The 57263-nt window shown below is 61.8% G+C and carries 50 protein-coding genes and 1 riboswitch (1 of these 51 cut by a window edge); of the genes, 32 read left to right on the top strand and 18 right to left on the bottom strand.

The window, feature by feature from the left end; translation table 11 throughout:
* Positions 1 to 12, bottom strand: partial view of a sodium:solute symporter family protein gene (locus TU75_RS09685; protein ID WP_060548798.1) — the 5' portion only. 1371 nt of this gene lie to the left of the window's left edge; 12 of the gene's 1383 nt are visible here — the first part of the coding sequence; its start codon is at positions 10 to 12; the stop codon falls past the left edge of the window.
* Between the two features lie 155 nt (positions 13 to 167).
* Positions 168 to 1118 carry an agmatinase gene (gene speB, locus TU75_RS09690; protein WP_060548799.1) on the bottom strand — a complete coding sequence of 317 codons (951 nt, stop codon included), beginning with the start codon at positions 1116 to 1118 and terminating at the stop codon, positions 168 to 170.
* Between the two features lie 154 nt (positions 1119 to 1272).
* On the opposite strand from speB, the gene TU75_RS09695 reads away from it, so the two are divergent.
* From TU75_RS09695 to TU75_RS09730, 8 genes are all read left to right on the top strand, one after another.
* The gene (locus tag TU75_RS09695) at positions 1273 to 2169 is read left to right on the top strand and encodes a LysR family transcriptional regulator (protein ID WP_015372618.1); all 897 of its coding nucleotides are present in this window, start codon (positions 1273 to 1275) and stop codon (positions 2167 to 2169) included.
* Between the two features lie 3 nt (positions 2170 to 2172).
* A complete protein-coding gene (locus tag TU75_RS09700; protein ID WP_003230504.1) occupies positions 2173 to 2769 on the top strand; it encodes a tRNA-uridine aminocarboxypropyltransferase in 597 nt (198 codons plus the stop codon).
* Positions 2770 to 2824: 55 nt separating this feature from the next.
* Positions 2825 to 8761, top strand: coding sequence for a dermonecrotic toxin domain-containing protein (locus TU75_RS09705; RefSeq protein ID WP_060548800.1), 5937 nt, complete (start codon positions 2825 to 2827; stop codon positions 8759 to 8761).
* A gap of 107 nt (positions 8762 to 8868) precedes the next feature.
* Positions 8869 to 9771: a cysteine synthase CysM gene (cysM, locus tag TU75_RS09710; RefSeq protein WP_032869707.1), complete on the top strand. Its 903-nt coding sequence runs from the start codon at positions 8869 to 8871 to the stop codon at positions 9769 to 9771.
* Positions 9771 to 11123, top strand: a complete 1353-nt coding sequence (gene rlmD / locus TU75_RS09715; RefSeq protein ID WP_060548801.1) for a 23S rRNA (uracil(1939)-C(5))-methyltransferase RlmD — start codon at positions 9771 to 9773, stop codon at positions 11121 to 11123. Before cysM ends, rlmD begins: the two co-directional genes overlap by 1 nt.
* A gap of 121 nt (positions 11124 to 11244) precedes the next feature.
* Entirely contained in the window at positions 11245 to 13488 is a 2244-nt protein-coding gene (gene relA, locus TU75_RS09720) for a GTP diphosphokinase (protein WP_003230512.1), read from the top strand.
* Between the two features lie 141 nt (positions 13489 to 13629).
* Positions 13630 to 14463, top strand: coding sequence for a nucleoside triphosphate pyrophosphohydrolase (gene mazG / locus TU75_RS09725; RefSeq protein WP_060548802.1), 834 nt, complete (start codon positions 13630 to 13632; stop codon positions 14461 to 14463).
* Positions 14464 to 14488: 25 nt separating this feature from the next.
* Entirely contained in the window at positions 14489 to 15034 is a 546-nt protein-coding gene (locus TU75_RS09730; RefSeq protein WP_003230516.1) for a DUF2058 domain-containing protein, read from the top strand.
* A gap of 98 nt (positions 15035 to 15132) precedes the next feature.
* Here TU75_RS09730 and TU75_RS09735 read toward each other — a convergent pair whose 3' ends face one another.
* The 4 genes from TU75_RS09735 to purM all read right to left on the bottom strand — a co-directional run bounded on the left by TU75_RS09735 (position 15133) and on the right by purM (position 18128).
* Positions 15133 to 15321, bottom strand: a complete 189-nt coding sequence (locus TU75_RS09735) for a hypothetical protein (RefSeq protein WP_003230518.1) — start codon at positions 15319 to 15321, stop codon at positions 15133 to 15135.
* Positions 15322 to 15697: 376 nt separating this feature from the next.
* A complete protein-coding gene (locus TU75_RS09740; protein ID WP_003238835.1) occupies positions 15698 to 16411 on the bottom strand; it encodes a DUF3108 domain-containing protein in 714 nt (237 codons plus the stop codon).
* 8 nt (positions 16412 to 16419) lie between these two features.
* Positions 16420 to 17070, bottom strand: coding sequence for a phosphoribosylglycinamide formyltransferase (purN, locus tag TU75_RS09745; RefSeq protein ID WP_060548803.1), 651 nt, complete (start codon positions 17068 to 17070; stop codon positions 16420 to 16422).
* Positions 17070 to 18128, bottom strand: a complete 1059-nt coding sequence (gene purM / locus TU75_RS09750; protein WP_003238832.1) for a phosphoribosylformylglycinamidine cyclo-ligase — start codon at positions 18126 to 18128, stop codon at positions 17070 to 17072. Before purM ends, purN begins: the two co-directional genes overlap by 1 nt.
* Before the next feature lie 356 nt (positions 18129 to 18484).
* Between purM and TU75_RS09755 the strand changes: the two genes are divergently transcribed.
* The 5 genes from TU75_RS09755 to TU75_RS09775 all read left to right on the top strand — a co-directional run bounded on the left by TU75_RS09755 (position 18485) and on the right by TU75_RS09775 (position 23073).
* Positions 18485 to 19525 carry a DUF2066 domain-containing protein gene (locus tag TU75_RS09755; RefSeq protein WP_060548804.1) on the top strand — a complete coding sequence of 347 codons (1041 nt, stop codon included), beginning with the start codon at positions 18485 to 18487 and terminating at the stop codon, positions 19523 to 19525.
* Between the two features lie 36 nt (positions 19526 to 19561).
* Positions 19562 to 20635: an AI-2E family transporter gene (locus tag TU75_RS09760; protein ID WP_003238829.1), complete on the top strand. Its 1074-nt coding sequence runs from the start codon at positions 19562 to 19564 to the stop codon at positions 20633 to 20635.
* 203 nt (positions 20636 to 20838) lie between these two features.
* Entirely contained in the window at positions 20839 to 21543 is a 705-nt protein-coding gene (gene hda / locus TU75_RS09765) for a DnaA regulatory inactivator Hda (RefSeq protein WP_003238826.1), read from the top strand.
* 209 nt (positions 21544 to 21752) lie between these two features.
* Positions 21753 to 22382, top strand: coding sequence for a C40 family peptidase (locus tag TU75_RS09770; RefSeq protein WP_060548805.1), 630 nt, complete (start codon positions 21753 to 21755; stop codon positions 22380 to 22382).
* Between the two features lie 145 nt (positions 22383 to 22527).
* Positions 22528 to 23073: a C40 family peptidase gene (locus TU75_RS09775; RefSeq protein WP_003238823.1), complete on the top strand. Its 546-nt coding sequence runs from the start codon at positions 22528 to 22530 to the stop codon at positions 23071 to 23073.
* 125 nt (positions 23074 to 23198) lie between these two features.
* Here TU75_RS09775 and TU75_RS09780 read toward each other — a convergent pair whose 3' ends face one another.
* Positions 23199 to 24509 carry a PQQ-dependent sugar dehydrogenase gene (locus tag TU75_RS09780; protein ID WP_060548806.1) on the bottom strand — a complete coding sequence of 437 codons (1311 nt, stop codon included), beginning with the start codon at positions 24507 to 24509 and terminating at the stop codon, positions 23199 to 23201.
* 99 nt (positions 24510 to 24608) lie between these two features.
* Positions 24609 to 24863: riboswitch (cobalamin riboswitch) on the top strand.
* A 79-nt stretch (positions 24864 to 24942) separates the two neighbouring features.
* On the opposite strand from TU75_RS09780, the gene cobO reads away from it, so the two are divergent.
* The 13 genes from cobO (at position 24943) to TU75_RS09845 (ending at position 37109) form a co-directional block, all read left to right on the top strand.
* Positions 24943 to 25554: a cob(I)yrinic acid a,c-diamide adenosyltransferase gene (cobO, locus tag TU75_RS09785; RefSeq protein ID WP_060548807.1), complete on the top strand. Its 612-nt coding sequence runs from the start codon at positions 24943 to 24945 to the stop codon at positions 25552 to 25554.
* Positions 25551 to 26918 (top strand): cobyrinic acid a,c-diamide synthase CobB, encoded by a 1368-nt coding sequence (locus TU75_RS09790; RefSeq protein WP_060548808.1) that lies wholly within the window; start codon positions 25551 to 25553, stop codon positions 26916 to 26918. The genes cobO and TU75_RS09790 overlap by 4 nt, the downstream gene beginning before the upstream one ends.
* Positions 26915 to 27565, top strand: coding sequence for a 5,6-dimethylbenzimidazole synthase (bluB, locus tag TU75_RS09795; RefSeq protein ID WP_060548809.1), 651 nt, complete (start codon positions 26915 to 26917; stop codon positions 27563 to 27565). Before TU75_RS09790 ends, bluB begins: the two co-directional genes overlap by 4 nt.
* Positions 27562 to 28470, top strand: a complete 909-nt coding sequence (gene cbiB, locus TU75_RS09800) for an adenosylcobinamide-phosphate synthase CbiB (RefSeq protein ID WP_003238813.1) — start codon at positions 27562 to 27564, stop codon at positions 28468 to 28470. The genes bluB and cbiB overlap by 4 nt, the downstream gene beginning before the upstream one ends.
* Positions 28463 to 29452: a threonine-phosphate decarboxylase CobD gene (cobD, locus tag TU75_RS09805; protein WP_060548810.1), complete on the top strand. Its 990-nt coding sequence runs from the start codon at positions 28463 to 28465 to the stop codon at positions 29450 to 29452. The genes cbiB and cobD overlap by 8 nt, the downstream gene beginning before the upstream one ends.
* Positions 29449 to 30900, top strand: coding sequence for a cobyric acid synthase (locus TU75_RS09810; RefSeq protein ID WP_060548811.1), 1452 nt, complete (start codon positions 29449 to 29451; stop codon positions 30898 to 30900). Before cobD ends, TU75_RS09810 begins: the two co-directional genes overlap by 4 nt.
* Before the next feature lie 918 nt (positions 30901 to 31818).
* Entirely contained in the window at positions 31819 to 32340 is a 522-nt protein-coding gene (cobU, locus tag TU75_RS09815; RefSeq protein WP_015372609.1) for a bifunctional adenosylcobinamide kinase/adenosylcobinamide-phosphate guanylyltransferase, read from the top strand.
* Positions 32337 to 33392, top strand: coding sequence for a nicotinate-nucleotide--dimethylbenzimidazole phosphoribosyltransferase (gene cobT / locus TU75_RS09820; protein WP_060548812.1), 1056 nt, complete (start codon positions 32337 to 32339; stop codon positions 33390 to 33392). The genes cobU and cobT overlap by 4 nt, the downstream gene beginning before the upstream one ends.
* On the top strand, positions 33389 to 33964 hold the full coding sequence (gene cobC, locus TU75_RS09825) for an alpha-ribazole phosphatase family protein (RefSeq protein WP_003238804.1): 576 nt from the start codon (positions 33389 to 33391) through the stop codon (positions 33962 to 33964). Before cobT ends, cobC begins: the two co-directional genes overlap by 4 nt.
* A gap of 2 nt (positions 33965 to 33966) precedes the next feature.
* Entirely contained in the window at positions 33967 to 34695 is a 729-nt protein-coding gene (locus TU75_RS09830) for an adenosylcobinamide-GDP ribazoletransferase (protein ID WP_060548813.1), read from the top strand.
* A gap of 42 nt (positions 34696 to 34737) precedes the next feature.
* A complete protein-coding gene (locus tag TU75_RS09835) occupies positions 34738 to 35142 on the top strand; it encodes a MarR family winged helix-turn-helix transcriptional regulator (protein ID WP_003238800.1) in 405 nt (134 codons plus the stop codon).
* A gap of 54 nt (positions 35143 to 35196) precedes the next feature.
* Positions 35197 to 36405 carry an MFS transporter gene (locus TU75_RS09840; protein WP_060548814.1) on the top strand — a complete coding sequence of 403 codons (1209 nt, stop codon included), beginning with the start codon at positions 35197 to 35199 and terminating at the stop codon, positions 36403 to 36405.
* A 152-nt stretch (positions 36406 to 36557) separates the two neighbouring features.
* On the top strand, positions 36558 to 37109 hold the full coding sequence (locus tag TU75_RS09845) for a glutathione peroxidase (protein WP_015372605.1): 552 nt from the start codon (positions 36558 to 36560) through the stop codon (positions 37107 to 37109).
* A gap of 65 nt (positions 37110 to 37174) precedes the next feature.
* Here the strand turns inward: TU75_RS09845 and TU75_RS09850 are convergent, their stop codons facing one another.
* From TU75_RS09850 to TU75_RS09860, 3 genes are all read right to left on the bottom strand, one after another.
* Entirely contained in the window at positions 37175 to 38452 is a 1278-nt protein-coding gene (locus TU75_RS09850; protein ID WP_003238791.1) for an OmpP1/FadL family transporter, read from the bottom strand.
* A 547-nt stretch (positions 38453 to 38999) separates the two neighbouring features.
* Positions 39000 to 39224: a hypothetical protein gene (locus TU75_RS09855; RefSeq protein WP_003175353.1), complete on the bottom strand. Its 225-nt coding sequence runs from the start codon at positions 39222 to 39224 to the stop codon at positions 39000 to 39002.
* Positions 39225 to 39668: 444 nt separating this feature from the next.
* Positions 39669 to 39974, bottom strand: a complete 306-nt coding sequence (locus TU75_RS09860) for a hypothetical protein (protein ID WP_032871631.1) — start codon at positions 39972 to 39974, stop codon at positions 39669 to 39671.
* A gap of 458 nt (positions 39975 to 40432) precedes the next feature.
* Here TU75_RS09860 and TU75_RS09865 point away from each other — a divergent pair, with 458 nt between their 5' ends.
* Positions 40433 to 40756, top strand: a complete 324-nt coding sequence (locus TU75_RS09865) for an SEL1-like repeat protein (RefSeq protein ID WP_060548815.1) — start codon at positions 40433 to 40435, stop codon at positions 40754 to 40756.
* A 175-nt stretch (positions 40757 to 40931) separates the two neighbouring features.
* Complete coding sequence (locus TU75_RS09870) at positions 40932 to 42296, top strand: DNA recombination protein RmuC (RefSeq protein WP_173664774.1); 1365 nt, start codon at positions 40932 to 40934, stop codon at positions 42294 to 42296.
* Between the two features lie 40 nt (positions 42297 to 42336).
* Here the strand turns inward: TU75_RS09870 and TU75_RS09875 are convergent, their stop codons facing one another.
* The 3 genes from TU75_RS09875 to TU75_RS09885 form a co-directional block, all read right to left on the bottom strand.
* Positions 42337 to 45807 (bottom strand): hybrid sensor histidine kinase/response regulator, encoded by a 3471-nt coding sequence (locus TU75_RS09875; protein WP_015372603.1) that lies wholly within the window; start codon positions 45805 to 45807, stop codon positions 42337 to 42339.
* 101 nt (positions 45808 to 45908) lie between these two features.
* Complete coding sequence (locus tag TU75_RS09880; protein WP_003238781.1) at positions 45909 to 46292, bottom strand: YbaN family protein; 384 nt, start codon at positions 46290 to 46292, stop codon at positions 45909 to 45911.
* A 20-nt stretch (positions 46293 to 46312) separates the two neighbouring features.
* The gene (locus TU75_RS09885; RefSeq protein WP_003238779.1) at positions 46313 to 46900 is read right to left on the bottom strand and encodes a UPF0149 family protein; all 588 of its coding nucleotides are present in this window, start codon (positions 46898 to 46900) and stop codon (positions 46313 to 46315) included.
* A gap of 277 nt (positions 46901 to 47177) precedes the next feature.
* Here TU75_RS09885 and recQ point away from each other — a divergent pair, with 277 nt between their 5' ends.
* Both recQ and TU75_RS09895 read left to right on the top strand, forming a co-directional pair.
* Positions 47178 to 49307, top strand: coding sequence for a DNA helicase RecQ (gene recQ, locus TU75_RS09890; protein ID WP_060548817.1), 2130 nt, complete (start codon positions 47178 to 47180; stop codon positions 49305 to 49307).
* Positions 49308 to 49428: 121 nt separating this feature from the next.
* The gene (locus tag TU75_RS09895; RefSeq protein WP_003238775.1) at positions 49429 to 49863 is read left to right on the top strand and encodes a MarR family transcriptional regulator; all 435 of its coding nucleotides are present in this window, start codon (positions 49429 to 49431) and stop codon (positions 49861 to 49863) included.
* 302 nt (positions 49864 to 50165) lie between these two features.
* Here the strand turns inward: TU75_RS09895 and TU75_RS09900 are convergent, their stop codons facing one another.
* Entirely contained in the window at positions 50166 to 52355 is a 2190-nt protein-coding gene (locus tag TU75_RS09900; RefSeq protein ID WP_003238773.1) for a patatin-like phospholipase family protein, read from the bottom strand.
* Positions 52356 to 52439: 84 nt separating this feature from the next.
* Between TU75_RS09900 and TU75_RS09905 the strand changes: the two genes are divergently transcribed.
* Complete coding sequence (locus tag TU75_RS09905) at positions 52440 to 52727, top strand: Rdx family protein (RefSeq protein WP_003238771.1); 288 nt, start codon at positions 52440 to 52442, stop codon at positions 52725 to 52727.
* A 3-nt stretch (positions 52728 to 52730) separates the two neighbouring features.
* Here TU75_RS09905 and TU75_RS09910 read toward each other — a convergent pair whose 3' ends face one another.
* Positions 52731 to 53612 (bottom strand): DMT family transporter, encoded by an 882-nt coding sequence (locus TU75_RS09910; protein ID WP_015372600.1) that lies wholly within the window; start codon positions 53610 to 53612, stop codon positions 52731 to 52733.
* Between the two features lie 221 nt (positions 53613 to 53833).
* Here TU75_RS09910 and TU75_RS09915 point away from each other — a divergent pair, with 221 nt between their 5' ends.
* Complete coding sequence (locus tag TU75_RS09915; RefSeq protein ID WP_003238767.1) at positions 53834 to 54643, top strand: UDP-2,3-diacylglucosamine diphosphatase; 810 nt, start codon at positions 53834 to 53836, stop codon at positions 54641 to 54643.
* A gap of 61 nt (positions 54644 to 54704) precedes the next feature.
* Here TU75_RS09915 and TU75_RS09920 read toward each other — a convergent pair whose 3' ends face one another.
* From TU75_RS09920 to phhA, 3 genes are all read right to left on the bottom strand, one after another.
* Entirely contained in the window at positions 54705 to 55898 is a 1194-nt protein-coding gene (locus TU75_RS09920) for an amino acid aminotransferase (RefSeq protein WP_060548818.1), read from the bottom strand.
* Positions 55898 to 56254 carry a 4a-hydroxytetrahydrobiopterin dehydratase gene (locus TU75_RS09925; protein ID WP_003238764.1) on the bottom strand — a complete coding sequence of 119 codons (357 nt, stop codon included), beginning with the start codon at positions 56252 to 56254 and terminating at the stop codon, positions 55898 to 55900. The genes TU75_RS09920 and TU75_RS09925 overlap by 1 nt, the downstream gene beginning before the upstream one ends.
* Positions 56255 to 56350: 96 nt before the next feature.
* Positions 56351 to 57142 carry a phenylalanine 4-monooxygenase gene (phhA, locus tag TU75_RS09930; protein ID WP_060548819.1) on the bottom strand — a complete coding sequence of 264 codons (792 nt, stop codon included), beginning with the start codon at positions 57140 to 57142 and terminating at the stop codon, positions 56351 to 56353.
* Positions 57143 to 57263: the final 121 nt, after the last annotated feature.

The following is a 57263-nucleotide window of genomic DNA, read 5'->3' on the forward strand; positions in this document are numbered from 1 at the left end:
ATCCAAAGCCATGACGGCGGTTCTCCAATTATATTTTTTGTGGGCGAGCTGGCGGCAGACGGCTGCGCAAATACGCGAAGCAAGGATCAGGTGCCTTGGGATCTGCGATCCCGTTGGCGGTCAGTGCGTGAGTGCTGTTTTTATTGTTTGCCTCATGAGTGCGCACATCAGCGGTGCGCCACGCCGGGCAGCACGCAGAGCATCTCGTACAGCAGGTTGGCGCCCAGTAGCGAGGTGTTGCCGGTGGTGTCATAGGGCGGTGAAACTTCTACCAAATCACAACCAATCAGGTCGAGGCCCTGGCAGCCACGGATGATTTCGATCGCCTGGATGGTGGTCAGCCCGCCGATTTCCGGAGTGCCGGTGCCAGGCGCCCAGGCCGGGTCGATGCCATCGATGTCAAAACTCAGGTACACCGGGCCGCCGCCGACCTTGTCGCGCACCTCGGCCATCAAAGGCGCGAGAGACTGATGCCAGCACTCTTCGGCCTGGACCACGCGAAAGCCCTGCTTGCGACTCCAGTTGAAGTCTTCGGCGGTATAGCCCTGAGCGCGCAGGCCGATCTGCACCACGCGGTCGCAATCGAGCAGGCCTTCCTCGACAGCGCGGCGGAAGGTAGTGCCGTGGGCGATTTTCTCGCCGAACATGTGATCGTTGACGTCGGCGTGGGCATCGATGTGCACCAGCCCGACCTTGCCGTGTTTCTTGTGGATGGCCCGCAAAATCGGCAGCGTGATGGTGTGATCGCCACCCAGGGTCAGGGGAATCACGTTGTGTTCGAGGATTTCATCGTAGGCTTGTTCGATGATGCGTACGGCGTCCAGCAGGTTGAAGGTGTTGATCGCCACGTCACCGATATCCGCCACCGATAGCGAATCGAACGGTGCGGCGCCGGTGGCCATGTTGTAGGGGCGGATCATCACCGATTCGGCGCGGATTTCGCGCGGCCCGAAGCGGGTGCCGGCGCGCAGCGAGGTGCCGATATCCAGCGGCACGCCGACAAAGGCGGCGTCCAGGCCTCTGGCCGTTGGCAGGTGCGGCAGGCGCATCATGGTGGCGATGCCGGCGAAGCGCGGCATTTCATTGCCGCCCAGTGGTTGATGGAAAGTCTTGTCCACGGGAGTGCCTCATCGTTTTTGTCTGTCAGGGGGCCGATTCTGCGAAAAGCGAACGAGGGGAAGAATCGGCAGCGGCAAATACTTAGTTCAGATTTTTCTAAACTGATACCCGGGGGGTAAACTCGCTTCAATTGTGTGTGCCTCTGGAGACTCCATGGCCAGCGCCTTGCCCGACCTGAAACTCCTGCGCATCTTCGTCAGCGTCGTGCGGCACCAGGGGTTCGCCACTGCCCAGCACGAACTCAACCTGTCCACCTCGGCCATCTCCACCTACATGAGCCAGTTGGAAGCGGCGTTGGGCCTGGTGCTGTGCCATCGTGGCCGAGGCGGCTTCAGCCTCACCAGCAAGGGCGAACTGTTTCATCAGGAAACCCTGCGCCTGCTCGGCGAGCTCGAAGGCTTCGAACAATACGCCGCCGCGTTGAAGGGTGAATTGCGTGGCACCCTCAGGCTCGGTGTGCTCGACTCCACGGTCAGCGACAAGGCCCTGCCGTTCGCTGAAGTGATCGGCGCTTACAGCCTCGAACACCCGGCAGTGCATCTGCATTTGTCGGTGATGAGCCCTTACGAGCTGCAGCTCGGCGTGCAGGACAACCGCCTGGACCTGGCCATTGGCGCCTTCTCCAACCGCATGAGCGGGCTGATCTACATGCCGCTGTACCGCGAGCAGCACTGGTTGTATTGCAGCACGCGTCATCCCTTGTTCAACGAGCGGCGTATCCCCGAGCAGGTGATCACCCAGCAGCGTATGGTCGGACGCGGTTATTGGAGCCAGGCGGAGCTGGCGCGCCATGGCTTCAAGCACAGCGCCGCTACCGTGGAAAGCATGGAGGCGCAGCTGATCCTGGTGCTGTCCGGCGCCTATATCGGTTACCTGCCCGAACACTATGCCCAGGCCTGGGCCGACAAGGGCGACCTGCGCGTGCTGTTGCCGGCGACCTTTGGTTACCAGGCGCCGTTCTCGATGATCATGCGCCGTGGCCGCAGCCGCGAGCCGCTGATCCAGACCTTCCGCGACCTGCTCAAGGCGCAGCTCAACCAGGCTCGATAACCCATGTCCAGACCCCAATGCTCCCGTTGCCTCAGGCCTGCCAGCCATTGCCTGTGCGCGCTGATCCCCTGCCTGGACAGCCGCACCCGCGTGTTGCTGTTGCAGCATCCGAGCGAGGTCAACCATGCGCTCAATACCGCTCGGCTCGCCGCATTGGGCCTCACCAATGCGCAGTTGCGGGTGGGCGAGGTGTTCGATGACCTGGCGACCTTGTTGAATCCGCCCGGTTATCAGGCGCGGCTGTTGTTCCCGGCCGATGCTGCGCAGCCGTTGCAGGCCTACGCCCCGGGCGACCAGCCACTGTTGCTGGTGGTGCCCGATGGCACCTGGCGCAAGGCGCGCAAGTTGCTGCACCTGAACCCGTTGCTGGCGGCATTGCCCCGGGTCACGCTCGCTGAGGGCGGCGTGTCGCGCTATCGATTGCGCAAGGCACCGGGGCCGGGCGCGCTGTCGACGGTGGAGGCGATTGTGCAGGCGCTGCAGGTGCTGGAAGCGCCGCAGTCGTTCGAGCCGCTGCTCAAGCCCTTCGAGGCGCTGATCGAAGGGCAGATTGCAGCGATGGGCTCGGCGGTTTTCGAAAAAAACCACGGCGCTACATAGCTACCGGGCGTGGCGTCAGTGAGGGGATAGGCTGGGCTTTTCAGGAATATCCGAAATGCTCGACCCCACTCAACAGCCTGCCCCCCAAGACCCGTTGGCCCGGTTCGTGGCTGAGCGCCGCGCGCCATTGATGACGCGTTCGGAATGGTCAGCCTTGCAAAATCTGGATGTTCTGCGAGGCAAGCTGGACGTGTTTTTTGGCGCGCTCAACGACGCGGAGAAGTACGCTTATGTGCGCCTGCAACGAGCCTGGATTGATGCACAGCGCAGCGTGGAAAAAGACGTCAAGGCGCTGACTCATGCCTTCGAGCAGCAGACCATGGCGTTGTTACGCGCCCAGTTGCAGGCCTTGACCGGGCAGGATATCGATCCCGTCAACACGCGCATTCATACCCGTTACCTGCAGCCAGAACAGCGTGTGCGGCGCGCAGCCCATGGCGAGAAGGGCGAGGGTGTGGTGAAGGTCGCCAGCCTCAGTCTGTGGGACGCGGCCTGCCTGAACTATGACGGCCTGACCGGTTGGAGCTATCCGGGCCGTACCGGCCTGGCGGATGCCAGTTATCTGGATGCCCATGTCAATGCGACCGCCGCTGAGTTTATTGCGCTGGTGCGCAGGCTCGATCTGGGTGGGCAGTTGCGCCAACGCTTGGATGACGGGCTCAAGCCCAACGGCTCAGTGGGTAACAGTGTGATGGGGCTGGCAAAGGCGGAGTTTGATTTCGCCCTGATAGACGCGCTGAAAAACACGGCTGCCAGCGGTATTGACCGAGAAAAGTATCAGTGGGTCAAGCGTGCGTTGAGCGGTGAGGCACGCTGGGGATCGATGGAAGAAATGCTGCTGTTTATCCCTCACGGTGTCGACAATGTGAGCTGGGTGCCTCAGCCCATGGGGCTCACCGGACACTATGTGCGTCCGCCACCAGGTGACAGGCTGAGCATTCCCCACCTGGTGTTTTCCATCACTGGCTGCAAGGGGGCGTTCAGTTTTTTTCCCAGTCGTCCGGGCGGCGCCTTGCGCCATTTTCAGAGCCACCGCAGGGCTTGCGAGCATTTTCATGTGGCCTTCGACAGCGCGTATCGCCAGGGAGATGTCGACTGGCTGTACCCGATGATGTTGCTGCGCGACTGCGCGCGTCTGAAGCGAATCGCCAAGACCACTGCGCCGCCTGCCGACCTTGAAGGGGTCGCCCATTTGATTTACCGATTGGCGCAAAGCATTCCGGCAGTCGATACCCTCGGAAAGATTGGCTATGTCAGAGAAACGGTGGAGAAGGTGCCCGTCGTCAGTCTCAACGATTTCTACATCAAGCGGTGTCGAGCCAATCTGCAGGAAATGGCCCATCAAACGCCGGGCTTCATGCCGACGCTGATCGAGGTGTTCAAGACCCTGGCGCTCGAAATCCTCAATGTGCTTTTAATTCCAGTGCCGGGCGCTTTGAAAGGGTTGGGACGGGTGCGCACCATTGCGATGTTCGTGGCCCTTGAGCAAGCGCTGGTCGAGGGCGGCAGTCAGGCGATGCAAGGCGAGCCGGGCGACTTGCTCCAGGGCTTCGCGGACCTGGCCGATCTGCTCATCAGCGGGCGTTTGCACACGCGTCTGGCTAAAAGCGTGCAGCGTCGTCACCAGCGTTTGTATCGGCGATTATCCGACGCACGTAGCGCCACTGAGCAGCGCGAGCCAAGCGCCGGCAAGGTGCTCGAAACAATGCTCGGTTCCCCGGACGCACCCGCCCGAGCGATGGAGGTGATCCTTTCGAGCAGTGCCACCTCGCAGCAGACGCTTGGCCAGGTATGGGCCGGAGCGCAACCCTCGGCTTCGCTGGTGGACGCCGTCGAGCGGTTCCAGGCTGATCGGCTGATTGAATGGGTTGCCGAGGGTGGTGACTCCACGCGTACCGTGCCGGTTGCAGCCGTTGACGTGCTCGCGCCGTTGCTCACCCAACTGTCGGCCTGGCCGGCGGACACCTCGCTGAGCATTGCAAACCAGCAGGGCGTGGAGGTGCGGCGCTACAGCAAGGGCGCCTCTGTCATGCCAACCGCCGTGGTCAGCGTGACCGCACTGGAAAACCATCAGTTCGCCTACGGCACTCCACAGCGTTTCACTGCGCATCTGCCCAGCGCAATCATCGAGCTGTTACCAGAGTATTTCCCGGCGGGCGACCACGCGCTTGGCCAACAATTGGCCGTGCAAGCCAGGGCCCGCAAAACCGACCTGTTCGAAGCGCTCACACGGTTTGCCGAGCTCAGCCGTTCGGCGGCCAGCGGGGTCAGCGTGGCGGTACATGCCTTGCTGCCCGATCGCGTTACGCCGGACACTCCGGTGCCCGCCGTGATTACCCAACTGCGCGCGCTGCACCCCGACCTTAGCCTGGCGCGATTGCTTGAGGTATTGCGTGAGCATCCGCTCTCCGAGCACCAACAGACCCAACTGCTGGAGTCGCAACTGCAACCCGAGGCGCTTTACCTGGCGTTGCGCGCGGTCCGGGGAGTGGCACGCCGGGAGAAGATCATCGATGGGCTGTTTCACGGGCGACGCTTCGACCGTCAAACCTGCCACTGGGCCACCGAATTTGCCGACGGGGTGCTGCGCGACCTGACCGGCCAACAATTGGTGGTCAGCCCCGCCGGGCAAGCGGTCCCCTACGTGTCCAAGGGGCCTGCGGATCGCAATGTGGTGGTTATCGATCAGTTGCGCGGGCGTTTTGCGGCATATAACCATCATGCGCTGCGCACCGGAGCGACATTCATGGGAGCAGACAGCTTTTATGATGCAATCATCAGCCGGCTCTCGGCAGGCGACCGCCTGCAACTGGGGCTAAGTGCGTTGCAGGGCGTTGCCGACCTGCGTCATCAGGTCGCCCACGCAATGCTGCGCAACCGTGCGCCTGATGGATCGTTCTACCCCTATCGGCGTGAAATTGAGCATTACGCCACCACCGCCGACACCACCGGTATCGTCCCCGAACCTGACGCATTGGGTCTTTACCGAAGGGGACCGGACCGTTACCTGTTTATCGAGGGCGAGTATTTCAAGGTTTTCGAAGACCAGCCGCTCGGCTGCTGGCGCATCCAGCATCCGTCTTTGGACGACGCGTATGCCCCGGTACTGACCCACAATGGCGCCGGTGCCTGGCGACATGAATGGGAAAATCCGCTGACCTGGGATGGGCAAAGACCCTTTTATCGCCTGGGGCCTTTGACGCGAGCGTTATCGCCGGACGCCATTGAGCAGATCCAGCAGATCAGCGCAGTGACGCCGGACATGTTGCGGCGGGTGCATGTGCGCAACGAACCCCCGCCGGCGATTCTGGTGGACACCATTGAGCGTTACACGCTGCAGCAGCGAGTGATGACCGGTGTGGAAACTGGCCGGGATTTTTTTGATGAGGTGCTGGGCGAGGTAGGCCCTGATCTGGCCGATGAGCTAGTGGGGCGTGCAGGTCTCACGCGTGCCGATCAGGTGGCGGCGCTGGAAGCCAGGGTCAATGTCGACAAGCCGCAGATGGAGCGGCATTTCTACAAGGCACTGCGTCATACAAAAACGCTGCCGTCGACAAACCCTCATGCTCGCGTGCTGCAGCGTTATTTTCCTGGTTTGTCGGCATGGGACGCCACCAGGCTGGTCTACAAAATCACCCCGGCAGAGCAGCGAAGCCTGGAGGCAGGGCGTCTTCCATTAAGCCTGACGCTGGATATCCGTTGGGCACAGGAGCATTCGCGCAGAGCCCGTGCCGTGGACGGCTTGTATACAAGGCTGGCGGCTAATGAGGACAGCACCAGGCTGATCATGCGTGCGCTGCCGGACCTCCAGGGCTGGCCTGACCACCTGCGCGTAGAGGTGTGGGAAAGAGGTCGGCTGATTGACAGCGTCGGCCCCGAGGGTGCCGTACTCAGGCGAATGCTTGAACCCGTTTCTCATCGCTACCAGGCGTACACGCTGCAAAAAAACGGTGAACGGCTAGCGGTGGGAAGCCCCGGACCGTTTTTGACGGTTTTGTTGGCGGCGTTGCCAACGGCTGAACGCCAGGCGTTGGGCTACACCCACGCAGCCGGTCCCGAGGAGCTTTTACGCTGTATTGCAGATCGCGAACGACACATCTTGGAGAGCGCTGAGCCTGGGTTCGACATTGACCGTCGGCCACGCTTCAACCCGCCGCGACGTACAGCTGACGGGCGCATCGGTTACCCCCTCAGTGGCGGTGAAGAACTTGGACCGGTAGCGCGTGAGCAGATCGCCCGGTTGCGCGGGTTGTACCCCGCCAAGAGCGACGATGAGGTGCTGCAGTTACTACGCGAGGCGGGTGACTCGACCGACGAGCGCACTACAATGATCGACTATCTGGTGCGTGAACAACGTGCGCTCGACGTGGACCTGCAGCAATGGCGCGATGCCGCATCGGCCGGCGCGAGCGACGCCATATCCGTCCGCTCGCGGGCGCTGGCGGTGGCCCGGATTCAGCGTTGCTGGGCCAAGGAAGGCTTGACGCCGGGCATTGTCGAAGAGCTCAACCTGGATGATCTGGAGCTGACAAGCCTGCCGACACTGAGGGCCCACTTCGGCCATGTGACAGTGCTGAACGTCAACGGCAATTCTCTGAGCGCATTACCTGAGCGGTTTCTGCAAAGCTTCCCCGGACTTCGGGTGATTTCCTTCAAGGGTAACCGCCTCACTCATCTGCCGGATATGGACGGGTTGGCTCACCTTGCGGTGCTCAACCTTTCGAATAATCTGCTCCGGCTTGATCTGCGGGACGAGTTTCGACTGGCTGCGCTGACCGGTTTGAGGAACCTTGATTTATCGGTCAATCCACTGGGCCAGGGACGGCGGCTGTCGCTCTATCCGTTAAGGCGATTGCGTGAGCTGGGCCTGCGCAATTGCGGTCTGGACCGGCTGCCGCGTGGCGCCGTGACCCTGCAGACACTGCGCAGTTTTGACCTGCGCAACAATGCAATCAGGGAGTTGGCCGAGACGGACTTGTTCATCTACCCCCAGGTTCATCGGGCGATGAATCTGCGGGGTAATCCGCTTTCGCCGCAGGCACGACAGCTATTGCGGCGAATCGGTGAGCGGCAGGGGCAGCCAGACGTTGATTTCGGGCTGTGGGCGCCCGCCGCTTCGTTCGACCAGCGCGCGGATCGTTGGTTGGCGTTGCTGCCCCCTGGCGACGTGCAGGCGCGGCAGCTGGAGTGGGCAGCCTTGCAGGAACAGCCCATGGCGGACTGTTTTTTCGAGTTGTTGGGCAATATCGCTGATTATTCGCTGTTCGCTGATGTGGGCCATCGCGCCCTGCGTGAAACCATCACGCGGCGGGTCTGGAGGTTGATCGACGAAGCTTTGTTTCACGGGGGAGGGGAGCAGATTTACTCCGTGCGGCCCTATGGTTACATGAGCGGAGGAATCGACGGTTGGCTGTTGAGCCTGCATGAGTTGGAATTGCTCAGGCTGCCCTATCGAATGCTTGCCACGGACGTCCAAAACGCCGGGCCGGCGTTTGTGCATTATTACCGGGCGCTGCGCCGGATGGACGCCATCAGCGAGCATGTCCGTCGCCACTTCCCGGGCCAGACACTCTGGCAGGCCTGTACGCGAATCCACAGTTATCGCATCGCTCTGGCGACCAGCCTTGATCTGCCGCTGGTGCTTGTTTCACGCTTCAACATCCCCTTGGCACAGCCCGACGGCGCCTCCGTGGATATGCTGCGCACGCGCATCCTGCGTGAAGAAGTCGGCATGAACTGGTCTCTGCACTTGCGCAAGGAGGAGCATTGGGTGGAATTTCTGAAGCGCAAATACCGCAGCCGATTTGCCGCTGCACTGCGCGGCTATGATCGGCTGCTGGAGATCGCCAGCAACAAGGTTGCAGACGCTGTGATGACGGAGGGCGAATACCTGCGCTATGTCCAAACCCTGCGGGCAGCCAGGTTAACGGCCGAAAACGCGGTGGTAGCGGAGCTGACCGACCGCGAGTGGACGGATTTTGTCACCGGCTGATTTGGCACTTATGCCTTTGAGGCATAAGTACCGCACTTTGCGTGATATGGCCTGCCGACCTTTCCCGGTATGATGTTCGCCCCCGCAGTCTGGATTGCGAATACGCCATGACCTTGCAGTACCCCACAATCGCCGATTGCGTCGGCAACACGCCCCTGGTCCGCTTGCAACGCATGGCGGGTGAAACCAGCAATACCCTGTTGCTCAAGCTTGAAGGCAATAATCCGGCTGGCTCGGTCAAGGACCGCCCGGCGCTGTCGATGATCACCCGTGCCGAGTTGCGCGGGCAGATCAAGCCCGGCGACACCCTGATCGAAGCCACCTCGGGTAACACCGGGATCGCCCTGGCCATGGCTGCGGCGATCAAGGGCTACAAGATGATTCTGATCATGCCCGACAACTCCAGTGCCGAGCGCAAGGCGGCGATGACGGCCTACGGTGCCGAGCTGATTCTGGTGACCCAGGAGCAGGGCATGGAAGGCGCGCGCGATCTGGCCGAGCGCATGGCGGCCGAAGGTCGTGGCCAGGTGCTGGACCAGTTCGCCAACGGCGACAATCCCGAGGCGCACTACACCACCACCGGCCCGGAAATCTGGCGCCAGACCGGCGGCACCGTCACCCATTTCGTCAGCTCCATGGGCACCACCGGCACCATCATGGGCAACTCGCGCTATCTCAAGGAGCAGAACCCGGCGATCCAGATCGTCGGCCTGCAACCGATGGAAGGCGCGGCGATCCCGGGTATTCGTCGCTGGCCCGAAGAGTACTTGCCCAAGATCTACAACGCGACGCGGGTGGACCGGATCATCGACATGGCCCAGCGCGAAGCCGAAGACACCACTCGCCGCCTGGCCCGTGAAGAAGGCATCTTCTGCGGTGTGTCGTCCGGCGGTTCGGTGGCCGGCATGTTGCGCCTGTCCAAAGAAGTGGAAAACGCGGTGATCGTCGCGATCATCTGTGACCGAGGCGACCGCTACCTGTCGACCGGCATCTTCGACGAACCCAACTGATGGCCAAGCACGAGAGAGGCCTGCGCTTCCAACCGACGGGTGGCAGCCGGGCGCCACAGATTCCCGTGGGCAAGAAGCAGCGCCTGACCATTGAGCGCCTGGCCAACGATGGCCGCGGCATTGTGTTCTTTGAAGGTCGCACCTGGTTCGTCAACGGTGCGTTGGCGGGCGAAGACGTTGAAGCACGGGTGCTGGGCGCTCACGGCAAGGTGGTAGAGGCGCGCACCGAGCGCGTATTTACCGCCAGCGAGTTGCGTCGCCCGGCACCCTGTGTGCACTTTGGCCGCTGCGGCGGTTGCAGCGTGCAGCACCTGCCTCACGGCGAACAGCTTGCGCTGAAACAGCGCATGCTCGCCGAGCAACTGTCCCGTGTGGCAGGTGTCGAACCGCAGGAGTGGGCAGCGCCCTTGAGCGGGCCGGAGTTCGGCTATCGACGGCGCGCGCGGGTCGCGGTGCGCTGGGATGCCAAGGCGAAAAAACTCGAGGTCGGTTTTCGCGCCGTGGCCAGCCAGGACATCGTCGGTATTGATGACTGCCCCGTGCTGGTACAAGCCTTGCAGCCGATCATGCAGCGTCTGCCGAACATGCTGCGCCGGTTGAGCAAGCCTCAGGCGCTGGGTCACGTGGAATTGTTCAGCGGGTCTTCGATTGCCGTGTTGCTGCGGCATATGGCGCCGTTGTCCGAGGCGGACCTGCAGGTTTTGAAAGAGTTTTGTGCGTTTCATGACGCCCAGTTGTGGTTGCAGGGTGAGGGCAAGCCGGAACCTGTGGAGCCTGAGCAAACCCTGGGTTTTCGCTTGGATGCCTGGGATCTGGAGCTGGCGTACCGGCCGGGAGACTTCGTCCAGGTCAATGCCTCGGTCAACGAGGCAATGGTCGCCCAGGCGCTGCAATGGCTGGCGCCGCAGGCCGATGAGCGGGTGCTGGATTTGTTTTGCGGCCTGGGCAACTTTGCCCTGCCGCTGGCCAGGCAGGTGCGTGAAGTGGTCGCCGTGGAAGGCGTGCAAACGATGGTGGACCGGGCGGCGCTCAATGCTGTCAGCAACAATTTGCATAACGCGCAGTTTTTTCAGGCCGATTTGTCTCAGCCGTTGACTGACGCAGAATGGGCCAAACAGGGCTTTTCTGCGGTACTCTTGGACCCACCTCGTGACGGTGCCCAGGAGGTTGTGCGCAAGCTCGCCACCCTTGGCGCCAGGCGCGTGGTGTATGTGTCCTGCAACCCGGCCACGCTGGCGCGGGACACGGTTGAGTTGGTCAAGCAGGGCTACCGGCTAAAACGTGCCGGGATCCTCGACATGTTTCCGCAAACTGCGCATGTCGAGGCCATGGCGTTATTTGAAGCGGGCTAGGATGCCCGTTTAATCCGACCGGCCTGCGTTCTCCAGGGCCCCTGAGCTGCCACGGAGTTCGCAGTCAAGGTCGGCGATGATTCCGGCGCATCCAAGGTGCGTCGTAGGGAAGGTAAGAAAGATGGTACAGGTGAGAGCACACCAGCCGATCAACACCGACGGCAGTATCAATCTGGAGGCATGGCTCGACCATGCCATCAGTGTCGATCCGGCACTGGACCGTGAGGCCATGAAAGCCGCCTGCGAGTTCGCTCGTGAGTCCGAGCAGCAGGACAATGCGGCCAAGAACCTGTGGGCCGAAGGCACTTCGAGCTTTCGCACCGGGCTGGAAATCGCCGAGATCCTCGCCGATCTCAAGCTCGACCAGGATTCGCTGATCGCCGCCGTGCTCTATCGCGGCGTGCGCGAAGGGCACATCGAGCTGGCCACGGTCGGCCAGCGCTTTGGCTCGGTGGTGGCCAAGCTGATCGACGGCGTGCTGCGCATGGCTGCCATCAGCGCCAGCCTCAGCCCGCGCCAGTCCATGGTGCTGGGCACCCAGGGGCAGGTGGAAAACCTGCGCAAGATGCTGGTGGCGATGGTCGACGACGTACGCGTCGCCCTGATCAAGCTGGCCGAACGCACCTGCGCGATCCGTGCGGTGAAGACCGCTGACGACGAAAAGCGTAACCGCGTCGCCCGCGAAGTCTTCGACATCTATGCGCCGCTGGCGCACCGCCTGGGCATCGGCCATATCAAGTGGGAGCTGGAGGATTTGTCCTTTCGCTACCTTGAGCCTGATCAATACAAACAGATCGCCACGCTGCTGCACGAGCGGCGCCTGGACCGCGAGCGCTTTATCAGCGACGTGATGGGCCAGCTGCGTACCGAATTGCAGGCTACCGGCGTCGAGGCCGACATCAGCGGCCGTGCCAAACATATCTACTCGATCTGGCGCAAGATGCAGCGCAAGGGCCTGGCCTTCAGCCAGATCTACGACGTGCGCGCGGTGCGCGTGCTGGTGCCGGAAATGCGCGACTGCTACACCGCGCTGGGGATCGTCCACACGCTGTGGCGGCACATCCCCAAGGAATTCGACGACTACATCGCCAACCCCAAAGAAAACGGCTATCGCTCGCTGCACACGGCGGTGATCGGTCCCGAGGGCAAGGTGCTCGAAGTGCAGATCCGCACCCACGCCATGCACGAAGAGGCGGAACTGGGCGTTTGCGCGCACTGGCGCTACAAGGGCACCGACGTCAAGGCCGGGTCCAACCAGTACGAAGAGAAGATTTCCTGGTTGCGCCAGGTGCTCGAATGGCACGAAGAGCTCGGCGATATCGGTGGTCTTGCCGAACAACTGCGAGTGGATATCGAGCCCGACCGCGTCTATATCTTTACCCCGGACGGGCATGCCATCGACCTGCCCAAGGGTGCCACGCCGCTGGATTTTGCCTACCGCGTGCATACCGAGATCGGCCACAACTGCCGGGGCGCCAAGATCAACGGGCGCATCGTGCCGCTCAACTACAGCCTGCAGACCGGTGAGCAGGTTGAGATCATCACCAGCAAGCACGGCACGCCGAGCCGCGACTGGCTGAACCCGAACCTGGGCTACATCACCACCTCGCGGGCACGGGCGAAGATCGTCCACTGGTTCAAACTGCAGGCGCGCGATCAGAACGTCGCTGCCGGCAAGACCCTGCTCGAACGCGAACTGGCGCGCCTGGGCCTGCCCCAGGTGGACTTCGACAAGCTGGCCGAAAAGGCCAACATGAAAATCGCCGAAGACATGTTCGCCGCCCTCGGCGCCGGCGACTTGCGCCTGGCGCAACTGGTTAACCTGGCCCAGCAACTGGTAGAGCCGGAGCGGGGCAACGAACAACTGGAGCTGATCCCGCGCAAGGCTACCGGTTACAAGCCCGGCAAGCGCGGCGATATCCAGATCCAGGGCGTGGGCAATCTGATGACGCAGATCGCCGGTTGCTGCCAGCCGCTGCCAGGCGACGCGATTGTCGGCTATATCACCCAAGGCCGTGGCGTGAGTATTCACCGTCAGGATTGCGCCTCGGTGCTGCAGTTGGGCGGGCGCGAGCCGGAGCGGATCATCCAGGTCAGCTGGGGCCCGGTGCCGGTGCTCACCTACCCCGTGGATATCATCATTCGTGCCTACGACCGTTCCGGTCTACTGCGCGACGTGTCGCAAGTGCTGCTCAATGAGCGCATCAACGTGCTGGCGGTGAACACCCGCTCGAACAAGGAGGACAACACCGCGTTGATGTCCCTGACCATCGAGATTCCGGGGTTGGACGCATTGGGGCGTTTGCTGGGGCGGATCTCCCAGTTGCCAAACATTATCGAAACCCGACGCAACCGCACGCCATGAACGTGAACTGACTGTGGGAGCTGGCTTGCCTGCGATGGCATCACTGTGGTGCAACTGACGTACCGAGTCGCTTGCATCGCAGGCAAGCCAGCTCCCACATTTGACTTTCGGCGTTTCAAAAACCCGCGCAGAGATTGACCGATGTATTCACTTGAAGACCTGCTGCACCTGATGAACCGCCTGCGGGATCCACAGTACGGCTGCCCGTGGGACATCAAGCAAACCTACGCCACGATCGTGCCGCACACCCTCGAAGAAGCCTACGAAGTCGCCGACGCCATCAAGCGCGGCGACTTCGATCATCTGCAAGGCGAGTTGGGCGACCTGTTGTTCCAAGTCGTCTATTACAGCCAGTTGGCGCGTGAAGACGGGCGTTTCGAGTTTGCCGGCGTGGTCGACAGCATTACGCGCAAGCTGATCCGTCGTCATCCGCACGTGTTCCCGACCGGTGATCTGTATGCACCGCTGGATATTCCTCAGTTGAGTGAAGATCAGGTCAAGCAACGCTGGGAGCAGATCAAAACCGAGGAGCGTGCGGAACAGTCCGACGCACCGGAGCAACTTTCCCTGCTCGACGATGTGCCCAAGGCGCTGCCATCCCTGTCCCGTGCCGCCAAATTGCAGAAGCGCGCCAGCCAGGTCGGTTTCGACTGGCCGTCCGCCTTGCCGGTGGTGGACAACGTGCGCGAAGAGCTTGATGAAGTGCTCGAAGCCATGGCCGCCAACGACCAGGCTGCAATCGCCGATGAGGTCGGTGACCTGCTGTTTGCCGCAGTCAACCTGGCCCGTCACCTCAAGGTCGACCCGGAAACCGCGCTGCGTGGCGCCAATGCCAAGTTCGAACGACGTTTCCGATTTATCGAACAGGCATTGCGCGAAACGCATCAACCCATAGAAGATTGCACCCTCGAAACCTTGGACGCCCTGTGGGGCGAAGCCAAGCGTCAGGAAAAGAATGTGTCCAGCTGCGGTTGAGCAGTTGCCTAAGTGAGTAAGCACCATGAGCCTTTCCCTTCGCGACCAGTTGCTCAAAGCAGGTCTGGTCAACCAAAAGCAGGCCAAGCAGGTCGGCAAAGAGAAACAGAAGCAGCAGCGCCTGGTCCACAAGGGGCAGGCCGAGGTGGATGACACCCAGGCCCGTCTGGCGGCCGAGGCGCATGCCGAGAAGGTCAAGCGCGACCAGGAGCTGAACCGTCAGCAGCAGGAAAAAGCCGAGGCCAAGGCGCGCACGGCGCAGGTCAAGCAATTGATCGAGACCTCGCGCTTGCCCAAGCTGACCACCGAGGACTACTACAACTTCGTGGATGACAAGAAGGTCAAGCGCCTGTCGGTCAACACGCTGATGCGCAACAAGCTGAGCAACGGCTCCCTGGCCATCGTGCACCACGGCGGCAGCTACGAAGTGATCCCCCGCGAAGCGGCGCTGAAGATCCAGGAGCGCGCGCCGGAGCGTATCGTGCAGCTCAATATCCTTACCGAAAGCCAGGTGCCGGACGAGGATGATCCGTACGCTGCCTATCAGATCCCGGACGATCTGATGTGGTAAGGCTGTAGACACGAAAAACCCCGCTCACAAGGCGGGGTTTTTGTTTGCGGGCACGCCAGCTGCTGTGTGGGGCCGGGTGCCTGCGAGATTTCGGTGGGTCAGGAACTTTGTGCCTGGCGTTTCAGTTCAAGCGTTTCCAGCTCATGCTTGTAGTTATGAGCGTCGCTTTCATTGTGAAACATGCCGACCAGCAGGTCTTGTTGATGGACATCCCAGATATGAATCCCGTGGCCCAGAGCTTCGTGGGACATATGTTCGTCGTCGCGTTCAGTCACTTTTACAGTCATCTGCTTGCTCCAATCTCGGGTGGATCTGCGGCAAGTCGTCGCAGGCCTTTGTTATATGTTTTGTTAGCTTGCTAAGTAAACTGCTTTTGCGCGCAACAATTTATTGCACAAGACGCAACAGTGCTGCAGGCCTTGTAATCCGTGGCTTTGTAGAGCAGGCGCGGGAGTTTTATGACAGAAGTTTCATGTTTGCGAGCGCCTGCGGCCCTGTGTTGATCGTTGCACCGCCATCGCAGGCAAGCCAGCTCCCACAGGGGAATGCGTTCCAACTGTGGGAGCTGGCTTGCCTGCGATGGCTTCAGTGGGCTCACCGCAAAAAAACGCCAGGCAAAAAAAAGCCTCGCATTCAGCGAGGCTCCTTTGTTCAATCTGCCGATCAGCTGCCCTTGATGGCCTGACCATCGACAGTGCCGTCCTGCAGCATGATGTTGTATTCCTTGCCGTCCGTCTCAACCTGACGCAACGCCACCAGCACGCCGCCCAGATCCTTGGCAAACCACATCTGGGTGATGCGCTTGCTCTGCGACGGGTCACGCACGCGCTCGACCTTGATCGCGTCGATGGCGCCAACCTTGGTCTGGACCTTTTCCGGGCCAATCACGCGGAAGTCATAGGTGTCGACGTCGGTGCCTTCGACGACGCGGTAGCTCATGCTTTTCTTGCCGGCGGCCACGTCACGCTGAAGGGCCAACTGGTAAGTCGACTTGTCGAGCATGCCGCTTTCCAGGGTGACGTTCACCGGGTCCTTGTTTTCAAAGCCGGTGACTTTCTTGGCGCTCTGGTCGAAGTCCAGGTTGACCTTCTTCGATTTGCCCAGGCCGCCACGTTCGAAGCTGTAGCTCACCGGCTGCAGTGCGTCCTTGTCGAAACGAATGACGCTGGTTTCGGTAAGGCTGGCGATCATCATGGAAGCCTTGAAGTTCAAGGTCCAGGAGCCGTTGTCATTCTTGGTCAGGCTGCGTTCGGCCGAACCGCTCATGGGCAACTGTTTCCAGTCGGCGGTGTAGCTGGCGGAGAAAGGGTGTAGGTCTGCTGCCTGCACGGCAGGCAAGGCGAACAGCGCAAAAGCGAAGAGCAGGGCGCGACGCATAAAATCTCCTAAGTTCGAATCAAGTGGCCGCTGGCCGCGAGTAACTGACCGTCCAATAATGCACCCTGTTCACCGAGAATCAATCGTCCCTCGGCAAACCAGCGAACAGCCAGTGGATAAATGCTGTGTTCCTGGGCGTGAACCCGTTGCGCAAGGCTCTGCGCCGAGTCACCCGACTCTACCGGAACCACTGCCTGTACGACCAGAGGTCCGCCATCGAGTTCCTCAGTGACAAAGTGCACGCTGCAGCCGTGCTCGCTTTCGCCGGCGTCCAGCGCGCGCTGATGGGTGTGCATGCCTTTGTATTTGGGCAGCAGGGAAGGGTGGATATTGAGCAGGCGCCCTGCGTAGTGCCGCACGAAATCCGCGCTGAGGATGCGCATGAAACCGGCCAGGACCACGAGTTGGGGCTTGAAGGCGTCGATCAGTTCGATCAGGGCTGTGTCGAAAGCCTCGCGACCGTCGAATGCCTGATGATCCAGCGAGCGGGTGTCGATGCCGGCATCCCTGGCGCGTTGCAGGCCGTAGGCGTCGCTGCGATTGGAAATCACCGCAGCGATGCGCACCGGGCTGTCGCCGGTGCGCGTGCTGTCGATCAAGGCCTGCAAGTTGCTGCCGGTGCCGGAAAGCAGCACCACGACATTACAGGTCCCAGGCATCAGTGAGCCTTGAGGTTCTTCAGTTCGACCTGGGCTGCGCCTTGCGCGGCAGTGGCGATCTGGCCGATCACCCAAGGCTGCTCGCCGGCTTCACGCAAGACGTTCAGCGCGGTTTCAACGTGTTCCTGCGCCACGCAGATGACCATGCCCACGCCGCAGTTGAGTACGCGGTGCATCTCGGTCTCGTCCACATTGCCTTGCGCCTGCAGCCAATCGAAGACTGCCGGGCGCTGCCAGCTGGCCACGTCGACAATCGCCTGGGCGCCTTTTGGCAGCACGCGCGGGATGTTGTCCAACAGTCCGCCGCCGGTGATGTGGGCCATGGCCTTGACCGCGCCGGTGTCCTTGATGAGTTTGAGCAGTGGCTTGACGTAGATGCGGGTCGGGGCCATCAGCAGGTCGGTCAGCGGTTTGCCGTCGAGTTGGGTGTTTTCGATGTCGGCGCCGGACACTTCGATGATCTTGCGGATCAGCGAGTAGCCGTTGGAGTGTGGGCCGGAGGATGGCAGGGCGAGCAGGGCGTCGCCAGCAGCGACTTTGGAGCCGTCGATGATCTCGGCCTTTTCCACGACACCTACGCAGAAACCAGCCAGGTCGTAGTCTTCGCCTTCGTACATGCCGGGCATTTCAGCGGTTTCGCCGCCGACCAGGGAGCAGCCCGACAGTTCGCAGCCAGCGCCGATACCGGTCACTACCTGTGCCGCGGTGTCTACGTTCAGCTTGCCGGTGGCATAGTAGTCGAGGAAGAACAATGGCTCGGCGCCGCACACCACCAGGTCGTTGACGCACATGGCGACCAGGTCGATGCCGATGGTGTCGTGCTTGTTCAGGTTCAGGGCCAGGCGCAGCTTGGTGCCCACGCCGTCGGTGCCGGACACCAGCACAGGCTGCTTGTAGCCGGCCGGGATTTCGCAGAGGGCGCCAAAACCGCCCAGGCCGCCCATGACTTCGGGGCGCGCAGTGCGCTTGGCGACGCTCTTGATGCGTTCGACCAATGCTTCACCGGCGTCGATGTCTACACCGGCGTCCTTGTAGCTCAGGGAGGGTTGCTTGCTCATGATCCAGGCCTTTAGGGGGGATTTCTGGGTAACGACCGAGCCGACGGCGGCGTTTGTGAAAAGGCCTCGACGTTGACGGTCTGCGAAGGCGCGCGATTTTATCAGGCTTGAAGGGCAGCGGCCATCCTCGGGCCGACGGGCAGGGGCATATAGGCTAAAAAAGCCGATTAAAAAAATGCTCACCGGCTCTGCCCTGGTGCGTATTAAGGTATAGCCTTGAGCAAGCTATCGTTGTGACAGCACGAAAACTTACCGCGGCCCTGTGAATGTTTTACCAATCACTGTGGTCACAGCCTGGCTGAATCGGGTGCACGCGGTCTGTTCCACCCGCTAAATTTGTCGTTCGGGAATCTTCCATGCGTTTGTGTAAATTCTTTTTTGTGGGCTGTTTGTCGTTGGTCAGCCTGGCGAGTCATGCCGAAACCCTCAATGGCCTTTATCAAGTACTCGAACCTGTGAGCAGTCAGTCGCCCCAGGAGCGTGACCAGGCCACCCAGCGCGCGTTGCAGACCCTGGTGCTACGCCTGACCGGCGACGCCAAGGCCGCCGAAGGCCCGGGCCTGGCGGCGATCCGCAAAGACCCGCAGCAAATCATCACGCAATACGGCTACGACGCCGGCCCGCCGGAAAGCCTGCAGGTGGATTTCGACCCGGTGAGCACGGACCGTGCGTTGCGTGACGCGGGCCTGTCGATCTGGGGCAGCAACCGCCCCTCGATCCTCGGCTGGTGGCTGAACGATTCCACCGAAGGCAGCAGCCTGGTCGGTGATGGTCAGACCGTCGCCCAGGCACTGCGCCGTGCCGCGCAGCATCGCGGTCTGCCGTTGCGTCTGCCGTTGGGTGATCTGAATGAGCAGGTGGTCGCCACCGCGCCGAATCTGGAAAGCGCCGACGCCACGCCGTTGCGCGCCGCGTCCGAGCGCTACGGCGCAGACGCTTTGCTTGCGGTGCACGCGCGTCAGGAAGGCAGCCAGTGGCAGGCCAAATGGCGGCTGTGGCTGGGCGATAGCAGCGAGCAGGGCACCGCGCAAGGCGCCGACACCGCTGCAGTCGCCGACGCAGTGCTGCTGGCCGTCAGCCAGAAGCTCGCGCCGCGCTTTGCCGTCAAGCCGGGCGTGACCACCGAACAATTGCTGGAAGTGCAGGGCATGAACCTGGAGCGCTATGCCACGTTGGGTCACCTGCTGGAACCCTTTGGGGGGCAGCCGCAGTGGGTGGACGGTAATCGCATTGTGTATCGCGTCAACGGCAGTGCCGATCAATTGCGGACCCAACTGAGCCTGGCCAGGTTGCAGGAAGTGCCCGCAGGTGAAGCCCCGGTCCAGCCACCCGCAGTCGATGGCACGCAACCCGCAGCGGCACCTGAACCTCAGGCGCAACTGCGTTTTCGTTGGTAAATGTTCTTCCTTATATAGAAGCAATTGGAGTGGTGTATGGCGGATACGCGTCGTTGGGTGTGGCTTGGCGGGATTGTCCTGCTGTGCGTTTTTGTATTCCTGCTGCATTCGATCCTGACGCCGTTCCTGGTCGCGTTGTTGCTCGCCTACCTGTTCGATCCGGTCGTGGATCGCCTGGAAAAGCTCGGACTTTCGCGGACCCTGGGCGTGGTGACGGTGTTCGCGCTGTTCACGTTGATCATCACCGCGTTGGTGCTGGTGCTGGTGCCGATGCTGGCCAAGCAGCTGTTTCGTTTGTACGAGTTGGCGCCGCAGATGCTCGACTGGCTGCAGCACACGGCGATGCCGTGGGCTCAGGCCAAACTCGGATTGTCGGAAGGGTTCTGGAAGTTCGACAAGGTCAAAGCCGCGATCAGCGAGCATATGGGCCAGACCACCGACATCGTCGGTGTGGTGCTCAGCCAGGCCACTGCTTCAAGCCTGGCGCTGATCGGCTGGCTGACGAACCTGGTGCTGATTCCGGTGGTGGCGTTCTACCTGCTGCGCGACTGGGACATTATGATGGCCAAGATTCGCGGCCTGCTGCCGCGAGACCGTGAAGAGCGCGTGGTGTCCCTGGCTGCAGAGTGTCATGAGGTACTCGGTGCGTTTGTGCGCGGCCAGTTGCTGGTGATGCTGGCGCTGGGCATCATCTATGCAGCCGGGCTGATGGCTATCGGCCTGGAGCTGGGCCTGTTGATCGGCCTCATCGCAGGCCTGGCGGCCATCGTGCCGTACATGGGCTTTGTGATCGGGATCGGCGCTGCGCTGGTGGCCGGGTTGTTCCAGTTCGGCGGCGACCTGTACCCGATGTTGGGGATTGTCGCGGTGTTCATGGTCGGCCAGGCCCTCGAAGGCATGGTGCTGACGCCCTTGCTGGTGGGCGATCGAATCGGCCTGCATCCGGTGGCGGTGATCTTTGCGATCCTGGCGGGCGGTGAGCTGTTCGGCTTCACCGGGATCCTGCTGGCACTGCCCGTGGCGGCGGTGATCATGGTGTTGGTACGGCATGTACACGTGCTGTACAAGGATTCGGATGTATACACCGGCGTCGAAGACCCCGAGCTGTAATCGCAGTACGACAAACCCGGCTTCTGGCCGGGTTTGTTGTTTATAAGGTGGGGGCGTCAAACAATCCGTGTAAACCGGCAGGTTAACGCAAACCTTTGATTTTGCTTGTGGTCTGCTGCATTGTGCGCCCGGCGTCACGGGTATAGACTTTGCGAACTTTACACAGAGGCCACTAGCGGTTCGATGGGAGCCGTTCAGTCAGCATGAAACCGATTCAGCTGCCCCTAGGTGTGCGTCTGCGTGATGACGCAACCTTTATCAATTACTACCCAGGCGCCAATGCCGCAGCACTCGGCTATGTCGAGCGGCTATGCGAAGCCGACGCCGGGTGGACGGAAAGCCTGATCTATCTGTGGGGCAAGCATGGCGTGGGGCGTACCCACCTGTTGCAGGCCGCGTGCCTGCGCTTCGAGCAGATGGGCGAGCCGGCGGTGTACCTGCCGTTGGCCGAGCTGATGGACCATGGCATCGGCATCTTCGACAACCTTGAGCAATACGAACTGGTGTGCCTGGATGACCTGCAGGTTATCGCCGGCAAGGCGCAGTGGGAAGAAGCCTTGTTCCACCTGTTCAACCGCCTGCGCGACAGCGGCAGGCGCCTGTTGATCGCCGCGTCCACCTCGCCCCGGGAGTTGCCGGTCAAGCTGGCCGACCTCAAGTCCCGTCTCACCCTGGCGCTGATCTTCCAGATGCGACCATTGTCCGACGAAGACAAATTGCGCGCCCTGCAATTGCGTGCATCTCGTCGCGGCCTGCACCTTACCGACGAAGTCGGTCATTTTATTCTCACTCGTGGCACGCGCAGCATGAGCGCGCTGTTCGATTTGCTCGAACAGCTTGATCAGGCGTCCCTGCAGGCGCAAAGAAAATTGACGATCCCTTTTCTCAAAGAGACGTTGGGCTGGTAACTGTTTGATTTGCATGGATTCGGCATTTTTCAGGCGCCAGAAATCCTGCGTTTGAGCCGCATCGGCCACGCATTTTGCTCATTAAATGGAATTACGGCTTAGATGTCGCAGTCCAATTGCCAAGTCACATAGACCTCGATTGAATTTGCAAATCGATCTGATAGCGGGCATAGTCTCGGCTTCTTTACATACCAGCCACGGTCGTGCCCATGCTAAATCGCTTCGCACCCCTCGTGCCTCTCGCACTCGTCACCCTGTTGTTTGGTTGCGCCTCCCAGCCCCAGCAAGTGGCTGTCCAGCAAAAACCACAGGTTCAAAGCCAGGCAAAATTCGTTGCCGCGCAGTCTGCTTCCGTTTACGAAGAAGAGCTGGCAACCGAAAAAGAACTGACCGATTTTTCTGGCAGCAAGCCTTACCAGCTTCCTGTGCTGGCCGACAGCATCCTCGAACGTGGCATGTCCCTGATCGGTACCCGTTACCGTTTTGGTGGTACCTCTGAAGCCGGTTTCGATTGCAGCGGCTTTATCGGTTACCTGTTTCGTGAAGAGGCGGGCATGAATCTGCCACGCTCGACGCGCGAAATGATCAACGTGAAAGCACCGTTGGTCGCGCGCAACAACCTCAAGCCCGGCGATCTGCTTTTCTTCAGTACGGCAGGCCGTGGTCGTGTCAGCCACGCCGGTATCTACCTGGGCGATAACCAGTTTATCCACTCCAGCAGCCGTCGCAGTGGCGGCGTTCGAGTCGACAGCCTGGGCGACAGCTACTGGAGCAAAACCTTCATCGAAGCCAAGCGCGCACTCGCCATGGCCCCGTCTACAGTGACCGCCAGTAAGTAAAGTTAAAGTGATACTTGAAGTTTGACGCGTAAGGGCTAGAATCTCTGGACATTGTTGTAATCCGTTCGCGCGAGCCCTGCTTGCGCGTTCTGGTTTTCAGCGTTCGGCAGCGAAAAGCCGCATCCAGACCAGGATTGTTCTGCCCATGTCGACCTCGGCCCGCCTCATGCTTCTTGTTTGCGCCGCGCTGCTCAGCGCCTGCGCAAGCCGTCCACCGCCGCCGGCGCCTGTCGCCGTCAAGCCCAAGCCGGTGTTCAACTACGCTGCCACCCAAAGTTTCTCGCCTGCGGCCGAAGACGTGCTCTTCCGTGCACTCGGTCTGGTCGGCACGCCTTATCGCTGGGGCGGTAATACGCCGGACTCGGGATTCGATTGCAGCGGCCTGATCGGCTTCGTCTACCGCGATGCGGCCGGTATTTCCCTGCCACGTACCACCCGCGAACTGATCGTGATGCGCGCCCAGGATGTGAGTGAGCAGAACCTGCAGACCGGTGACTTGCTGTTCTTCGCCACCGGCGGCGGTTCCCAGGTCAGCCATGCGGGCATCTATGTGGGCGAAGGCCGTTTCGTGCATGCGCCGCAAACCGGCGGCACGGTGAAGCTGGATACCTTGTCCAAGGCGTATTGGCAGAATGCGTACCTGAGCGCCAAGCGCGTATTGCCGGCCGAGCATCTGGCGCGCAATCCTTAACGCTCAAACCAGGATCCACATGTGGGAGGGGGCTTGCTCCCGATGGCGGTGCATCAGTTCAACCATTCATTGACTGATCCACTGCTATCGGGAGCAGGCCCCCTCCCACATGTGTTTTGCGGTGTTTATTTAGCTGAAACCCGCCACACCTTATTCCCCACATCATCGGCCACCAGCAGATCCCCCTGCTGATCGATGACCACGCCCACTGGCCGGCCCATGGCTTTCTCGTCTTTGTCGAGGAACCCGGTCAGCACGTCCACCGGCTGCCCCTTGGGTTGTCCGCCCTCGAACGGCACGAAGATCACCTTGTAGCCACTGTGCGGCTTGCGGTTCCACGAGCCGTGCTGGCCGATGAACGCGCCGTTGCTGAAGGTCGCCGGGAGTTTGCTGCCTTCGGCAAAGGTCAGCCCCAGGGATGCGGTGTGCGGGCCCACGGCGTAGTCCGGCGCAATGGCCTTGGCCACCAGCTCCGGATTCTGCGGCGTCACGCGCACGTCCACATGCTGACCGTAGTAACTGAACGGCCAGCCATAAAAGCCGCCATCCTTGACCGAGGTGATGTAGTCCGGCACCAGGTCGCTGCCGATTTCGTCGCGCTCGTTGACGGCCGTCCACAGTTTGCCGCTCTGCGGTTCCCAGGCCATGCCGTTGGGATTGCGCAGGCCCGACGCGAAAATCCGGTGCTGGCCGGTGGCGCGGTCAACTTCCCAGATCGCTGCGCGGCCTTGTTCGGCCTCCAGTCCGTTTTCGCCAACGTTACTGTTGGAACCTACGCTCACGTACAGCTTGCTGCCGTCCTTGCTCGCCACCACGTTTTTCGTCCAGTGGTGGTTCAGCGGGCCGCCTGGCAAATCGACGACTGTAGTGCCCTGGGTTTTGATCGCGGTTTCGCCCGGCTGATAGGCAAAGCGCAGCAGCTTGTCCGAGTCGGCCACGTACAGGTCGTTGCCCACCAGGGTCATGCCGAATGGCGAGTTGAGGTTTTCCAGGAAAACCGTGCGTGTCTCGGCCACGCCGTCGTGGTCGGCATCGCGCAGCAGGGTGATGCGGTTCGGGCTCGGCACACCTGCGCCGGCGCGGCCCATGACTTTCTCCATCACCCAGCCGCGAATGCCCTTGGCATCATCCGGCTTGGGCGGCGCGTTGGTTTCGGCCACCAGTACGTCGCCATTGGGCAACACATAGAGCCAGCGCGGGTGGTCCAGGCCTTCGGCGAACGCAGCGACCTGAGTGCCAGCGGCGGCGGTCGGCTTGGCGCCTTCAGGCCAGCCGATGGCCGGTGCGATGTTTACTGTTGGGATCAGCGTCTTGTTCGGTTGCGGCAACTTGGGCGACGGCCCGGTGCCATCCGACACCTGCAGCGTCGAGCTTTCACCGCAGGCGGCAAGGGTGCCGGCGAGCATGATGAGTAAGGCGAGTCTTGTTTTATGCATGGTTTTCTCCTGAATGCCTGTAAGGGTAGAGGATTGCCAGCGCGGGATGGTTCAAGTGCCAGGCCAGCTTTAATTGACGCTCCACCCCCAACCCACTAACCTTCGCCGCTTGTTCCAGGTGCTCCGTGGCGCGTGCGTCGACAGAGTGAAACAGGGAAGCCGGTGAGTGAGCGCACTTGTACACAGTGCTGCCGCGATCCCGGCGCTGCCCCCGCAACGGTAAATGAGTCAACACGGTGCTGTTTGCCACTGTATCGCCCGCGATATGGGAAGGCGCGCCGCCGGCTTGCCTGCGCTTGATACGTGCAGGCGCCACTCATGAGTCCGGAGACCGGCCTTGAACATTCAACAGCATCACGGTGGGCGATGCTTGGCTGTCTGTATGTGCTTGTTCCTGCCCGCCGTTTTTGTCCAGCCCCAACGGAGAGCTGCCATGACCGATTCCCCCGAACGCGACGAGCGCCATCTGGCGCGCATGCTGCGCAAAAAAGCCTTGATCGACGAGCGCATCGCCAACTCGCCGAATGAGTGCGGCCTGCTGCTGGTGCTCACCGGCAACGGCAAAGGTAAGAGCAGCTCGGCCTTCGGCATGCTGGCCCGTGCCATGGGCCACGGCATGCAGTGCGGTGTGGTGCAGTTCATCAAGGGCCGTTTCAGCACCGGTGAAGAGATGTTCTTCCGCCGCTTCCCCGAGCAGGTGCGCTTTCACGTGATGGGTGAAGGTTTCACCTGGGAAACTCAGGACCGCCAGCGCGACATCGCCGCCGCCGAAGCCGCTTGGGCGGTATCGCGGGCAATGCTGCAGGACCCCTCCATCGGCCTGGTGGTGCTGGATGAATTGAACATTGCCCTCAAGCACGGCTACCTCAACCTTGACCAGGTCCTCAGCGACCTGCAGGCCCGCCCGCCGATGCAGCACGTGGTGGTCACCGGCCGTGGCGCCAAGCCCGAGCTGATTGAAATGGGCGACACCGTCACCGAAATGGGCATGCTCAAGCACGCATTCCAGGCCGGCATCAAGGCTCAGAAGGGCGTCGAACTTTGAATCAGCCCCGTCATTGCCCGGCCGTTCTGATTGCCGCACCGGCGTCCGGCCAGGGCAAAACCACCGTGACCGCCGCCCTGGCCCGGCTGCACCGCAACCTGGGGCGCAAGGTGCGCGTATTCAAGTGCGGCCCGGACTTCCTCGACCCGATGATCCACGAGCGCGCCAGTGGTGCGCCGGTGTATCAGTTGGACATGTGGATGGTGGGCGAGCAGGAAAGTCGCCGCCTGTTGTGGGAAGCGGCGGGCGAGGCCGACCTTATTCTGATCGAAGGCGTCATGGGCCTGTTCGACGGCACGCCCTCCAGCGCCGACCTGGCGCGACATTTCGGTGTGCCGGTGCTCGGCGTGATCGACGGCACCGCCATGGCCCAGACCTTCGGCGCACTGGCCCTGGGCCTGGCGCGCTATCAGCCGGACCTGCCGTTCGCCGGCGTGCTGGCCAACCGGGTCGGCACCCTGCGTCATGCGCAGTTGCTCGAAGGCAGCCTCACCGAAGGCCTGCGCTGGTACGGCGCGCTGTCCCGCGAGACTGGAATCGAACTGCCCAGCCGTCACCTCGGCCTGGTGCAGGCCAGCGAGCTCAATGACCTCGATGCGCGCCTGGACGCCGCCGCCCAGGCCCTGGGCAGCAGTTGCGAAGTGGCGGTGCCGCCACCGGTGACCTTTGCCGTGCCCGAGGTGATCGCGGCCGAGCCGTTGCTCGCCGGCGTGCGCATTGCCATCGCCCGGGACGAAGCGTTTGCCTTCACCTATGGCGCCAGCCTGGACCTGTTGCGGGCGATGGGCGCCGAGCTGAGGTTCTTCTCACCGCTTCACGATAGTCAGTTGCCTGAGGCCGACAGCCTGTACCTGCCCGGTGGTTACCCGGAGCTGCATCACCAGGCGCTGTCGGAAAATACCTCGATGCTCGCAGCCATTCGTGCCCATCACGCGGCGAGTAAACCCTTGCTCGCCGAGTGTGGCGGCATGTTGTATCTGCTCGACTCGCTCACCGACGTTGACGGCATCCGCGTCGAACTGGTGGGCCTGTTGCGGGGCGACGCGGTGATGCAGAAGAAACTGGCGGCGCTGGCGCTGCAGAGTGTCGAGCTGCCGGAGGGCACGTTGCGCGGGCACACCTATCACCATTCGCTGACCAGCACCGAATGGGATCCGATCGCCCGTGGCCTGAGCCCCAATGGCGGGCGCGGTGCCGAGGCGGTGTATCGGCAGGGCCGGATGACCGCTTCCTATGTGCACTTTTATTTCCCGTCGAATCCGGCGGCGGTGGCCGCGCTTTTTGCGCCGGATCTCAAGACCGCTGTCGCAGGCAATCCAGCGCCCACATTGATAGCGTTTACAGATCAAACGGTAGGGCCATGACCGACCACGCATTCCCCCTGGCCGAGCGCGACGCCGTCTACCGCGCCATCGCCGAACGCCGCGACATGCGCCACTTCAGCGGTGGCACGGTCGCCCCCGAATTACTGCAGCGCCTGCTCCAGGCCGCACATCAGGCCCCCAGCGTGGGCCTGATGCAGCCCTGGCGCTTTATCCGCATCAGCGACCGCTCGTTGCGCGGGCGGATCCAGCACCTGGTGGAAGACGAACGCGTGCGCACCGCTCAGGCCCTGGGGGAGTGTTCCGACCAGTTCATGAAGCTCAAGGTCGAAGGCATCCACGACTGCGCCGAAGTGCTGGTGGCAGCGCTGATGGATGACCGTGAACGGCATATTTTCGGCCGTCGCACCTTGCCCGAAATGGACATGGCCTCGCTGTCCTGCGCAATCCAGAACCTGTGGCTGGCCGCGCGGGTGGAAGGGCTGGGCATGGGCTGGGTGTCGTTGTTCGAACCCCAGGCCCTGGCCGACCTGCTGGGCTTGCCGCCAGGTGCCAAGCCCCTGGCCGTATTGTGCCTGGGCCCTGTCGCCGAATTTTATCCGGCGCCAATGCTGCAGCTCGAGGGCTGGCGCGAGCCACAGCCGTTGAGTGAGATGCTGTATGAAAATGCGTGGGGAGTGAGTCAATGAGTGTGGCCTTGCTGTGCGTCGCTGCCGTGGCGCTGGACGCGCTGCTGGGTGAGCCCAGGCGCTGGCATCCGCTGGTGGCATTCGGCAACTTTGCCGGGCGCATCGAGCAACGCTTCAACAGCGGTGGGCGCGGCTGGCGCAGCCATGGGGTCACCGCCTGGGTCATCGCGGTGGTGCCGTTGACCCTGCTGGCCACCGCCTTGTCATGGGCGCCTTATATTGGCTGGACGCTGGAGATCCTCGCGTTGTACTGCGCCCTGGGCATGCGCAGCCTGGGTGAGCATGTGATACCGGTGGCCCAGGCCCTGCGCAGCGATGACCTGGTTGAGGCGCGCACGCGGGTGAGTTACCTGGTCAGCCGCGAGACCGCCGAACTGGACGCCACCGACGTCGCCCGCGCTGCCACCGAGTCGGTGCTGGAAAACGGCAGCGACGCAGTATTTGCCGCACTGTTCTGGTTTGTGGTCGCCGGCGTGCCGGGCGTGGTGCTCTATCGTCTGAGCAATACGCTGGACGCGATGTGGGGCTACCGCACCGAACGCTTCGAGCGCTTCGGCTGGGCAGCGGCCAGAATTGACGATGTGCTCAACTATATTCCTGCGCGGCTGGTGGCCTTGACCTACGCCGTGCTGGGCAAGACCCGCCTGGCGCTCAAGTGCTGGCGTACCCAGGGTCCGACCTGGGACAGCCCCAACGCCGGGCCAGTGATGGCGGCCGGCGCGGGCGCGCTGGGCGTGGCGCTGGGTGGTGCGGCGATCTATCACGGCGAGCTGCATCAGCGTCCACCGCTGGGCGAAGGCCCGGCGGCGGATGCCGATGCCATCGAGCGGGGCTGGCAACTGGTACAGCGCGGCGTATGGCTGTGGCTGCTGATTCTGTGCGCGGGGGCGCAATTTTATGCTTGAACACGGCGGACGCCTGCGCAAGGCGGCAATCCAGTACGGCATTGCCGAAGACCAGTGGCTCGACCTGTCCAGTGGTCTGGCGCCGTGGCCCTGGCCGATTCCCGAGATCCCGTTGCGCGCCTGGGCGCGTCTGCCGGAAACCGACGATGGCCTGGAGTTGGCCGCCAGCGAATATTACGGCGCGGCGCATGTATTGCCGGTGGCCGGTTCGCAGGCGGCCATCCAGTTGCTGCCGCGCCTGCGTCGTTCCGGCAAGGTCGGCGTACTGTCGCCGTGCTACGCCGAACACGCCGAAGCCTGGCGTCGCGCCGGGTATGTGGTGCGCGAAGTACAGGAGCAGGAAGTCGACTTCTTTCTCGACAGCCTCGATGTGCTGGTAGTGGTTAACCCGAACAACCCCACGGGGTTGAGCCTGAGCCCGCAACGCCTGCTCGCCTGGCACGCCCGCCTGGCGCAGCGCGGAGGCTGGCTGGTGGTGGACGAAGCCTTCATGGACGTCACCCCGCACCTGAGCCTGGCGGGCCATGCCCATCAGGTCGGGCTGATCGTGCTGCGCTCATTCGGCAAATTCTTTGGCCTGGCCGGTGTGCGGCTGGGCTTTGTCCTGGCCGAGCGGCGATTGCTCAAGTTGCTCGCCGAGCAGGTCGGCCCCTGGGCCGTCAGCGGGCCGACGCGTGTACTGGGTCAGGCCTGCTTGCGTGATACCGACGGGCACACGCGCCAGCGCGCGCGCTGTGTCGAGGCCGGGCAGCGTTTGTTTGCCTTGCTCGAGCGCCACGGCTTTCAGCCGCAGGGCGGCTGTGCCCTGTTCCAATGGTTGATCACGACACACGCCGAGCGGCTGCACGAATTCATGGCCCAGCGCGGCATCCTGCTGCGTCTGTTTGCGCACAACAGCAGCCTGCGCTTCGGCCTGCCCGACACCGAGGCCGACTGGCTGCGCCTCGATGCGGCACTGGTCGCTTACCGGGAGGCGGCATGAGTACGCTGATGGTGCAGGGCACCACCTCCGATGCCGGCAAAAGTACCCTGGTGACCGCGCTGTGCCGTTGGCTGGTGCGCCAGGGCGTGGCAGTGGCGCCGTTCAAACCGCAGAACATGGCCCTCAACAGCGCCGTGACCGCCGAAGGCGGCGAGATCGGCCGCGCCCAGGCGGTGCAGGCCCAAGCCGCCCGCCTGGCGCCCCACACCGACATGAACCCGGTGTTGCTCAAACCCAACAGCGATACCGGCTCGCAGGTCATCATCCACGGCCGTGCCGTCACCAGCATGAACGCGGTGGCCTACCACGATTACAAAGCCATCGCGATGCAGGCGGTGCTGGCCTCCCATGCGCGCCTGAGCGCAGCCTACCCGGTGGTGATGGTGGAAGGCGCGGGCTCGCCGGCAGAAATCAACCTGCGCGCCAACGACATCGCCAACATGGGTTTTGCCGAAGCGGTGGACTGCCCGGTGCTGCTGATCGCCGATATCAACCGTGGCGGCGTGTTTGCCCATCTGGTAGGCACCCTGGAATTGCTCTCGCCCAGCGAACAGGCGCGGGTCCGAGGTTTTATCATCAACCGCTTTCGCGGCGACATTGCGCTGCTGCAGCCGGGGCTCGATTGGCTTCAGGCACGCACCGGCAAACCGGTGGTGGGCGTGTTGCCCTATGTGATGGACCTGCACCTGGAAGCCGAGGACGGCATCGACCGGCGCCAGATCGACAAGGTCGCCCAGGTGCTCAGGGTGGTCGTGCCGGTATTGCCGCGCATCAGCAACCACACGGATTTCGACCCGTTACGCCTGCACCCCCAGGTGGATCTGCAGTTCGTGGGGCCGGGCCAGTCGATCCCGGCCGCCGACCTGATCATCCTGCCGGGCTCGAAAAGTGTGCGCAGTGATTTGGCGTATCTGCGCGCCAATGGCTGGGACAGCGCCGTGGCGCGGCATTTGCGCTATGGCGGCAAGCTGCTGGGGATTTGCGGTGGTTTGCAGATGCTGGGTGAGCAGGTGCATGACCCGCTTGGGCTGGAAGGGGCTGCAGGGTCCAGTGACGGGCTGGGACTGCTGGGGTTCAGCACCACGTTGGAAGAAGAGAAGCAGTTGCGCAATGTGCGTGGGCGGCTGTTTTTGGAAGACGCTGAGGTGAGTGGGTATGAGATTCATGCGGGGGTGACGTCGGGTGACGGTCTGACGCGTGCTGCGGTGCTGCTGGATGATGGGCGCACTGATGGCGCGCACAGTGCTGACGGGCAAATCCTTGGCACCTACTTGCACGGTTTGTTCGAAACCCCCGCCGCGTGCAGCGCCTTGCTGCGTTGGGCCGGGTTGCAGGATGTGCAGGAGGTGGATTACCACGCGCTGCGTGAGCGGGATATCGAGCGGTTGGCGGATTTGGTGGAGAACCATCTGGACACCGCGTTGTTGCGCAAACTGTGTGGAATCTGACGGTGTACGGACAGATTCCCTGTGGCAGCGGGCTTGCTCCCGATGGCGGTTTTTCGGTGTACATATCCGTTGTTGCGGTAACGGCGGCTTATGGTTCCGCTCTTACAGCGGGTCACTTTTGGAAGAGCCCAAAAGTAACCAAAAGGCTCTCGCCCCACCACTCGGCACCTCGCTCAGGCTCGGTGTGCCCGCACGCAGGCTTGAATCCGTGGGCCGCCGCAATGGGCCATCCCTGGCCCAGTGCGGCTAACCCGGCGTCCTGCCGGGTTGCCCACGGATTCAAACCTGCGTTCGGCCAGCGTGGTTTTACGGGGCGCCTGAGATCAAAATCAACAGCCAGATCAACAGCTGATGTGCGTTTCTGTGGGAGCGGGCTTGCCCGCGATGGCGGCCTTAGAGTCGATCACTATGTAATTGAAACGCCACGTTCCAAATATGGGAGGGGGCTTGCTCCCGATGGTGGTTTTTCGGTGTACATATCCGTTGTTGCGGTAACGGCGGCTTATGGTTCCGCTCTCACAGCGGGTCACTTTTGGAAGAACCCAAAAGTAACCAAAAGGCTCTCGCCCCACCACTCGGCACCTCGCTCAGGCTCGGTGTGCCCGCACGCAGGCTTGAATCCGTGGGCCGCCGCAATGGGCCATCCCTGGCCCAGTGCGGCTAACCCGGCGTCCTGCCGGGTTGCCCACGGATTCAAACCTGCGTTCGGCCAGCGTGGTTTTACGGGGCGCCTGAGATCAAAATCAACAGCCAGATCAACAGCTGATGTGCGTTTCTGTGGGAGCGGGCTTGCCCGCGATGGCGGCCTGAGAGTTGATCACTATGTAACTGAAGCGCCACGTTCCAAATGTGGGAGGGGGCTTGCTCCCGATGGCGGCCTGACAGTCACACAATTCAGCCAACCGAAGGTGCCATCCCATGCTTGAACTGATCCTCGGTGGCGCCCGCTCCGGCAAAAGCCGTCTCGCCGAAAAGCTTGCCAGCGACAGTGGCCTGTCGGTCACTTACATCGCCACCAGCCAACCGCTGGACGGTGAGATGAACGAGCGCGTTGCCCTGCATCGTCAAAGGCGCCCGGACCACTGGGGCCTGATCGAAGAGCCGATTGAGCTGGCGCGCGTGCTGCGGGAAAACGCAGCCCCCGGGCGGTGCCTGCTGGTGGACTGTCTGACCTTGTGGCTGACCAACCTGCTGATGCTCGAAGACCCCGCGCGTCTGGCGCTCGAGCGCGATCAATTGCTCGATACCCTGGCCTCGCTGCCGGGGCAGATTATTTTTGTCAGCAACGAGACCGGTCTGGGTGTCGTGCCGCTGGGCGAATTGACTCGCCGCTATGTGGATGAAGCCGGTTGGCTGCATCAAGCCCTGGCCGAGCGTTGTCAGCGTGTTGTCCTGACCGTCGCCGGCCTGCCTATGACTTTGAAAGGTACTGCGTTATGACTGACAACTGGTGGCTCAACCCATGTAAGGCGATTGACGCCCCGGCGTACGAACAAGCTCTGGCACGCCAGCAGCAATTGACCAAGCCGGCCGGTTCTCTTGGCCAGTTGGAAGCGCTGGCAGTGCAATTGGCGGGGTTGCAGGGACGGGTCAAACCGTCGGTGGATCGGCTGTGGATCGCGATTTTCGCCGGTGATCATGGCGTGGTCGCCGAAGGGGTATCGGCCTTTCCCCAGGAAGTGACCGGGCAGATGCTGCATAACTTTGTCAGCGGCGGCGCGGCCATCAGTGTGTTGGCGCGTCAGTTGGATGCGCAACTGGAGGTGGTCGACCTGGGCACTGTCACGCCCGCGTTGAGCCTGCCCGGCGTGCGTCATTTGAATCTCGGCGCGGGCACGACGAATTTCGTCAACGGCCCGGCGATGACGGCGGCCCAGGGCAAGCAAGCGCTGCAAGCCGGCCGCGACAGCGTGCTGCGCGCGCTGGAGAGCGGCGCGCAATTGTTTATCGGTGGCGAGATGGGCATCGGCAACACCACCGCCGCCAGTGCGCTGGCGTGTGCCTTGCTCGATTGCCCGGTGACAGACCTGACCGGACCGGGTACGGGTCTAGATGCCCAGGGCGTCAGCCACAAGGTGGCGGTTATCGAGCGCGCGCTGACGCTGCATGCCGGGCAACGCGGTGATGCGTTGCAAACGCTGTTCAATCTCGGCGGGTTTGAGATCGCGGCCCTGGTCGGCGCGTATCTGGCCTGTGCCCAGGAGGGCGTTGCGGTGCTGGTGGACGGGTTTATCTGCACCGTTGCGGCGCTGGTGGCTACGCGTCTTAGCCCGGCGTGCCGCGAATGGCTGCTGTTTGGCCATCGTGGCGCCGAGCCGGGGCATCGCCATGTGCTGCAAAGCCTCGACGCCCTGCCGTTGTTGGACCTTGGCCTGCGCCTGGGCGAGGGCAGTGGCGCCGCAACGGCGGTGCCGCTGTTGCGACTGGCCTGCGCACTGCACGGGCAGATGGCGACATTCGCCGAAGCGGCCGTGGCGGATCGTCCCGCATGACCTTGCACCTGGACTTGCTGCGTCATGGTGAAACCGAATTGGGCGGCGGCCTGCGCGGCAGCCTGGATGACGCGCTCACCGCCAACGGCTGGGCGCAGATGCGCGCCGCTGTGGTCGAGCAAGGGCCCTGGGACCGGGTGATCAGCTCTCCGCTGCAACGTTGTGCGCGTTTTGCCGAGGAGTTGGGCACACGTCTCAACTTGCCGGTGAGCCTGGAAAGAGACCTGCAGGAGCTGCATTTCGGCGCCTGGGAAGGACAGAGCGCGGCGGCATTGATGCAAACCGATGCCGAAGGCCTGGGCCTGTTCTGGGCTGATCCTTATAGCTTTACGCCGCCCGAGGGAGAGCTGGTCAGCGATTTTTCCGACCGGGTACTTGGCGCCGTCTCACGTCTGCACCAGGCCTATGCCGGTGAGCGCGTGTTGTTGATCAGCCACGGCGGGGTCATGCGTTTGCTGCTGGCGCGCGCGCGCGGCCTGCCCCGTGAACAGTTGCTGAATGTCGAAGTCGGCCACGGTGGGCTGTTCAGCCTGCGGGTCGGCGCAGGCGGCGTATTGAAGGAAGGCGTCTGATCATGTTGCCGTTCTGGATCGCCCTGCAATTTCTGAGCAGCCTGCCGATTCGCTTGCCGGGCATGCCGCAACCCCGGGAACTGGGGCGGTCGTTGCTGTTTTATCCACTGGTGGGCGTGCTGTTCGGGCTGCTGCTGTGGGGGCTCAACAACGTGTTGATGGGCGCGCCGTTGTTGCTGCACGCCGCGCTGTTGTTGACCGCGTGGGTGCTGCTCAGTGGTGGGCTGCACCTGGACGGTCTGGCGGACAGTGCGGATGCCTGGCTAGGTGGCTTCGGCGACCGCGAGCGCACGCTCAGCATCATGAAAGACCCGCGCAGCGGGCCGATTGCCGTGGTGACCCTGGGCCTGGTGTTGCTGCTCAAGTTCGCGGCGCTGGTGGCCTTGATCGAACAGCACAACGGTGTGGCCTTGATCCTGGCGCCGCTGATCGGACGTGCCTCGATGTTGGCGCTGTTCCTCACCACGCGCTACGTGCGGGCAGGGGGATTGGGCCAGGCTTTGTCAGATTATTTACCGCGCGTGGTGGGCCAGCAGGTGCTGATTCTCAGCGGCCTGGCGTGCCTGCTGATCGGCGGTTTCAGCGGCGGCATCGCCGTGTTGCTGGCGGCACTGTGCTTTGTCGGCCTGCGCCGGCTGATGGTCAAGCGGCTCGGCGGCACCACCGGCGATACGGCCGGCGCCGTGCTGGAGCTGCTGGAAGTCGCAGTACTGGTCGGGCTGGCGTTGTAACACTTTCTTGCATTTGCTCAATCGCGGGTATATACACGCTCCATGCTTGCCTCTCAATGTTTATGCATCAACCTGCGTCGCGCCGCTCGTGGCGTCAGCAGGCACTACGACGGCGCCCTCGACGGCTTCGGCATCAACGTTGCCCAATATTCGCTGCTGTGCAACCTGCAGCGGTTGGATCAGCCGAGCATTTCCAGTTTGGCGGACGCCATGGGCCTTGATCGCAGCACGCTGGGGCGCAATCTGCGGGTGCTGGAATGCGAAGGCCTGGTGCAGTTGGTCGAGGGTAGCGACCTGCGAAATCGCCTGGTGATGTTGACCGAAGCCGGTGCAGAACGGCTGGCTGCCGCTTTGCCGGCGTGGGAAGCGGCGCAGCAGAAACTGATTGACCGACTGGGCGCCGACAAGCGCGAAACCCTGTTGGCCTTGCTGGATGAACTCGCCTGAAGGCGGGTGCGTTCGATGACAAGCGGGTATATACCCGCGAGCGGAGAATAAGAAATGAATTCGATGTGGCGCACCAGTGGCTGGGTGCTTGTTGGGAGTGCACTGATCCTGGCGTTGTCGTTGGGCGTGCGACACGGCTTTGGCCTGTTTTTGTCGCCAATGAGTGCCGAATTCGGCTGGGGTCGCGAGACTTTCGCCTTCGCCATTGCCCTTCAGAACTTGATCTGGGGCTTGGCGCAGCCGTTCACCGGGGCCCTGGCTGACCGTTTCGGTGCGACCAAAACCGTGTTTGTCGGTGGCGTTCTTTACGCCGTGGGCTTGGTGTTGATGGGCTTGTCCGATTCGGCGTGGTCACTGTCGGTGAGTGCCGGCCTGTTGATCGGCATCGGTCTGTCCGGCACGTCGTTTTCGGTGATTCTCGGTGTGGTAGGGCGCGCGGTGGCCCCGGAAAAACGCAGCATGGCCATGGGCATTGCCAGCGCCGCCGGGTCTTTTGGCCAATTCGCCATGGTGCCGGGCACCTTGGGGCTGATCAGCTGGCTGGGTTGGTCGGCCGCGCTATTGGCGCTGGGCTTGATGGTTGCGCTGATTCTGCCGCTGGTCAGCATGCTCAAGGACAAGCCGCTGCCGGTACTGGCCGGCCAGCAGACCCTGCGTGAAGCGTTGCGGGAAGCCTGCTCCCACTCCGGGTTCTGGTTGCTGGCGTTCGGCTTCTTTGTCTGCGGTTTCCAGGTGGTGTTCATTGGCGTGCATTTGCCCGCTTATCTGGTGGACCAGCATCTGCCGGCCACGGTGGGCACCACCGTGCTGGCGTTGATCGGCCTGTTCAATATCTTCGGCACCTACACCGCCGGCTGGCTCGGCGGGCGCATGTCCAAGCCGCGTCTGCTCACGGGGTTATACCTGTTGCGGGCGGTGGTGATTGGGTTGTTCCTGTGGGCACCGGTGACCCAGGTCAGCGCCTACGTGTTCGGCATGGCCATGGGGTTCCTGTGGTTGTCCACCGTGCCGCTGACCAACGGCACGGTCGCGACGCTGTTCGGTGTGCGAAACCTCTCCATGCTTGGTGGCATCGTGTTCCTGTTTCACCAGCTCGGCTCGTTCCTCGGCGGCTGGTTGGGCGGGGTGGTCTATGATCATACCGGCAACTACGATTTGATCTGGCAGGTGGCAATTGTGCTGAGCCTGATCGCTGCAGGCCTGAACTGGCCGGTGCGCGAGCGGCCGGTGGCGAGGCTGCAGGCACAGATGGAGGCAGCATGAGCGGGACAGCAAGGTCGTTGATGATTGTGGCCGGCATCATCCTGTTGCTGATGGCCTGGTGGGGCTGGCAACGTGGCGGATTGGCGTTGATGCAGCTGGGCATGTCGATCTGTTAAGTTCGGTCTCTGAATTTCTTCATAGGATATTTCGACATGCACATGCGCTGGCTTGCAGTTCCCGTATTGATGGCGGCTTTTGGCGGTGTGGCGATGGCGGCCGAATGCCCGCCGCTGCTCGAAGGGCAGTTGCCCAAGTTGCGTGCGAAAGAATCCATTGATCTGTGCCAGCGTTTTGCCGGCAAACCGTTGCTGATCGTCAACACCGCGAGCTTCTGCGGGTTCGCGCCGCAATTCAAAGGCCTTGAAGCCTTGTACCAACGTTACAAGGATCAAGGGCTGGAAGTGCTCGGCGTGCCGTCCGATGACTTCAAGCAGGAGGCCAAGACCGGCGAGGAGACCGCCAAGGTCTGCTATGTGAATTACGGCGTGACGTTCACCATGACCGAGCCGCAGCCGGTCAGGGGCGCGGACGCGGTGCACCTGTTCAAGGTGTTGGCGCAGCAGAGCAACGCGCCAAAATGGAATTTCTACAAGTACGTGGTGGACCGCCAGGGCAAGGTGATTGCCGACTTTTCCAGCCTCACCAAGCCCGACAGCCCGGAGCTGATCGAGGCGGTGGAAAAGGCAATCGCCTCCAAACCCTGATCGACGCCCATTGAAAAGCCCCGCCTCCCTTGCAGGAGAGCGGGGCTTTTTTATACCGCTGTGAATCAGAAGCGGTAGGTCATGCCCAGGCCGAAACCATTGGCACTGTTTTCATACTTGGCGTTGTAGCTGGCCAATTGGTTGGCGCGTGAAACCTTGACGTCCTCTTCCTTCAGGTAGGAGTAGGCGACGTCGACGGTCATGTTCGGCATCACTTCATAGCCCAGGCCCAGGCTGAAGATGGTGCGGTCGCCAGTCGGGATGCGCGGCGAGCGATCCGTGTTGTTGGTCGGCGACTGGTCGAACGTCAGGCCGGTACGCAGTACCACCTGTTTGGTCAGCTGGTACGAAGTACCCAGGGCGTAGGCCCAGGTATCGTGCCAGTTCTGGTCTTCCTTGATGGTGCTCACCAGGGCTGGTGCCAATGCACCGCCGGTAGCGCCGCTCACGCCTTTGTTTTCGACGGTGATGTCTTTCAGACGGCTCCAACGGGTCCAGCTGGCGCCCGCGTAGAGTTTCCAGGCATCAGTCAGGTCCTGGGTGACCGACAGGTCGTAGGACTCAGGGGTGTCGATCTTCAGCGACGCATCGTAGCGATTGCTGCGCAGGAACGGTGAGGTCGCGGTCGGTGCGGTGATTTCGGTGTGGCCATCAAGCTTGTAGCTGACCTTGGAGTGATAGGTCAGGCCGACACGGGTGGTATCGGTGGCTTGAACCAGCACGCCGACGTTGAAGCCCAGTGCGGTGTCGTCACCCTTGATCTTGATATTGGTGTCCGGCGCGGCAGGGTTGAGCGTCAGGTCCGATTCCAGGGTACCGGCGATGCGGTTGATGGTCGGGCCAAAACCTACGGAAACGCGATCATTGAAGGCGTAGCTGACGGTAGGCTGCAACGTGATGACTTTTACTTCGCTTTTGCTGCCAAAGCCACGGCCCTGGAAGCCGCTTTCGTAATCGGTCACCAGGCCGAACGGAGCATAAACGCCGAAGCCGACTGCCCATTGATCGTTGAGTTTATTGGTGTAGAAACCGAAAGGAACGCCAGTGAAAGGCACCATATCGCCTTTGTTGCTGCCGCGTGAGCGGCCACTTACGTCGCTGATATCGGTGGAGGCGTCGATGGCTGCAGCGCCACCGGTGACCTGTTGGCCTTGCAGGCGCGCCATGCCGGCAGGGTTGCCGTAGACAGTGCTTGCATCATCGGCAGAAGAGGAACGACCTGCGAAACCCGTACCCATCCCGCTGACGCTCTGTTCGTTCAGCGCAAAGCCGCTTGCGAACAGTTGGGAGGAGGCCATGGCAACGGCGAAGCTAAGTGTGGTCTTGAGCATTACTTTTTTCATTATTAGAACTCCGTGGTGATCACCGTTGCGGAAAGTATCAATAAATTTAACATCGCGCTATAGGCTGTAATGCAGGAGATAGAGCGGTTTTGTAGGACAATCCGACCATAATTCCCGTTATTTGACGCATCTTGCAAATTGCCCGGTGGGCGGACCTCATGATTCATGGGTGAAACACCGGTTTACCGGGCGTTTAGCAAAGTGCGCAGTGCGCGTTGCCCATGAAATATTTATTTTCAGATACGTGTCATCTGTCGAGCAGACTCGCTCACGCTTCAACCTGCGAGGAGGGTCGACGAAGCCCGAGCACAGAGGGCTTGGCAGCAATGGATCGAAGCTCAGGCTCGTCGAAAGCGGATCATGCCGCTCGAGTTGAAGTGTAGTGTGATATTCGTGATGTAAAAGGCTGTTTTTAAAACATCTTCTTTATTCAGTTATAACGGTTATATCTATTTGAGCTGAGGAATACATAGAGGAGTACAAATCGCGGACAATAAAAAACCCTGTTTTTCAGACAGGGTTTTTGTGTTTCAGCGACTCGGGTCGATCAGGCAACCAATGCCTGACGGGTACGCTCGATCACGGCCTGCAGCGGTTCTGCGCTGGAGTATTGATCGGGGTACAGGCGTTCGCTGTGACGCGCGATGCCGTGTTCGTTGACCAGCGTGAAGCTGAAGCAGCCTTTGCGGGCGGCCATGATCAGGCAGTTCATTGGGGCAAAAGCGTTGGTGAGGGTGCGGATGGCATCCTGAGTGTGGATTTGAGCGTTCATATTATGGGTGTTCCTACAAATGACACGGTTTAAGAACCGTGCAACGTTAAAACGTTCCAGTAACGTTGATCACCATTGATCAAACGAAGAACCTGACTGGAACAAAGCCGCCAGTTTGAAGCGCTGATAATTAAGGCGCGCTTGGGCTGGCAGGTAGGTACTTAGGAGGGCAGGCAACACAACAAGGGCAAAGGTTCTGGGCCCGAGGTGAAGATCCTGATCAATCTGCAGGGTGGTTCGGTCAGAGTATTTAAGCTTCGCGACACCCTTTGCTTGTTCAAAGGCTGTGTCGTCGCAAGCGATACCTGGAAACCATCTAGGTGGTCGATCCCGCGTTGTTCAGGGGATTTGTTCGACCAGAATTGACTTTCAGCTTGGTACTAACGCCGCGGATAGTAACGGATCGAAATCCCAAAAGAAAGTGTGTCGGCAAAAAAACTTCATTCAGCCGCCAAGCAGCCCGCGATAGACCAGCACCGTAATCGCTGCCGCCAATGAACAGCCCAGTGCGTAGGTGGCCAGGGTCAGTCGCAGTGATTGGCCTGTTTCGACCACCTTCATCACGTCCCCCATGTCGTTGATCCGGCCTTCACCCAGCTCAATGCACAGGCTCACCGCCGTAAACGCGGCAGACAGCAGGATAGCAATGGCGAACAGTGCGCCGTCGGGGGAGGGCAGCGCCGCATTGATGCCCAGGGATGTTGCGCAGATGGCCAATAACAACACGGCGAATAACAGCATTCCTTTCATGTATCCGTATACCGATGCGCTGCCAGGTGGGGCAGTGTGGCGACCGGAACGGCATTTGAAAAGTCCCGGCTTTGCACCTTCGGTAACATTTGCGCCGGTTGACGAATCAAAAAACCACACTCATATAGCCGGCTGATTGCCACTTGTGCACATTGGTTGCAGCGTGTGTCGCTCTTCCCCTGCTTGCGCTCCGAAGCCGCCATTTGCCTGCAATGAAAATTTAAGTCAATGAAAAACATCGCTTTTTTTTATTGGTGAAAAAATCGTCAGTTTGACTGCGGCCCCCGTTCCATGGGGCTTTGCGCAGGTTAAAGCACGGTTGTCCACTGAGTTATCCACAGCTTCTGTGGATTGTCCCAAGCGCTTGCTCTAGCACGGGCGTGCAGGTTTATTTCAGCTTTACCTGAACGAAAAAAAGAGTAGAGTGGCGCGCCTTCCGATCTGTCCCACAGTGCTTTATGAAGTTTCGCTCAGTATCATCTTCTGTTACCGATACCTCCCAGACTGTTACCGCGCCCAAGCGTTTTTCCCTTCAAGTCGCCTTGTGGCTGCTCGACAGCCCGCGCCTGGGGCACCACGCCAACGTCAAGCACTTTGCCGGGCGCTTGCTCAAACAGCCGGCCCGCGAAGGGGTGGTGGCCGCGCAGAGTCGCTTGGGTCAACTCATGTGCCGCGAATGCGGGAATGCCCGAGACCGGCGCATCGGCCACGACCTGCTGCGCCTGGCCGCTCGCGCCGGTGACCGCCGTGCCCTGCGCGAATTGGGCCAGGTCGAAGACTGAGCTGTCCTCCTGCCCTGCGCTTGGTTAACCTTGGTCTTTTTCGGTGACGGCAAACATGGTTATGGCTTTTGACTGGACCAGCCTCGCGCTGGGCCTTGCAGGCGCGGCGGTGCCGTTATTGGCGCTGTGCTGGCAGCTTCAGCGGCGCCTGACCGCGCGCACCACAGGCTGGGAACTGCTCGAAGAACGACTTGCCATCGCGCAACTGGCCCAGGAAGGGCTTGCCGCCCAGTTGGACGCCGGCCGCGATGAGATCAGCGACCTGAGCCATGCCAATGCGGCCAAGCAGGCTGATCTCGCGGCCTTGCGGCGTGAGGTCGAACTGCTGCAGATCGACCGCGACAATGCGCGCGATGCCGCCCACGGCTGGAACCTTGAGCGCAGCGCCAAGGAAACCGAACTGCGCCGCCTGGACGCTCTGGCGGCCGCGTTGCGCGCCGAGCTGCGCGAGCAGCAGGACAGCCACCAGCAACGCCTCACCGACCTGCAAGGTTCACGGGATGAACTGCGTGCGCAATTCGCTGAGCTGGCGGGGAAAATCTTCGATGAGCGCGAGCAGCGCTTCGCCGAAACCAGCCAGGAACGCCTCGGCCAGTTGCTCGATCCGCTCAAGGAGCGCATCCAGTCCTTCGAAAAACGCGTCGAAGAAAGCTATCAGAATGAAGCCCGTGAACGTTTCTCCCTGGCCAAGGAGCTTGAACGCCTGCAGCAACTGAACCTGCGCCTGTCGGACGAAGCCACCAACCTGACCCGCGCCCTCAAGGGCCAGAAAACCCAGGGCAACTGGGGCGAGTTGATTCTTGAACGGGTGCTGGAACATGCCGGCCTGGAGAAGGGCCGCGAGTACCAGACACAGGTCAGCCTCAAAGGCCCGGACGGTGAGCGCTTCCAGCCCGATGTGCTGATCATGTTGCCCGGTGACAAGCAGGTGGTGGTCGACTCCAAAGTCAGCCTGACCGCCTATCAGCAGTACGTGGCGGCGGATGACGAGGGGATCGGCCAGGCCGCGCTGAAGCAGCACGTGCTGTCCCTGCGCAATCACGTCAAAGGCTTGGCCGGCAAGGATTACAAGCGTCTGGAAGGCTTGCACAGTCTGGATTTCGTGCTGCTCTTCGTCCCCATCGAGGCGGCTTTTTCGGCGGCTTTGCAGGCCGAACCCAACCTGTTCCAGGAAGCGTTCGACCGCCATATCGTGATCGTCAGCCCCACCACGTTGCTCGCCACCTTGCGCGTGATCGACAGCCTGTGGAAGCAGGAGCGTCAAAGCCAGAACGCGCGGGAGATCGCCGAACGCGCCGGTTGGCTGTACGACAAGTTCGTGTTGTTTATTCAAGACCTGGATGAAGTGGGCAACCGTCTGCAGCAGTTGGATAAGGCTTACAGCGCAGCGCGCAACAAGCTTACTGATGGACGCGGAAACCTGGTCAGCCGCACCGAGCAGTTAAGGCTGCTCGGCGCCCGCGCCAGCAAAAGCCTGCCGGCCGATTTGCTCGAACGCGCAATGACCGACGCCGACGGCGTGGCGCACCTTCCTGAATAAAAACGCAGCCCCCTCCACATGTTGACCGAGTGAAGCGGGCTTACAGCGGCAAGTGCCGGCTTAACAGTGCCCGCAGCGCCGCAGGTTTTACCGGCTTGGCCAGGTAATCCAGCCCCGCTGCGTGCACCTCGGCCACTGTTTCCGCACGGCCATCGGCGCTGATCACCACGCCGGGAATCGGCTCGGCCAATTGTGCGCGTAACCACCCCATGAGCTCGGTGCCGGTTTCGCCGTGGTCCAGGTGATAGTCCACCAGCACCAGTTGTGGACGTACGCCGTCGGCGAGCAAGGCGGCGCATTGCGCCTGGTCGGCGGCGGTCCATACGTCGCAGCCCCAACGGGTCAGCAGGCTGCGCATCCCCATCAGGATGCTGTCTTCGTTGTCCACGCACAGCACCCGCGCACCGCTCAGCGGTTGACCGGTTTCCGGCGGGGGCTTGAGCGACGGGCTGGCTTGATCGCGCGCCAATGGCACGCGCACGCTGAACACACTGCCTTTACCCGGCCAGGAGCGCACGCTCAGACGGTGGCCCAGCACTCGGCACAAGCCGTCGGCAATCGCCAGGCCCAGTCCCAGGCCTTTTTCGGCGCGGGTCTGGTGGCTGTCCAGGCGCTTGAATTCCTCGAAAATGACCTTCTGTTTATCCAGCGGAATGCCCGGGCCACGGTCCCACACCTCCAGGCATAATTCGCCACGACGTCGGCGTACGCCCAGCAGCACCGGTCCTTCGGCATAACGGAAGGCGTTGGTCAGAAAGTTCTGCAAAATCCGCCGCAGCAGCTTGATGTCACTGTCGACTCGCAGACGGCTGCCACGCAGACGAAAGCGCAGGCCTTGCTCCTGGGCCAGCGCCTTGAACTCGGCGCCGAGGGTGTCGAACAGTTCGTTCAGCGCAAACGGCTGACGCTGCGGATTGATCTTGCCGTTCTCCAGGCGCGAAATATCCAGCAGGTCGCTGATCAGGTCTTCAGCCGAACGCAGCGAACTGTCCAGGTGCTGCACCAGTTGCCGGGCGTCACTCGACAGGCCGTCGTGCTGATGGGAAAGGGCAGCGGAGAACAGACGTGCGGCGTTCAAAGGTTGCATCAAGTCATGGCTCACCGCCGCGAGAAAGCGGGTTTTCGACTGGCTGGCGGACTCGGCCACGCCCTTGGCGTCGGTCAGTGCCAGATTGAGCTGGGACAGTTCATGTGTGCGCTCGGTCACCCGTTGTTCCAGGCCTTCATTGGCCTCGGTGAGTGCCTGCTCCGCTTCACGAAACGCGGTAATGTCGGTGAAACTCATGACAAAGCCACCGCCCGGCATCGGATTGCCGATCAACTCGATCACCCGGCCATTGGGAAACAGACGCTCGGAGGTGTGCGCGCGGCCCTGGCGCATCCAGTGAAGGCGTCGCGCCACATGCACCTCGGCCTCGCCCGGCCCGCACAGGCCGCGTTCGGCGTTGTAGCGAATGATGTCGGCAATCGGCCTGCCCACGCTGATCAGCCCGTCCGGGTAGTTGAACAGCTCCAAATAACGGCGGTTCCAGGCCACCAGCTTGAGGGACTGGTCAACCACGCTGATGCCCTGGGTGATGTTCTCGATGGCGCCTTGCAACAGCGCCCGGTTGAACTGCAGCACTTCCGAGGCTTCGTCGGCGATTCGGACGACGTCCTCAAGCTGCATTTCCCGACCTTCAATGGCCGCTTTCACCACCGCCCGCGTCGACGAGGCGCCGAGTACCCCGGCCAGCAGGCGTTCGGTGTGGGCGATCCAGTCGTTGTCGGCATTCTGGTTGGGGTTGAAGCCTTTGCCCTGGCGATAGGCGAAGCGGATGAAGCTCTGCTGCGCGCGTTCCTCACCGACAAAGCGCGCCGCCAGGCTGAGCAGGTCGCTGATCTGCACCGACAGCATCGAGCGGGCGCCGGCACGCTGGCTGGTCTCCTGGCCGATAAAGCGGCCGGCCTGCCAGTGCTCGGAAACGCGCGTGCGCGAAAGCATCGACACCCACACGAACAAGGTGAAGTTGCCTGCCAGGGAAAACACCGTACCGAGGGTCAGCGAGGTAACGGACAACCCCAGCGGGTGCGAATGCAGCCAGGTCATGCCGGGGAAAAGGCTGAAGGACCAGCCGAGACTTTTCGCGGTCACCGGTAGCACCAGGGTGTAGAACCACAGGAACGTGCCTGCCGCGAGGCCTGCAAACACGCCCCGTCGATTGGCCTGCTTCCAGTACAGCGCGCCGAGCATGGCGGGGGCCAGTTGGGTCACCGCGGCAAAGGCGATCTGGCCGATGGTGGCCAGGCTGGCGGTGGAGCCCAGCAGCCGATAGCTGACATAGGCCAGCAGCAGGATGATCACAATGCTGACCCGGCGCACCGAGAGCATCCAGTGGCGGAACACTTCGAACGGCCGCTCGGCGCTGGAGCGGCGCAGCAGCCAGGGCAGCAGCATGTCGTTGGAGACCATGGTCGACAGCGCGATGCTGGCCACGATCACCATGCCGGTGGCCGCCGAGGCGCCGCCGATAAACGCCAATACTGCCAGTGCCGGATGAGCTTCGGCCAGGGGCAGGCTGATCACGTAGGAGTCAGGCAGCACCGAGCCGGGCAGCAGCATTTTGCCGCCCAGGGCAATCGGCACCACAAACAGTGCTGCGAGGATCAGGTACGCCGGAAACACCCACTTGGCCAGGCGCAGGTCCTGTGGATCAATGTTCTCGACCACCGTGACGTGGAACTGCCGCGGCAGGCAGATGATCGCCATCATGGCGACGCCCGTCTGTACCACCATCGACGGCCAATTGATGGTCTCTTTCCAGTATTCCTCCAGTCGGGGTGCGAGCATCGCCTGGCTGAACAGGTCGTCGAAACCGTCGTACAGGCCGTAGGTCACAAACGCGCCGACCGCCAGAAATGCGAACAGCTTGACCAGCGATTCAAATGCAATCGCCAGCACCATGCCGCGATGGTGTTCGGTGGCGTCAAGGTTGCGGGTGCCGAAAACAATGGTGAACAGCGCCAGCACCAGCGATACCACCAGCGCCGTGTCCTGTGCGCGGGTGCCGGTGGTGTCGGCGCCAGAGCCGATCAAGAGATTGACCCCAAGCACGATGCCTTTGAGTTGCAGGGCAATATACGGCAGCACGCCGACCAGGCAGATCAACGCCACCACCACGGCCAGCGACTGGGATTTGCCGTAGCGGGCGGCGATAAAGTCGGCGATGGAGGTGATGTTTTCCTGCTTGCTGATCAGCACCATCTTTTGCAGCACCCAGGGTGCCAGTACCAGCAACAGCACCGGGCCCAGGTAGATCGGGATGAATGCCCAGAGTTGTTCGGCGGCCTGGCCGACGGCGCCGAAGAACGTCCAGCTGGTGCAATACACCGCCAGCGACAGGCTATATACCCAGGCGCGCACTCGCGGTGGCAATGGCGCGCGGCGGCGGTCACCGTAAAAGGCGATGGCAAACATAATGGCCATATAGGCCAGGGCAACGGCGGCGATCAGCCCGCTGGACAGCGTCATGTTAACTCCGAGCACAGGAACACCCAGGCAGACCCGGCCCGGTGGGACAGTCTCGCATGATGCCGGGTGTTAGTCAGTGTCGACCAAGGTCGCCCCCTCGATCACCTCGGTGGCAGGGTTTTCTGACGCAGGATGTAGACCGTCACCAGTACGGCGCTGGTCAGCATGAACCCGCGCGCCCAGGGCGAAGGCACCAGGTAGCAGGAGACGCTGATACTCAACCACATCAGGCCGATGGCGTAGACCTTGCCCTTGAGCGGGATGCCGTTGCCGTCCAGATAACCACGAATCCACGGGCCCAGCTGCGGGTGTTCCACCAGCCAGTGGTAGAAGCGCGGCGAGCTGCGTGCAAAGCAGGCTGCGGCAAGGAGGAGGAAGGGGGTGGTGGGCAGCACCGGCAGGAAAATGCCGATCACTCCCAGCGCCACGCTGAGCCAGCCGATAGCCAGCAGCGTATAGCGCAGGAGCGGCGAGCGATTGCCCATGGGTGTCACGGGCAAACCACTCAGTGGTGGCGAGGCTTGAGAATCGCCGGTTTTTCGTCGGGCGCGTTGCACAGCAGGTACAGCGCGGTCAGGGCTTCCGGGATCTGTACGATCATGTCGTCCATCAGGTTGGCGTCGGCGGCGATATCGGAGAATTCAGCTTCTTCCTCGAACAGGCCAGAACCGACCATGATCGGCAGGAGCATCTCGCTGACTTCTTCTTCAGCCGACTCGAACCAGGCGGCTTCACGCAGAAACACGCCTTCCATGAAACCGATGCACCAGCCGCGCAGGTCGGAGTCGTCCGGATCTTCGCCCAGGTCCAGCTCGCACGGCAACTCGAATTCCTCGTCGGATGCCAGTTGGCGACCGATGTGGGCCTTGAGGGCCAGCAGGGTGGATTCGATTTCCTCGCGGTGGGCGTCGTCGGTGTAGCGAGGCTCCTCAGCGAACAGCGCGTCGATCCATTCACGGTCGGGGACGACTTCGGCGCAGATCGACAGGGCGGTCAGGTAGCCGTGGGCGGCCACGTAGTCCAGCGCCTCGTCATGCAGCTCATCGGCGTCGAGGAAGGCTTGCAGGCGGGTTAGTTGCTCAGCGAAGGACATTGAAGGACTACCTTGGGAATAAACGATGCTGAATTCTAGGCTTTCTTGAGCGCCCAGGCCAGCCGCACTGCATATTTGCCAGGTTTTAGCGAGAGAGGTCTATTCGTCAGTCGCGCCCTTTGCCGGATGACGCTCGGGTATACTGCCGCGTTTTGTGATGCCCCATGCAGGCTGGTCGGCAGCGCGGGAAAACTTCGCTTACGGATTATTTTCCGTGCCAGCACCGTTTTTCGGCCAGCCTGTACAGAGGGATTTTGGCACCATTTTGGAGTTTTACATGCTCGAGCAGGCTCAACGCGTCCTCAAGGACATCTTCGGCTACGACAGTTTTCGTGGCCGCCAGGGTGCGATCATTGAGCGCGTGGCCAAGGGTGGTGATGCCCTGGTATTGATGCCTACCGGTGGTGGTAAATCCTTGTGCTTCCAGGTACCCGCTTTGCTGCGCAACGGCCTGGCGGTAGTGGTTTCGCCGTTGATCGCGTTGATGGACGATCAGGTGGCCACCCTGGAAGAACTCGGCGTCGCTGCCGCCTCCCTGAATTCCACCCTCAGCGCCGAGCAGCAGCGCGACCTGGCCGCACGCATCAAGCGCGGCGAAGTGAAAATGCTTTATCTGGCCCCCGAGCGTCTGGTGCAGCCGCGCATGCTGGCGTTCCTGCAGAGCCTGGAAATCGCCCTGTTCGCCATCGACGAAGCTCACTGTGTGTCGCAATGGGGGCATGATTTTCGTCGCGAGTATTTGCAGTTGGGCCAGTTGGCCGAGCTGTTTCCCGACGTGCCGCGTATCGCCCTGACCGCCACCGCCGACAAGCGTACCCGCGAAGAAATCGTCGAACGCCTGCATCTGCAGAACGCCGAGCGCTTCCTGTCGAGTTTTGACCGGCCGAATATCTTCTACCGCATTGTGCCCAAGGAGCAGCCGCGCAAGCAGTTGCTGGCGTTCCTGTCCGAGCGGCGCAGCGATGCGGGCATTGTCTATTGCCTGTCGCGCAAAAAGGTCGACGAAGTCGCCGCGTTCCTCTGCGAGCAGGGCTACCCGGCGCTGCCGTACCACGCGGGCCTGCCCAATGAGACACGCTCGGCCCACCAGAAGCGCTTCCTCAATGAGGAAGGTCTGATCATGGTGGCAACCATTGCGTTCGGCATGGGCATCGACAAGTCAAACGTGCGCTTCGTCGCTCACATGGACCTGCCCAAATCCCTTGAGGCCTACTACCAGGAAACCGGGCGTGCCGGCCGCGATGGCCTGCCGGCAGATGCCTGGATGGTCTACGGGCTGCAGGATGTGGTGATGCTCAAGCAGATGCTGCAGAACTCCGAAGGCGACGAGCGTCACAAGCGCCTTGAACAGCACAAGCTCGACGCCATGCTGTCGCTGTGCGAAGAAACCCGCTGCCGCCGCCAGACCTTGCTTGCCTACTTCGACGAAGACATGCCCGAGCCCTGCGGCCATTGCGACAACTGCACCGATGGCGTGCAGACGTGGGACGCCACCGAGCCGGCGCGTCAGGCGTTGTCGACTATCTACCGCACCGGCCAGCGCTACGGCGTGGGCCACCTGGTGGATGTGCTGCTGGGCAAGGACAACGAGAAAGTGCGCAGCTTCGGCCACGAAAAACTCTCGGTCTACGGCGTCGGCAAGGCCCGCGCCGAGGGCGAATGGCGCTCGCTGTTCCGGCAGATGGTCGCGCGCAACCTCGTGGACATCGACATCGAAGGCTACGGTGGTCTGCGCCTGAACGACAGTTGCCGACCGCTGCTCAAGGGCGAAGTGACCCTGGAACTGCGCCGCGACCTCAAGCCCCAGACCACCGCGAAAAGCAGCAGCACCAGCCCGGCCAGTCAGTTGGTGCGCGGTGAAGAGCGCGAGCAGTGGGAAGCCCTGCGCACCCTGCGCCGCAAACTGGCGCAGGAACACAGCGTGCCGCCTTACGTCATCTTCCCCGACTCCACCCTGCTGGAGATGCTGCGCGAGCAGCCCACCACCATGGCCGAGATGGCCAGAGTCAGCGGCGTGGGCGCGCGCAAGCTGGAGCGTTACGGCCAGGCCTTCCTCGAAGTGCTGGGCGGGCAGGCCGAAGCGCCGAAGGAAGTCGCCGATATCCGCCACGAACTGATCAGCCTGGCGCGGGCCGGCATGACGCCGATCCAGATTGCCGGCCAACTGCAATGTTCGGAAAAAAACGTCTATACCTTGCTCGCCGAATCCATTGGCAAGCAGCAATTGTCACTTGAGCAGGCCCTTGATTTACCGGAGGATCTGCTCGGCGAAATTCAGGATGCGTTTCTTGACGGAGAGGGCGAATTGCCGCCGGTTGCGGAGATCGCACCGTTGTTCAGCGGACGTGTTCCGGAAGGCGTCTTGTACTGCGTACGGGCGGCCTTGCAGTCTGAATTCGAGATTTAATGGGTCAATTGCGACAATGTAACGAATCAGTACATAGCCACTATTGCCTATGGGCATGGCTCATGCTTAGCTGACTAATAATTAGCCAAACTTTATTTTCAGTCTAAACCACGAGTTTTTTATGCCGTTAACCGATCAACACCGATTTGGCATGCAATTGGCGCAAATGTCCCGAGGTTGGCGCGCCGAGCTTGATCGCCGCCTCGCGGGGTTGGGCTTGTCCCAGGCACGCTGGCTGGTGCTGCTGCACCTGGCGCGGTTCGAAGACGCGCCGACTCAGCGAGAGCTGGCGCAGAGCGTTGGTGTGGAAGGTCCGACCCTTGCGCGGTTGCTCGACAGCCTCGAGGGGCAGGGGTTGGTGCAGCGCCAGGCGGTGGTGGAAGACCGGCGGGCCAAGCGGATTTTGTTGTGTGATACGGCTCGGCCGTTGATTGATCAGATTGAGACGATTGCGACTGCCTTGCGCCATGAGTTGTTTGTGGGGGTGGATGAGGCGGATTTGAAGGTGTGCATGCGGGTGCATGGGCATATTTTGCGGAATTTGGAAAAGTCTTGATTGAGTGAGTGCCGTGGTTTGGTGGGGGTCCCCCGGTGTATATCCGTTAATGGTGGGCCTGTACCGTGACAACGGCCACGCTCCAGCCAGCTTACTGGTAGCTGACACACTGCCATCGGGAGCAAGCCCCCTCCCACATTGGGATCTCCATTTGTCCGATGGATATCACACTGCTTTTGCTTTGGTTACTTTGAACGGGGCCGGCATTCCGGCTCTTTTCCAACGTGACCCGCCGTAGGGGCGGAACCAACATCCGCCATCACCGCAGCAACGGGTATATACCCCACCCAAAAACACCCCCCTTAAAACGTCTGCCCCAAATTCAAATAAACCGCTTTCTGCCGCTCATCATTAAATCCGTAACTGAAATTCAACGGCCCCAGCGGCGTATCAAACCCCAAAAACACACTCGCAGCATTGATATACCCGCTGTCGAACTCATTATCATTGTTCCACGCCCGACCCCGCTCCAGGGATGCCCCCAGGTACAGCGGAAAATCCAGCGGCAGATATGAGCGCGGTGTCAGCCGGCGATAGTAAACCGCCCGCATCAGGCTGATGTTCTGCCCCGAAATCGCATCCTGACGAAACCCCGACAGCTGCCGCGCGCCGCCCAGCAGAAAGCTGGAAACCACCACCTCCGAATTGTCCAGCGTGCGCCCATAACGCCCACCCAGCACCAGGGTGTCGGGGCCGTGGCTCATGGCTTTGTCCAGCTTGAACTCCCATTGTCGGTAGCGTTGGTCGGAGCCCAGTCCCGGTTCGAATTCGCGAAACGCCAGGCTGATATCTTCGCCCGTGTGGGGGAAGTACACGTTGTCCAGCGAATCGAAGGAGTATTTGAGTTCATAGAAGCCTTCGCTGAAGCTTGCGCTCGGCAGGTCGCGTTCGCCGATGCGTACGTCCGCCTTGCCCCAGGCTTCGCCGACGCCGAAGCGAATCTCGCCGCTGTTGCCGATCTGCCGGCCGACATTCAGGCCGAATCCGTAGCGTTCCACGCGGTATTCGGCGATCGGGTCGTTGTCCAGCACCAGCTCGACGTTTTGTGCCTTGGCGGTGATATAGGGCGCAACGAAGTAACGCGAGCCGGCGTCCATCGGTTGGTAGAACTCGCTGTACAACTCCTGCCGATCCCCTATCTGCACCCGCGTCAGCCATTCGGCGCCGAGGCGGTTGATGCCGTTTACACGGTAACTGGCGCCCAGGTTGAAGGCACTGTCGCCGCGCATGTCGTCTGACAGATTCAGGCCCAGGCGCAGGTAGTCGGTGCCGCTGCGCTTGCCCCGTGCGCTGATCACCAGGGTGTTGTCGCGGCCCTTTTTCACTACGCGGTATTGCACCTGCTCGAAGTAATCCAGGCCATACAGGGTGCCCATGTCCGATTGCAGTCGACCCAGGTTGAGGGGCTCGCCCAGGGGTTGGCGAATGTAATAGCGGATCACGTCATCGCTGACTTTCGAGTCGTTCTCTACGGTGATAGCGGTGATGACCGGAGTGCGTTCGCCCGGTGCCCGCGCGGCCGCCAGTTCGGCGTCAATGGGTTCGGCGGGGCGCAAGTGGGCCAGGCGCTGGTCGAGTGCGCGGGTGGCGCGGTAGCCGGCGTCGATCATGTCCCTGGCGCGGCCGAAGTCGGTGACGCCGTAGGCGCTCAACGGCGGCTGGATCAGCACGTCCTTGGGATGCAGGGCCTTGAGTTGTTCTTCGGAATTGCGCCGGGTCATCAGGGTGATGGATTGGTTGAGTACGTCCACTACCGTTGCCAGTTGCTTGCGCGAGCGCAGCGGGGTGCCGATGTCGACCACGATGGCAATGTCGACGCCCATCTCACGGGCCACATCCAGGGGAATGTTATCGGTCATGCCACCGTCCACCAGCAATCGGCCGTCCAGCTCCACCGGGGCGAACACGGCGGGAATCGACATGCTTGCGCGAATCACCTGGGGCAGGTGGCCCTTGCTGAACACCACTTTTTCGCCCGTGGTGATGTCCGTGGCCACCGCCCGAAACGGGATGGGCAGTTTGTCAAAATTACGCGTGTTGCTGCTGTGGGCGAACATGCTCTCCAGCAGCAGCGCCAGGTTCTGGCCCTGGATCACGCCCAGCGGCAGGCCGAGGCTGCCATCGTCGCGAAAGCTGAGTTTCTGCTTGACCAGGAAATCCCGGTCATCCTGTTTGCGTCGAAACGGTACGTCCTCGCGCGGTGGCGCATCGGACAGGGCTTGCTGCCAGTCGATGCCCAGCGCGAGTTTTTCCAATTCGTCGATCTTGTAGCCCGATGCATACAGCCCACCAATCACCGCGCCCATGCTGGTGCCGGCGATGGCGTCGATGTGGATGCCTTGCTCCTCCAGCGCCTTGAGCACGCCGATGTGGGCCAGGCCACGCGCGGCGCCGCCGGACAGCACCAGGCCGATTTTCGGCCGTGGTGGTTCAACGGCATCGGCAAGAAGAGGGAGCAGGCACAGGAACAGGCAGGACAGCAGGCGGCGCATCATGAATCTCAAGGCTGGGCGATAATGGCCGGTATTATAGCCACTCGATCCGCCGAGGCCGTTACGCCAGGAGCCTGTCAAATTATGTCCGTGAGCAAACCCGAGATCGTCATCACCTACTGCACCCAATGCCAATGGCTGCTTCGCGCGGCGTGGCTGGCGCAGGAACTGTTAAGCACCTTTGCCGAGGACCTGGCCCGGGTCGCGCTGGAGCCTGCGACCGGCGGGACGTTTCGGATTACCTGCGACGGCGTGCAACTGTGGGAGCGCAAGGCCGACGGCGGTTTTCCCGAGGCCAAGGTGCTCAAGCAACGGCTGCGCGACCAGATCGACCCGCAGCGTGACCTCGGGCACAACGATCGTACCGCGTAGGGATCAACTCGCCCCCGCCGGCTGTTTGGCCTGAGCGGCGCTGCCCATCAGGCCGGACAGCACGATGGCGACGATGATCAGCGCGCCGCCCAGCAGCATGCGCAGGGTTGGCGTTTCGGCGAACAACAGCCAGGCCACGGTAATGCCATAGACCGGCTCCATGGCGAACACCACCGACGCAGTGCGCGCCTTGATCACTGCCAGGCTGGCGACAAACAGACTATGGGCCAGGCCCGTACAGAACACCCCGAGCAGGCCGATCCACAGCCAGTCAATCGCGCGCACATCCGCCAGCCCCGGTGCCGCCACGGGCAACAGGCACACCGCGACCACCACGTTCTGGCACAAGGCCGCCTGCACCGCCGGAACTCGCCCGGAACCGGCACGGTTATTCAGTGACAGCAACGAGAACAGCAACCCCGAGGCAATCCCCCACAGCAGGCCGCCGGTGGCTTCGCTGGCGAGATTGAAGTCCGGCGTCACCAGCACCAGGCCCACCGTGACCAGCGCCACCAGCAGCACTTCATTGGCGCGAATGCGTTCGCGAAAAATCAGCCCCTCGAGAATCACGGTAAACGCCGGAAACGCGGTAAACCCCAGAGTGGCAACCGCGACACCGGCGACTTTGACCGCTATGAAGAATGTCACCCAGTGCGCCGCCAGCAAAACGCCGCTGACCACCAGTCGACGCCAGTCGCGCCGCAATGGTTTCCAGGGGGCATTGCTGGCGAACCGGGCAAATACCGCCAGGGCCAGCACGGCAAACGCGGCGCGACCAAACACGATGATGGCGGGGGAGGCGGCGGCCAGTTTACCGAATACGCCAGTGAGGCCAAACATCAGTGCGCCGATATGCAGGGCGCCGAGGGCTGAGCGGGGAGTCATTGCGATCCTTGAATCAACGAGCGGACAGGTGCGCAGTCTAGAGGCTCGCGCAGGTCAGCGTCTGTCGTCCGCGCTGCGATTTTTATCGCGTGACGTTTCCTACACTGCACGCTGCAGCGGGATGAAAGAAGCAGGGGCGCTGTCATCAGACTGACGCACCGTTGTCATGGGCTATTAATCGCCAGGGCGCAAGCTCGCGAAAACACCGCCGAGGCAAGCCCATGACCAGTGCAGAGTCCATCAAGCCCAGCCGCAAGCAACGGGTGCGTACCCTGTGGATTTCCGACGTGCACCTGGGCACCCGGGATTGCCAGGCCGAACACCTGTCGCAATTTCTCAAGGGCTATCACGCCGACAAGGTGTACCTGGTGGGCGATATCATCGACGGCTGGAAAATGCGCGGCGGCATGTATTGGCCCCAGGCCCACACCAACGTGATCCGCCGCCTGCTGACCATGGCCAAGCGCGGCACCGAGGTGATCTATGTCACCGGTAACCATGACGAATTTTTAAGGCGCTACTCCAAGCTGATCCTGGGCAATATCCAGTTGGTGGATGAAGCCGTGCACGTCACCGCTGATGGTCGTCATCTGCTGGTGATCCATGGCGACCAGTTTGACGTGATCACCCGCTATCACCGCTGGCTGGCGTTCCTGGGCGACTCGGCCTACGAATTCACCCTCACGTTGAACCGCTGGCTCAACCATTGGCGGGCGCGCTATGGCTACGGCTATTGGTCGCTGTCGGCGTATTTGAAGCACAAGGTCAAAACGGCGGTGAGTTTTATCAGCGATTTTGAAGAAGCCATCGCCCATGAAGTGACCCGGCGCGAACTGCATGGCGTGGTGTGCGGGCATATTCACCATGCCGAGATTCGCAAGGTGGGCGAGGTGGATTACCTCAACTGTGGGGATTGGGTGGAGTCGTGCACGGCGCTGATCGAACACTGGGATGGGCAGATCGAGTTGTATCGCCTGGCAGATGCGCAGGCGAAGGAGGCGCTGCTAAAAGCTGAGATGGTGGCGGGCTAAAGGTCCACGCAACCCAAATGTGGAAGGGGGCTTGGGCCTCCCACATTTAGCGTCGGTTTCGTCAGTTGCAGACGTCGGCGATGGCTTGGGCCAGCAGGGTGAGGCGCGTTGCATCCATGCCTGCGACGTTGGCCCGTCCAGAACTCACCAGGTACACGCTGTGCTTTTCTCGCAGTTGCTGGACCTGCTCGGCACTCAGGCCGGTGTAGGAAAACATTCCGCGCTGCGTCCCGATATGCGCAAACTTCTCAGCCAGCCCGTGCGGCGCCAGGGCGTCCACCAGCCCGGCACGCAATTGCGCGATGCGCGAGCGCATGGCTTCGACTTCGCCGCTCCACAGAGCGCGCAGTTCCTCGTCGCCGAGGATGGTTGCAACCACTGCCGCACCATGATCCGGCGGCGTCGACCACAGGTTGCGCGCGGTATTGGCCAATTGGCTGCGGACATCCGTGAGCTTCTCGGCATCGGCCGCACACACGATCAGCGCGCCAACACGGTCGCTGTAGAGGCCGAAGTTCTTCGAGCACGAGCTGGTCACCAGCACTTCGGGCAACTGAGCGGCAAACAGGCGCACGGCCCAGGCGTCTTCTTCCAGGCCGTCGCCAAAGCCCTGGTAGGCGAAGTCGATCAGCGGCAGCAACCGGCGCTCGCGCACGATCTGCAACACCTGGCGCCAGTCATCCTGGGACAGGTCGAAACCGGTCGGGTTGTGGCAACAGGCGTGCAGCAGCACCACGTCACCCTCCGGCACCTTGGTCAGCGTCGCCAGCATTGCCGCCACGTCCAGGCGATTGTCAGCCCCCACATAGGGATAGTGGCTGACCTTGAGCCCGGCTTTGGCGAAGATACTTTCGTGGATCGGCCAGGTCGGGTTGCTCAGCCAGACACCGCGGCCGGGCAAGCTCTGGGCGATGAAGTCGGCGCTCAGGCGCAGGGCGCCGGTGCCGCCCGGCGTCTGGGTGGCGCCGGCGCGGCGTTCGCCGAGCACGGTTGAATCGGCGCCCAGCACCAGTTCGCAGAGCAGGGTGCCGAAAGCCGCATTGCCGTGGCCGCCGATGTAGGTCTTGGTGGTCTGCCTGTCCACCAGGCGCTGCTCGGCGAGTTTCACCGCGTGGGGAATCGGCGTCAGGCCCTGATCATCCTTGTACACGCCCACGCCGAGGTCGAACTTGTGCGGGTTGGTGTCCTGGGCATACAGGTCCATCAGGCCCAGGATCGGGTCGCCGGGCACGCGGGCAATGGCATCGAAATGCATTACTTGCGGCCCTCGGCGCCGGTGGCCACTTCGTCGGTGCGCGCGGCCATGATGAAGTCGTTGCGGTGCAGGCCCTTGATCGAGTGGCTCCACCACGTCACGGTGACCTTGCCCCATTCGGTGAGCAGGCCGGGGTGATGGCCCTCGGCTTCGGCGATTTCACCCACGGCGTTGGTGAAGGCCAGGGCGAATTTGAAGTTCTTGAACAGAAATACTTTTTCCAGTTGCATCACGCCGTCGCGCACTTCGATGTTCCAGTCGGGGATCTGCTTGAGCAGCACCGGCAACTCTTCATCGCTGACTTGCGGGGCGTCGGCGCGGCAGGCTTCACAGTGGGCTTGATTCAACGTGGTCATGGAGATGTCCTGAATTCGAAAGGTGAAGGTCAGTGGCGTCACCCTAAAGCAACACGCGGCCAGGGAACAGACTCACCTGGCGTCAAAATGCAAGGTTCAAGCAGCCTTGGGCTTGGGTGGGAACTTGGGCGCGTGCAGCCCCAACTGCATGCCGCGCTTGACCATGCCCATGATGTCTTCCTGTGCGACGTCGAACAGGCGCTTGAGCTCGGGCAAGACAAAATACAGCGGTTGCAGGATGTCGATGCGGTACGGCGTGCGCATTGCTTCTAGCGGGTCGAAGGCTTGATGTTCGGGCTGCGCAGACAGGCTGTACACCGTCTCTCTGGGTGACGACAGAATACCGCCACCGTAGATGCGCAGGCCGGCGGGGGTATCGACCAGGCCAAATTCGATGGTCATCCAGTACAAACGCGCCAGGTACACCCGTTGCTCCTTGGTGGCCGCCAGGCCGAGCTTGCCGTAGGTGTGGGTGAATTCAGCGAACCAGGGGTTGGTCAGCAGCGGGCAGTGGCCGAAGATCTCGTGGAAAATATCCGGCTCTTGCAGATAGTCGAGTTCCTCGCGGGTGCGGATGAAGGTGGCCACCGGAAACTGCTTGCTGGCGAGCAGTTCGAAGAAAGTCTGGAAGGGGATCAGCGCCGGCACGCGGGCCACTTGCCACCCGGTGGTGTCGGCCAGCACTTGATTGATTTCGCCCAGTTGCGGGATGCGGTCCAGTGGCAGGGCAAGCTTGTCGATACCGTCCAAGTATTCCTGGCAGGCGCGACCCTCGATCACAGTCAGTTGGCGCGTGATCAGGGTGTTCCACACCGCGTGTTCTTCCGGCGAGTAATGGATAAAACCTTGCGCATCGGGCTCGCGGGCCACGTATTGCGTCTGCTTCATAGGGTTCTCCTGCTAGGCGTTCGTTATTGTTATGTCCTGCGATACCGGTATTGATACGCCGTGCCGGGCTGGATGCCATCCGCTTTAAAGGAGATGTTGCAGGAAAAGTTACCGTGACTCG

The sequence above is a fragment of the Pseudomonas poae genome (assembly GCF_001439785.1).
In the GTDB taxonomy this organism is placed as follows: domain Bacteria; phylum Pseudomonadota; class Gammaproteobacteria; order Pseudomonadales; family Pseudomonadaceae; genus Aquipseudomonas; species Aquipseudomonas poae.

Bases quoted from the DNA above. Each gene is read 5' to 3' on its own strand.
- TU75_RS09695 (WP_015372618.1), top strand. From the start codon at position 1,273: ATGGCCAGCGCCTTGCCCGACCTGAAACTCCTGCGCATCTTCGTCAGC.
- TU75_RS09700 (WP_003230504.1), top strand. From the start codon at position 2,173: ATGTCCAGACCCCAATGCTCCCGTTGCCTCAGGCCTGCCAGCCATTGC.
- TU75_RS09705 (WP_060548800.1), top strand. From the start codon at position 2,825: ATGCTCGACCCCACTCAACAGCCTGCCCCCCAAGACCCGTTGGCCCGG.
- cysM (WP_032869707.1), top strand. From the start codon at position 8,869: ATGACCTTGCAGTACCCCACAATCGCCGATTGCGTCGGCAACACGCCC.
- rlmD (WP_060548801.1), top strand. From the start codon at position 9,771: ATGGCCAAGCACGAGAGAGGCCTGCGCTTCCAACCGACGGGTGGCAGC.
- relA (WP_003230512.1), top strand. From the start codon at position 11,245: ATGGTACAGGTGAGAGCACACCAGCCGATCAACACCGACGGCAGTATC.
- mazG (WP_060548802.1), top strand. From the start codon at position 13,630: ATGTATTCACTTGAAGACCTGCTGCACCTGATGAACCGCCTGCGGGAT.
- TU75_RS09730 (WP_003230516.1), top strand. From the start codon at position 14,489: ATGAGCCTTTCCCTTCGCGACCAGTTGCTCAAAGCAGGTCTGGTCAAC.
- TU75_RS09735 (WP_003230518.1), bottom strand. From the start codon at position 15,321: ATGACTGTAAAAGTGACTGAACGCGACGACGAACATATGTCCCACGAA.
- TU75_RS09740 (WP_003238835.1), bottom strand. From the start codon at position 16,411: ATGCGTCGCGCCCTGCTCTTCGCTTTTGCGCTGTTCGCCTTGCCTGCC.
- purN (WP_060548803.1), bottom strand. From the start codon at position 17,070: ATGCCTGGGACCTGTAATGTCGTGGTGCTGCTTTCCGGCACCGGCAGC.
- purM (WP_003238832.1), bottom strand. From the start codon at position 18,128: ATGAGCAAGCAACCCTCCCTGAGCTACAAGGACGCCGGTGTAGACATC.
- TU75_RS09755 (WP_060548804.1), top strand. From the start codon at position 18,485: ATGCGTTTGTGTAAATTCTTTTTTGTGGGCTGTTTGTCGTTGGTCAGC.
- TU75_RS09760 (WP_003238829.1), top strand. From the start codon at position 19,562: ATGGCGGATACGCGTCGTTGGGTGTGGCTTGGCGGGATTGTCCTGCTG.
- hda (WP_003238826.1), top strand. From the start codon at position 20,839: ATGAAACCGATTCAGCTGCCCCTAGGTGTGCGTCTGCGTGATGACGCA.
- TU75_RS09770 (WP_060548805.1), top strand. From the start codon at position 21,753: ATGCTAAATCGCTTCGCACCCCTCGTGCCTCTCGCACTCGTCACCCTG.
- TU75_RS09775 (WP_003238823.1), top strand. From the start codon at position 22,528: ATGTCGACCTCGGCCCGCCTCATGCTTCTTGTTTGCGCCGCGCTGCTC.
- TU75_RS09780 (WP_060548806.1), bottom strand. From the start codon at position 24,509: ATGCATAAAACAAGACTCGCCTTACTCATCATGCTCGCCGGCACCCTT.
- cobO (WP_060548807.1), top strand. From the start codon at position 24,943: ATGACCGATTCCCCCGAACGCGACGAGCGCCATCTGGCGCGCATGCTG.
- bluB (WP_060548809.1), top strand. From the start codon at position 26,915: ATGACCGACCACGCATTCCCCCTGGCCGAGCGCGACGCCGTCTACCGC.
- cbiB (WP_003238813.1), top strand. From the start codon at position 27,562: ATGAGTGTGGCCTTGCTGTGCGTCGCTGCCGTGGCGCTGGACGCGCTG.
- cobD (WP_060548810.1), top strand. From the start codon at position 28,463: ATGCTTGAACACGGCGGACGCCTGCGCAAGGCGGCAATCCAGTACGGC.
- TU75_RS09810 (WP_060548811.1), top strand. From the start codon at position 29,449: ATGAGTACGCTGATGGTGCAGGGCACCACCTCCGATGCCGGCAAAAGT.
- cobU (WP_015372609.1), top strand. From the start codon at position 31,819: ATGCTTGAACTGATCCTCGGTGGCGCCCGCTCCGGCAAAAGCCGTCTC.
- cobT (WP_060548812.1), top strand. From the start codon at position 32,337: ATGACTGACAACTGGTGGCTCAACCCATGTAAGGCGATTGACGCCCCG.
- cobC (WP_003238804.1), top strand. From the start codon at position 33,389: ATGACCTTGCACCTGGACTTGCTGCGTCATGGTGAAACCGAATTGGGC.
- TU75_RS09830 (WP_060548813.1), top strand. From the start codon at position 33,967: ATGTTGCCGTTCTGGATCGCCCTGCAATTTCTGAGCAGCCTGCCGATT.
- TU75_RS09835 (WP_003238800.1), top strand. From the start codon at position 34,738: ATGCTTGCCTCTCAATGTTTATGCATCAACCTGCGTCGCGCCGCTCGT.
- TU75_RS09840 (WP_060548814.1), top strand. From the start codon at position 35,197: ATGAATTCGATGTGGCGCACCAGTGGCTGGGTGCTTGTTGGGAGTGCA.
- TU75_RS09845 (WP_015372605.1), top strand. From the start codon at position 36,558: ATGCACATGCGCTGGCTTGCAGTTCCCGTATTGATGGCGGCTTTTGGC.
- TU75_RS09850 (WP_003238791.1), bottom strand. From the start codon at position 38,452: ATGAAAAAAGTAATGCTCAAGACCACACTTAGCTTCGCCGTTGCCATG.
- TU75_RS09855 (WP_003175353.1), bottom strand. From the start codon at position 39,224: ATGAACGCTCAAATCCACACTCAGGATGCCATCCGCACCCTCACCAAC.
- TU75_RS09860 (WP_032871631.1), bottom strand. From the start codon at position 39,974: ATGAAAGGAATGCTGTTATTCGCCGTGTTGTTATTGGCCATCTGCGCA.
- TU75_RS09865 (WP_060548815.1), top strand. From the start codon at position 40,433: ATGAAGTTTCGCTCAGTATCATCTTCTGTTACCGATACCTCCCAGACT.
- TU75_RS09875 (WP_015372603.1), bottom strand. From the start codon at position 45,807: ATGACGCTGTCCAGCGGGCTGATCGCCGCCGTTGCCCTGGCCTATATG.
- TU75_RS09880 (WP_003238781.1), bottom strand. From the start codon at position 46,292: ATGGGCAATCGCTCGCCGCTCCTGCGCTATACGCTGCTGGCTATCGGC.
- TU75_RS09885 (WP_003238779.1), bottom strand. From the start codon at position 46,900: ATGTCCTTCGCTGAGCAACTAACCCGCCTGCAAGCCTTCCTCGACGCC.
- recQ (WP_060548817.1), top strand. From the start codon at position 47,178: ATGCTCGAGCAGGCTCAACGCGTCCTCAAGGACATCTTCGGCTACGAC.
- TU75_RS09895 (WP_003238775.1), top strand. From the start codon at position 49,429: ATGCCGTTAACCGATCAACACCGATTTGGCATGCAATTGGCGCAAATG.
- TU75_RS09900 (WP_003238773.1), bottom strand. From the start codon at position 52,355: ATGCGCCGCCTGCTGTCCTGCCTGTTCCTGTGCCTGCTCCCTCTTCTT.
- TU75_RS09905 (WP_003238771.1), top strand. From the start codon at position 52,440: ATGTCCGTGAGCAAACCCGAGATCGTCATCACCTACTGCACCCAATGC.
- TU75_RS09910 (WP_015372600.1), bottom strand. From the start codon at position 53,612: ATGACTCCCCGCTCAGCCCTCGGCGCCCTGCATATCGGCGCACTGATG.
- TU75_RS09915 (WP_003238767.1), top strand. From the start codon at position 53,834: ATGACCAGTGCAGAGTCCATCAAGCCCAGCCGCAAGCAACGGGTGCGT.
- TU75_RS09920 (WP_060548818.1), bottom strand. From the start codon at position 55,898: ATGCATTTCGATGCCATTGCCCGCGTGCCCGGCGACCCGATCCTGGGC.
- TU75_RS09925 (WP_003238764.1), bottom strand. From the start codon at position 56,254: ATGACCACGTTGAATCAAGCCCACTGTGAAGCCTGCCGCGCCGACGCC.
- phhA (WP_060548819.1), bottom strand. From the start codon at position 57,142: ATGAAGCAGACGCAATACGTGGCCCGCGAGCCCGATGCGCAAGGTTTT.